42 protein-coding genes and 1 pseudogene are annotated in these 44,554 nt (G+C 66.7%); 25 read left to right on the top strand and 18 right to left on the bottom strand.

The features are described 5' to 3' along the window. Both NA4_RS20455 and NA4_RS20450 read right to left on the bottom strand, forming a co-directional pair. A partial coding sequence (locus NA4_RS20455) for a DUF397 domain-containing protein (RefSeq protein ID WP_157129169.1) occupies positions 1-113 on the bottom strand: 113 nt, incomplete at its 3' end. Next, on the bottom strand, positions 110-958 hold the full coding sequence (locus NA4_RS20450) for a helix-turn-helix domain-containing protein (protein WP_067472115.1): 849 nt from the start codon (positions 956-958) through the stop codon (positions 110-112). The genes NA4_RS20455 and NA4_RS20450, both read right to left, overlap by 4 nt. A 418-nt stretch (positions 959-1,376) precedes the next feature. Here NA4_RS20450 and NA4_RS20445 point away from each other — a divergent pair, with 418 nt between their 5' ends. The 3 genes from NA4_RS20445 (at position 1,377) to NA4_RS20435 (ending at position 3,099) form a co-directional block, all read left to right on the top strand. After that, complete coding sequence (locus NA4_RS20445) at positions 1,377-1,772, top strand: hypothetical protein (RefSeq protein WP_174552972.1); 396 nt, start codon at positions 1,377-1,379, stop codon at positions 1,770-1,772. A 236-nt stretch (positions 1,773-2,008) separates the two neighbouring features. Further along, entirely contained in the window at positions 2,009-2,437 is a 429-nt protein-coding gene (locus NA4_RS20440) for a DUF4254 domain-containing protein (protein WP_245671505.1), read from the top strand. Positions 2,438-2,877: 440 nt separating this feature from the next. After that, positions 2,878-3,099, top strand: a complete 222-nt coding sequence (locus NA4_RS20435) for a hypothetical protein (protein ID WP_157129168.1) — start codon at positions 2,878-2,880, stop codon at positions 3,097-3,099. A 306-nt stretch (positions 3,100-3,405) separates the two neighbouring features. Here the strand turns inward: NA4_RS20435 and NA4_RS20430 are convergent, their stop codons facing one another. Then, positions 3,406-4,869 carry a flavin-containing monooxygenase gene (locus tag NA4_RS20430; RefSeq protein WP_067472104.1) on the bottom strand — a complete coding sequence of 488 codons (1,464 nt, stop codon included), beginning with the start codon at positions 4,867-4,869 and terminating at the stop codon, positions 3,406-3,408. A gap of 821 nt (positions 4,870-5,690) precedes the next feature. Between NA4_RS20430 and NA4_RS20425 the strand changes: the two genes are divergently transcribed. After that, a complete protein-coding gene (locus NA4_RS20425; protein WP_157129167.1) occupies positions 5,691-6,263 on the top strand; it encodes a hypothetical protein in 573 nt (190 codons plus the stop codon). Here NA4_RS20425 and NA4_RS20420 read toward each other — a convergent pair. From NA4_RS20420 to NA4_RS20405, 4 genes are all read right to left on the bottom strand, one after another. Further along, positions 6,260-7,444: a DUF6545 domain-containing protein gene (locus NA4_RS20420; RefSeq protein WP_067472098.1), complete on the bottom strand. Its 1,185-nt coding sequence runs from the start codon at positions 7,442-7,444 to the stop codon at positions 6,260-6,262. The genes NA4_RS20425 and NA4_RS20420 overlap by 4 nt on opposite strands. Then, complete coding sequence (locus NA4_RS40540; RefSeq protein ID WP_157129166.1) at positions 7,444-7,932, bottom strand: hypothetical protein; 489 nt, start codon at positions 7,930-7,932, stop codon at positions 7,444-7,446. Before NA4_RS40540 ends, NA4_RS20420 begins: the two co-directional genes overlap by 1 nt. Positions 7,933-8,032: 100 nt before the next feature. Then, positions 8,033-8,812: an SDR family NAD(P)-dependent oxidoreductase gene (locus NA4_RS20410; RefSeq protein WP_067472092.1), complete on the bottom strand. Its 780-nt coding sequence runs from the start codon at positions 8,810-8,812 to the stop codon at positions 8,033-8,035. Between the two features lie 489 nt (positions 8,813-9,301). After that, complete coding sequence (locus NA4_RS20405; RefSeq protein ID WP_084497277.1) at positions 9,302-9,799, bottom strand: peroxynitrite isomerase; 498 nt, start codon at positions 9,797-9,799, stop codon at positions 9,302-9,304. A 116-nt stretch (positions 9,800-9,915) separates the two neighbouring features. Here NA4_RS20405 and NA4_RS20400 point away from each other — a divergent pair, with 116 nt between their 5' ends. Further along, the gene (locus tag NA4_RS20400; protein WP_373862810.1) at positions 9,916-11,271 is read left to right on the top strand and encodes a TIGR03118 family protein; all 1,356 of its coding nucleotides are present in this window, start codon (positions 9,916-9,918) and stop codon (positions 11,269-11,271) included. 247 nt (positions 11,272-11,518) lie between these two features. On the opposite strand, the pseudogene NA4_RS20395 reads toward NA4_RS20400, so the two are convergent. Next, positions 11,519-12,403: pseudogene (locus NA4_RS20395) on the bottom strand (class I SAM-dependent methyltransferase); the annotation flags it as partial. A 151-nt stretch (positions 12,404-12,554) separates the two neighbouring features. Here NA4_RS20395 and NA4_RS20390 point away from each other — a divergent pair. Beyond that, on the top strand, positions 12,555-14,342 hold the full coding sequence (locus NA4_RS20390) for a sigma-54-dependent Fis family transcriptional regulator (RefSeq protein WP_373862809.1): 1,788 nt from the start codon (positions 12,555-12,557) through the stop codon (positions 14,340-14,342). Between the two features lie 35 nt (positions 14,343-14,377). On the opposite strand, the gene NA4_RS20385 is transcribed toward NA4_RS20390, so the two are convergent. Both NA4_RS20385 and NA4_RS20380 read right to left on the bottom strand, forming a co-directional pair. Next, a complete protein-coding gene (locus NA4_RS20385) occupies positions 14,378-14,896 on the bottom strand; it encodes a hypothetical protein (RefSeq protein ID WP_067472086.1) in 519 nt (172 codons plus the stop codon). After that, positions 14,893-15,984, bottom strand: coding sequence for a DNA polymerase III subunit beta family protein (locus NA4_RS20380; protein WP_157129165.1), 1,092 nt, complete (start codon positions 15,982-15,984; stop codon positions 14,893-14,895). The genes NA4_RS20385 and NA4_RS20380 overlap by 4 nt, the downstream gene beginning before the upstream one ends. Before the next feature lie 653 nt (positions 15,985-16,637). On the opposite strand from NA4_RS20380, the gene NA4_RS20375 reads away from it, so the two are divergent. Next, a complete protein-coding gene (locus NA4_RS20375) occupies positions 16,638-17,270 on the top strand; it encodes an IPT/TIG domain-containing protein (protein ID WP_084497275.1) in 633 nt (210 codons plus the stop codon). Positions 17,271-17,489: 219 nt separating this feature from the next. On the opposite strand, the gene NA4_RS20370 is transcribed toward NA4_RS20375, so the two are convergent. Next, positions 17,490-17,840, bottom strand: a complete 351-nt coding sequence (locus tag NA4_RS20370; protein WP_067472077.1) for a winged helix-turn-helix transcriptional regulator — start codon at positions 17,838-17,840, stop codon at positions 17,490-17,492. A 73-nt stretch (positions 17,841-17,913) separates the two neighbouring features. On the opposite strand from NA4_RS20370, the gene NA4_RS20365 reads away from it, so the two are divergent. Next, complete coding sequence (locus tag NA4_RS20365) at positions 17,914-18,672, top strand: SDR family oxidoreductase (RefSeq protein ID WP_373862808.1); 759 nt, start codon at positions 17,914-17,916, stop codon at positions 18,670-18,672. Between the two features lie 302 nt (positions 18,673-18,974). Further along, entirely contained in the window at positions 18,975-20,120 is a 1,146-nt protein-coding gene (locus NA4_RS20360; protein WP_067472073.1) for a C40 family peptidase, read from the top strand. A gap of 44 nt (positions 20,121-20,164) precedes the next feature. Here NA4_RS20360 and NA4_RS43300 read toward each other — a convergent pair whose 3' ends face one another. After that, positions 20,165-20,296, bottom strand: coding sequence for a hypothetical protein (locus tag NA4_RS43300; protein WP_281180044.1), 132 nt, complete (start codon positions 20,294-20,296; stop codon positions 20,165-20,167). Positions 20,297-20,473: 177 nt separating this feature from the next. On the opposite strand from NA4_RS43300, the gene NA4_RS20355 reads away from it, so the two are divergent. Then, positions 20,474-21,241, top strand: a complete 768-nt coding sequence (locus NA4_RS20355; protein WP_169811075.1) for a phosphotransferase — start codon at positions 20,474-20,476, stop codon at positions 21,239-21,241. A gap of 261 nt (positions 21,242-21,502) precedes the next feature. Then, positions 21,503-21,955 (top strand): DUF4254 domain-containing protein, encoded by a 453-nt coding sequence (locus NA4_RS20350; protein ID WP_067472137.1) that lies wholly within the window; start codon positions 21,503-21,505, stop codon positions 21,953-21,955. Here the strand turns inward: NA4_RS20350 and NA4_RS20345 are convergent, their stop codons facing one another. From NA4_RS20345 to NA4_RS20335, 3 genes are all read right to left on the bottom strand, one after another. Beyond that, positions 21,956-22,453: a hypothetical protein gene (locus tag NA4_RS20345; protein WP_067472070.1), complete on the bottom strand. Its 498-nt coding sequence runs from the start codon at positions 22,451-22,453 to the stop codon at positions 21,956-21,958. 92 nt (positions 22,454-22,545) lie between these two features. Next, positions 22,546-23,934, bottom strand: a complete 1,389-nt coding sequence (locus NA4_RS20340; protein ID WP_067472067.1) for an APC family permease — start codon at positions 23,932-23,934, stop codon at positions 22,546-22,548. A gap of 105 nt (positions 23,935-24,039) precedes the next feature. Then, positions 24,040-24,900 carry a helix-turn-helix domain-containing protein gene (locus NA4_RS20335; protein ID WP_067472134.1) on the bottom strand — a complete coding sequence of 287 codons (861 nt, stop codon included), beginning with the start codon at positions 24,898-24,900 and terminating at the stop codon, positions 24,040-24,042. Positions 24,901-25,393: 493 nt separating this feature from the next. Here NA4_RS20335 and NA4_RS20330 point away from each other — a divergent pair, with 493 nt between their 5' ends. The 3 genes from NA4_RS20330 (at position 25,394) to NA4_RS20320 (ending at position 28,713) form a co-directional block, all read left to right on the top strand. Continuing rightward, the gene (locus NA4_RS20330) at positions 25,394-26,068 is read left to right on the top strand and encodes a PAS and ANTAR domain-containing protein (protein ID WP_067472131.1); all 675 of its coding nucleotides are present in this window, start codon (positions 25,394-25,396) and stop codon (positions 26,066-26,068) included. A 93-nt stretch (positions 26,069-26,161) separates the two neighbouring features. Continuing rightward, positions 26,162-27,292, top strand: coding sequence for a terpene synthase family protein (locus tag NA4_RS20325; protein ID WP_245671504.1), 1,131 nt, complete (start codon positions 26,162-26,164; stop codon positions 27,290-27,292). Positions 27,293-27,411: 119 nt separating this feature from the next. Next, entirely contained in the window at positions 27,412-28,713 is a 1,302-nt protein-coding gene (locus NA4_RS20320) for a GGDEF domain-containing protein (protein WP_067472065.1), read from the top strand. Between the two features lie 34 nt (positions 28,714-28,747). On the opposite strand, the gene NA4_RS20315 is transcribed toward NA4_RS20320, so the two are convergent. After that, the gene (locus NA4_RS20315) at positions 28,748-32,176 is read right to left on the bottom strand and encodes a serine/threonine-protein kinase (protein ID WP_067472062.1); all 3,429 of its coding nucleotides are present in this window, start codon (positions 32,174-32,176) and stop codon (positions 28,748-28,750) included. A gap of 135 nt (positions 32,177-32,311) precedes the next feature. Between NA4_RS20315 and NA4_RS20310 the strand changes: the two genes are divergently transcribed. The 3 genes from NA4_RS20310 (at position 32,312) to NA4_RS20300 (ending at position 34,354) form a co-directional block, all read left to right on the top strand. Then, positions 32,312-33,127, top strand: coding sequence for an amidohydrolase family protein (locus NA4_RS20310; protein ID WP_067472059.1), 816 nt, complete (start codon positions 32,312-32,314; stop codon positions 33,125-33,127). 166 nt (positions 33,128-33,293) lie between these two features. Continuing rightward, the gene (locus NA4_RS20305; RefSeq protein ID WP_067472056.1) at positions 33,294-33,674 is read left to right on the top strand and encodes a DUF1304 domain-containing protein; all 381 of its coding nucleotides are present in this window, start codon (positions 33,294-33,296) and stop codon (positions 33,672-33,674) included. Positions 33,675-33,994: 320 nt separating this feature from the next. Beyond that, the gene (locus tag NA4_RS20300) at positions 33,995-34,354 is read left to right on the top strand and encodes a DUF4254 domain-containing protein (protein WP_067472124.1); all 360 of its coding nucleotides are present in this window, start codon (positions 33,995-33,997) and stop codon (positions 34,352-34,354) included. Positions 34,355-34,456: 102 nt separating this feature from the next. Here NA4_RS20300 and NA4_RS20295 read toward each other — a convergent pair whose 3' ends face one another. Further along, positions 34,457-35,479: an LLM class flavin-dependent oxidoreductase gene (locus NA4_RS20295; RefSeq protein WP_067472053.1), complete on the bottom strand. Its 1,023-nt coding sequence runs from the start codon at positions 35,477-35,479 to the stop codon at positions 34,457-34,459. A 118-nt stretch (positions 35,480-35,597) separates the two neighbouring features. On the opposite strand from NA4_RS20295, the gene map reads away from it, so the two are divergent. The 5 genes from map (at position 35,598) to NA4_RS20270 (ending at position 39,494) form a co-directional block, all read left to right on the top strand. Then, positions 35,598-36,461, top strand: coding sequence for a type I methionyl aminopeptidase (gene map / locus NA4_RS20290; protein ID WP_067472050.1), 864 nt, complete (start codon positions 35,598-35,600; stop codon positions 36,459-36,461). Positions 36,462-36,567: 106 nt separating this feature from the next. Continuing rightward, positions 36,568-38,106 carry a cobyric acid synthase gene (locus tag NA4_RS20285; RefSeq protein WP_067472121.1) on the top strand — a complete coding sequence of 513 codons (1,539 nt, stop codon included), beginning with the start codon at positions 36,568-36,570 and terminating at the stop codon, positions 38,104-38,106. Between the two features lie 93 nt (positions 38,107-38,199). Further along, positions 38,200-38,484 carry an AbrB/MazE/SpoVT family DNA-binding domain-containing protein gene (locus tag NA4_RS20280; protein ID WP_228837287.1) on the top strand — a complete coding sequence of 95 codons (285 nt, stop codon included), beginning with the start codon at positions 38,200-38,202 and terminating at the stop codon, positions 38,482-38,484. Continuing rightward, positions 38,484-38,876: a type II toxin-antitoxin system VapC family toxin gene (locus NA4_RS20275; protein ID WP_067472047.1), complete on the top strand. Its 393-nt coding sequence runs from the start codon at positions 38,484-38,486 to the stop codon at positions 38,874-38,876. The genes NA4_RS20280 and NA4_RS20275 overlap by 1 nt, the downstream gene beginning before the upstream one ends. Positions 38,877-38,930: 54 nt before the next feature. Further along, a complete protein-coding gene (locus NA4_RS20270) occupies positions 38,931-39,494 on the top strand; it encodes a hypothetical protein (RefSeq protein ID WP_067472043.1) in 564 nt (187 codons plus the stop codon). Here NA4_RS20270 and NA4_RS20265 read toward each other — a convergent pair. Next, the gene (locus NA4_RS20265; protein WP_067472040.1) at positions 39,474-40,544 is read right to left on the bottom strand and encodes an alpha/beta hydrolase; all 1,071 of its coding nucleotides are present in this window, start codon (positions 40,542-40,544) and stop codon (positions 39,474-39,476) included. The genes NA4_RS20270 and NA4_RS20265 overlap by 21 nt on opposite strands. Before the next feature lie 285 nt (positions 40,545-40,829). Here NA4_RS20265 and mqo point away from each other — a divergent pair, with 285 nt between their 5' ends. The 3 genes from mqo to NA4_RS20250 form a co-directional block, all read left to right on the top strand. After that, positions 40,830-42,359, top strand: coding sequence for a malate dehydrogenase (quinone) (gene mqo, locus NA4_RS20260; protein ID WP_067472036.1), 1,530 nt, complete (start codon positions 40,830-40,832; stop codon positions 42,357-42,359). A gap of 19 nt (positions 42,360-42,378) precedes the next feature. After that, positions 42,379-42,828, top strand: a complete 450-nt coding sequence (locus tag NA4_RS20255; protein WP_067472032.1) for a GNAT family N-acetyltransferase — start codon at positions 42,379-42,381, stop codon at positions 42,826-42,828. Positions 42,829-43,228: 400 nt separating this feature from the next. Next, on the top strand, positions 43,229-44,554 hold a 1,326-nt coding region (locus tag NA4_RS20250; protein ID WP_157129170.1), incomplete at its 3' end, for a magnesium chelatase ATPase subunit I.

The raw sequence follows: 44,554 nt of genomic DNA, 5'->3' as shown, positions 1-44,554 counted from the left end.
GAGTCGCGCACACCCACGAAGCCGCTGCCAAGGAGTGCGACCTCGACGCATTCCTTGTCCGAGCTGCTGTAGCTGCTCTTGAACCACGAGGCAGCGGATAGATCGACGTTCACTCGGCGTACTCCTTTGCGATCTTGCGGAGGAGGGATCGGCTGTGCGCCTCATCAAGTGCCGATCGTTGGATGTCGGCCCACGCCTGTCGATATCCCCTTACCTCTTCGGGCTTCTCAAGATACAGGTCGCCGGTGAAGCCCTGCATGTAGATGATCGGCGGCTCGGTGAGATGTACTGTCCGGTGCTTGGGAAACTCGAGCATCACGAACGGGCCGACACGCAGGCCCGGGTATGCCTCCGACTTGAGCGGAACCACCAACACCGAAATGTTCGGGTGTTCGCTGACTCTGGCCAGGTGCTCGACCTGATCACCCATGACCGATTGGCCACCGATCGGTCTACGCAAAGCAGACTCATCAATGATCGCGTTGAGATTCAGCGGGTCGGAGTCGCTGTCCAAGCGTGCCTTTCGCCGGGTGAACACCTCGATGCGTCGCTCGACCTCTGGCCCGGGCATCATGGGGTAGTCGACCCATATCAGCGCCCGCCGGTATTCGTTGGTTTGCAGTAGTCCGGGCAGAAGGGTCGTTTGGTAGGAGAAGACACGGCGGGCAGCTGCCTCCAGTCCCACATAGTGGCTGAACCCCTTTGGGATGGCGTCGTCGTAGTGGTACCACCACTCCGTGTGCTCGGTCTCCTCGGTCAGGTCGAGCAGGATAGCGGTCTGTTCGTCGGATGCCCCGTACAGCCTGCACAGTCGCTCGATGAACAACGGATGCAGCCGGACTTGTTGTCCGGTCTCCATCCGCCACAGGGTTTGTTTGCTCACGCCGAGCACTTCTCGGGCGTACTCCGCGCTGACGCCCGAGTTGACGCGCAGCGTACGCAGCTGTCGGCCGAGCATGCGGCGGGGAGGCTGGAACCTGCTGGAGTCACGACGAATTCCTTTCGATAGCCAAACTAGTGGTCAGGTTGCTAACTGGAACCTTTTGGCGGGGGTCCTTGGAACCTGGGCGGTTTCCGCCCGATTCCACAACTGATTACGTTCCCGCCCAGCAATATCCGGTGCTCTACTGAACGAGCCCGGCACGAATCGAAGAAGTGCTGAAACCTTAACCGCGACAACGGTTCCAGGTCCAGCGATCGGGCATTTGTTCTCATCGGACTATATGAATCGAGGCTGGCGTATGAACCATGCGGCATACGCGGATACACCCGCGTCCCGCTGCGCCTTTTACCGCCGCACTTGCGGGCTCCCGGCCGGGATACATCCGGAGATCGGGCGGATCGTCGTGAAAGCGGGTGTGGTCGGAGGAATCACGATGCCCGACCGGTTGGGGCAGTGGGTGCGAGACGACATGCTTTTCCATGGCCATCCGCTGGGTCCGGTGGTCGCGCATATCCGTTCGCGCCGCTGGACTTTTCTGTGCCGACCGGATCTTCCCGACGACACCCGACTGTTCGCGGCCCTATTCCGGCTCGACGTCTCGGTCGTGCCATTCGGCAGCGAAATAGCGCTGCCGTCTCCCGCCGAGGCGAATGGTGGATTTCGCCACTGGGTGGTGGCGCCCCGCGATACCTTCCGCCCGTCCGGCGCGGTGATCGTGGATTGCGTGCTGGCCTGCGCGGGCCGGAGCGCCGTCGACGAGCGTCAGCGAGTGATCCGAGAACACCGAGCGCCATCGGCGGAGCCGGGTCCAGGGGAGGCGCGGTCGTGAGGATGCGTCATCGGGTGAACCGAGACCACGGTGCGCGGTCGCGCACGGCGAAGTCGAGCTCCGGGGAGGCGCGGTCGTGAGGATGCGTCATCGAGTGAACCGAGACCACGGTGCGCGGTCCTGTACGGCGAAGTCGAGCTCCGGGGAGGCGCGGTCGTGCGCAAGCGTCGGCGCGTGAACGGTGGGCACGGTACGGAGTCATGCCCAGCGGAGACCGGTCCCTGCGAGGCGCGGCCGTGAGCGATGCCCTGCCGACGAGAAGTCAACTGCTTCGAGCTTGCCGGGAGGGCGAGCCGCCACCGGATCATCCGGTGCTGCTACACGCCCGCGCGCTTGCCGACCTGCACGTTCGCCGCCTCGGCGCGGACCATCCAGCCGTGTGCGATATCGATGAGTGCCGTGCCCGGCTGGTCCGGGACATCGATCGCTGGGCCGAGCTGCGCTTGCCGTCCGCCCGCGGCGGAGCCTACCTCCACACCGAGTCGCTGGGCTCGGTGATCGACCGCCTCGCCCACCTCAGCACCACCGCATATGCGGCCTTGGCCGCCGACGCGGAATGGGACCTGTGGTTCGCCTGGGAGCGGCTGGCCGAACTGGCCATCGCTTATGAGGACCTGGCCATTGAACTGACCGCCGGACGTCGCCGCTTGCCGAACGCGTTCTAGTTCGCCAGGCGTGGATTCGATTGTGCAGGTCACGGTGGGCGATGCCCGGAACTATCGGTAATTGATTCGACAATGTCGAACAGCTCGGTGATCTTCGCCACATCGATAATCAGCGTGTGACCTGCATCATAAGAATCCCCTCGATCGTCGGATGGTAACGACGGGAGTGACCGTCCCAAGGGACTTCGGCATTGTCGAACTCGCCCGATGTTCGCCTCGGTAGTTCGTCCGTAACGTCCCGGTACATCACCGTCGCAACCTGGCGCGGTGGCCCGTACAAGTCCTCGACCCGGCACCGTCGGCAATCCGGACGAAACCGAAGGGGTGAGAGTGATCCAGCCGCTACCCGTGACGCGCCTCGTCGGACGCTGCTCACCTTGCTCGCGGTCGAACTCGTGCCGCGCGAGCCGTTGGTTCGGTTCGGCAGCAAGGGGGCGACCATGACCACTGGCACTTCGCCGAGGCCGCAGGAAGCGGACGTTCACCTGTCGGTCTTCTTGCACGGGCTGCGAATGGACTTCCGGGCATGCATGACCGCCGCGAGCGTGTTCGTCCAGGAGTGGCGAGAAAGGCACTGGCATGACCCGGTCCACGTCTCGACCGACGATGCCGACCGGTATCCGAGGCTGCCGTGTGAACGCCTGTACCTGGAGTCTCGGTGAAATGTTCCGGCGCTGACAGTCGTCGTCCAGCTCGTGTCCTGGCCGGTTGCGGTGCGGACGATCGGTGTTTCCCATGTGCAGGAACTGCTGGACATCGTCGCCCGTACCGAATTCCCTGCCGAACATGTCACCACCGTGCTCGCCGACGGGGATGATGCCCCGACGCCTAATGGGGCCACACCACCGAACTCGTCCTGCACCGGCGTCCGCTGGCAGCCAGGCCAGGACAGCAGAACGAGGACAGGTCACCGGCGGTCTGGATCGGTAAAGCGCGGCCGGAGCCCTGATACTCGATCGCCGAGGCGATTACGGTGCTCGGCCTCTGCCTGTGCGCCGACGGCGTTCCTCGGCGAGGCCGGAGTATCGGGCCGGGAGCAGCGGGGTCAGATACTCGGTCATGAGATTGCGCGTGCGTCGTACGCGCAAGCCCATGTCGGCAACGAGCTCATCGATGTGGTGCGCGAGGAAGGGGCCGAGCAGGTATCCCTGCGGCATCGCGGGCAGGGCGTCGGACAACCAGCTTTCGACACGGAGAACCTCGGCCCGCATCTCGTCGACGGCCGGAAGCGCGAGTTCGCCGCGGAAGCTCTGGGACAGCCAGTGGGCGGAAACTTCGGACGTGAGCGGGCAGGCGGGTGACGACGCGTAGCCGACGAATCCGAGTCGATGCTCGATCGGTGGGAGGATGCGACGGTAGAGCTGGAAGTGGCCGTCGCGCAGAGCGGATGCCTGCAATTCGGGGGCCAAGAAGGGAAGGGGTTGCCGCCAGCCGGTCGCGAAGATAACCACATCGGCGTCGATCCGTTCGCCGCCGGCCAACAGCAGTGCGTTGCCTTCCGGGAAGGCGGCAATGGTGTCACGTCGCATGAGTACACGGCCGGTGCGGGCCATCTGGTAGAACTCGGGCGCGACGCCGACGTACTCGATTCCCGCGGGCAAGGGTTTGTCGGGCACCATCGCCGCTGGCATCCTCATGTGCAGGCGAATCAGTCTCGACATCACTCGCCAGACCAGTCGCGTCAACGTCTTGCCTGGGCCGTGCAGGAACTGCTCGGTTCGGTTGAGACGGTGGTAGCGAAACAGCGCCTCGTTCACCCGGGTGGTCAGCAAGCGATCGGACGGGATCCGACCGAGCAGGTAGCGCGGAATCATCCAGTGGGGCTTACGGAAAACGAGCGTGCAGGTGCTCGCGTGCGACGCAGCCCAAGCCGCCAGGTCCAGCGCCGACTTCCCCGCGCCTACCACAACCACCCGCTGTCCTTCGAACAGCGCTGGATCGGTTGCCCGGCTCGAGTGAAGCAGCCTGCCGGCGAACCCGCGCATGCCCTCGATCTCCGGCACGTGCGGCTCGGAGAAGACACCGGCACACACGACCACGAAGTCGAAAAGCCACGTGGTGGTTTCGCTTCCGTTGCGGACTTCGACCTGGAATACCTGCCCCTGCCGGGACAATCCGACAACCTCGGCCGACAGTCTGAGGTGGGATGCCAGGCGGAAGCGATGGACGTAGGAGTTCAGATATTCACGTACCTGCGCAGCGGTCGGGAACATGTCCGCCGAAGTGCTGTAGGGGTGATCGGAGAAGGCGTATGTGTCGCGGGAATTGTTGGTGCGCAGGCCAGGGTACGTGCGTGATTCGATCCAAACACCACCAATCGCGGCTTCCTTTTCGAATACGACGACGTCGAATTCGTCGTCTCGCAAGACTTTTGCCGTCACCAGGCCGGACACGCCCGCACCGATCACGGCTACGCGTGCTGCGACGGTCACCTCAATCGCCGATCAACTCGGATACGCTGCGGCGCAGCACTTTGCGTACATATGACTTCATGAACACCCCTATTCCACGGTGACTACGCCCAAGGCGCTGCATGCCTCCAACATAAGTCGCCTCCAAGACCGGAGAGCATCGTGCGTGCGCTCTGAACAGTACCGAGTTCAGCGACGGTTCTTGCGGCGGAAGCAGAGTTGGTTCAGTTCGGTCTCGATCGCCCGGGCGGCGTGATGACATCCGGTAGCATGAAGCGAAGCGATCCGGGAGACCACGGCATCGAGCCCATAGGCGGCGACGACATCGAGGAGAGTGATCCGGTGGTCGGTCCCGCTCCGCATATTTGCTGGATTGAGTGTTTCGGATGGTACTTCCGGGCGATGCGCCGATCTCTCCCCTCCATACATTTCAGATCGGTGCACCGCCCGGAAGTACTGTTCCGCACATAAGAATTCTCATCGACAACTCCTGAGTACCGCCCCTGCCGAACGGTCGCTCGCCGAATACCGGCTGTGTCGGCTGCGCCTCGGCGGCGACAGCGAGGCGTCTCGTTCGCACCCGGGTCGGCCATCGTGTCCCGCAACCTGCTGGCTCCGTTGGTAGTCGCATCTCGTTCGCCCGAATCCGTCCTGCCGGTGGCCTACTCGTCGACGACAGCAGTCCCCTCGACACCGGTACGTGGTCGCGCCCATTTCGCGACGGGAGGCGACCTGTATTCATGCCCTGAATCTAGGGTGCATGGAAGCGCATGTCAACGCATCGGTGTGCATCCATGTGCATGATGCCCTTGCCTGCCCGCCGAGGCGTTACGATGCAAGCCATGGATGGGCGGTTCAGTCCGGAGCGTACCGATGGTTTCGGCGGGTCAGAGTCGGCTGGGCAACGGTTCGGGCGGTTGATGAAGGCATTCCGTCAGAGGAACCTCCCCGACGAGTTGATAACGCACCAGCGTATCCATGATCTCGGAGGTCCGACGCGGAATGTCCAGTCCCGCATCGAGGCCGGGCAGGTTCATTCGATCAGCGCCACCACCGAGTCGAAGTACAACCGGGCGCTCGTGGCTTTGGGATTGCCGCCGGACAGCGCATCCACAGCCCTGTATCACGGCAGCAACCTCGAACCGATCCCCGACGATGAACCGAAATCGGCCGTACCGGACGAGGTCGAAAGCGGTGTCAGGGCTTTGAAAAGACTCAACCGTGAGCACAAATCTGTAGCAGATCTCGTCACCGAGCTCGACCGGCTCGGCATCGAGTTGAAGCTGGCCCGCAGCCACGCAGACGGTTACCAACTGACATTTGCCAAATCGGCGATCGATCAACTGCTCCAGGCGTTGCAGAATGTGACTGAGGCTGCACGCAACTCCGATCAGGACGATGCGCCGCCGCGCTAAAGGACGTCGCGAGATGCTGCCCGAAAGGCGAATTCAGCTTCTTGCAGAAGCGATTTCGCGGGGTTCCACCACCGCAGCAAGGTATCCTGGTCGGGTACATCGGCCGCTTGCGCGGACGGCTTACCGGCCGATTCGCCCTTGCGGCTGTCGGCAAGCCGCTGAGCCGCCACTACCAGCTCGGTGACGAGCCGCGCGTGCTCCTGATCGTCCTCGGTGATGGTGCTTTCGATCAGTTCGTCGATGACAGCAGGCAGCGGCCGCGCGTACCTGGCGACGATCTCGGCAGCGTCACGTATCTCGATATGCAGACGTTCCACACGTTCCGCCGGGGTAGCACCCCACCGGTCACCCCAGCGCAGCGAAAACACGACCTCCGGTACGGCCGCGGTCAAGTCGCGCCACAGCGGATACAGCTGGGTCAACTGCCTCAGCCGCGCCGCCGCGCGCGCGCAGGATGGCACAACCACCAAGGTCAGAACTGCCGCGAACAGCAACTGCGGCTCACCTGAGGCGAGCCCGTCGGAGGTGAAGTCGTACATGTGGCGGGTGAAGTCGGTGCCGAGTCCCAGAGCACCGAGCGCCGCGAAGAGTACCAGCGAGCTCACCGGGACCACGCTGAGTACAGCGACAACGACGAGTATGCGGACGATGTTCGCTTCCCGAGGTGACGTCGCACGCAGTCGCAGCACGGGCAGGTTTCGGAGCATGTAGCCGGATACGAATACCGCTGGTGTCGAAAGCAGTCCGAGGTAGATTCCGTACCGTAAGCCCCCGTATTCCGCGATCGAAACGCCCTGTGCTCGTGCCGGACTGCTCAGCAATATGAGCGCCACACCGAGGCTTGCCGCCCCTCCGATCGCAATTCGGAATCGGGTCTTGTATCGGACCGGCCCGTACTCGCGCAGCAGCCACAGTCCCAGCCCCCACGTCCAGGTCAACACAGTCGTCCAGTGCCACACGTCGAACAGGGTCGGCAGTCCACCGGGTACGAACCCGGCGACCTGGCGTGCGACGGCCGGTTCACGCAGAAGGACCCCGAATGCGGTGATCCCGGCGATTACGTTGATCAGGTGGTCGGCCTCGGAAGCACGACGAACCAACGCAATCCGGGCAATGGCGAAACTGACGATGAATACCGTCGCCACGACGGTGACAGGGGTCGGCAACGTTTGCGGCCACATCAGAACACTTTCAGAAATCTGTCCCGGCGCGGACCACCCGCGCGGACCCGGGTCCTGATCATCGTCGCGAAAAGCTCGGCCTCGTACTCTTCCGGGCGGTCGTAGCTGGATGCTCCACGGAAGGCGCGGACCGTTGCCACGTCGTGGTCCAGCTCGACCCCGGGCAGCAGCGTCGCCAGCTCATCCGCCGGAGAATCCTGACCATGATCGAGCAGCATGTGGCCGAGTTCATGGAAGATGTCGTGCGGGTCCGACGATTTACGCAGAAAGAAGACGTCATAACCACTGCATGCGAGCCACATTCCGCATAACCCCACCGGCGACGCCGACGGCAGCGGCAGACGCACGATGCGTCTGCCCCGCAGGCGTTCGACCGAAGCGAAAAGCTCCTCCGCTGTCCAGTCTTCAGGCAAAGCTTCGTCGAGGTGATCGACAAGAGCTAGCAATCGGGCGCGCGTAGAACGCTTGCGCCACCAGCGTTTTCGCATGCCACCTCCTCGCATTCTCGCTCCAACGGAGACGAGAGTTCATGGGGCGGTGAGTCAATCATCATTGCCGTGTGCGAAAGGAACTCTGTGTCTGCACTCATCATGTTTCTGTTCGGTCGAGCCTGACTCCGAGCATGCGCTGAACGCGGGAATTCAGCATCGGCGCAACGCCTCCGAGGACTACGCCGAATCGAATCTCGAACGGCGCGACCACGATTTCGCCGATGTCATTCTCGATTGCGCGGATCACCGCATCGGCGACCTGCTTCGGAGACGAGGTGCGGAATCCCGGAGGTAGACGCACACCACTGTCGGCGAACATCCCGGCTTCGCGTACGAATCCGGGCTCGACCAACGACACGCCGACCCCACTGCCGCGGAAGTCCTCACGCATGCCGAGGGCGAACCCACGGAGGCCGAACTTCGTCGCGTTGTAGACCGCCGTGTCGCCGGATGCGGCACGACCACCGATGGACCCGATGAAAACGATGTGGCCTTCCCCCTTGGCTCGCATCGATCCAGCCACTTCCCGAGCCATCACGATCGGTGCACGCAGGTTCACCGCGATCGCGTCGTCCAGATCGGGGACACTGAAACCTAGCACAGGCCCGCCCGCCGGTAGACCAGCTCCGGCAACGAACACGTCGATCTGGTCGACCGCCTCCAACAGCTTCGTCACATCGTCGGCGGAACTGAGATCGGAGGCGATAGCTCGGGCCCCCAGCTCAGACGCCAAACGATCCAGCACGTCGAAGCGACGACCCGTCAGAATGAGCTCAGCCCCGCACGCTTTCAGTGATCTAGCGATCACATGGCCGAGGCCGCCCGTGGCACCGGTCAAAAGGACCTTTGCTCCCGACAACCGCGATTTCCGGCTCATGCAGCCATCCCCTCGAAGCTCAACCGGACGAAACCGACGTCACGCGCGCGTACAGCGGCATTCCGCAGACCACCCGATCGCCGCAGACGCGATCGCGATCCACTGCCCGACAGGCTAACGCAGATCTTTGGCGGGCGCGACGAACTCGATCGGTCGATGCCTCGACAACGAAAGTGACGGGCGCACTTCCAATTGCGGCACTTGCATGGCCGATCCAGTCACGATTGAATCGAGCGGTAAACCTTGACGATCTCGGCCGCAGCCGCACGGACTTGTAGGCGATGCTCGTGGAGAGCACGACCCGTTCCCGTTTCGACGTGCTGTGGGTGCACCCCGCTCCGGCAGCGGGCGCGCATGGCGGGACATGTCCGGCAATGCGGTGCTCTCGCCTGGCAGCGTCGCGTCTGAGGCCGCGCACCAGGCGCTGCCTCGGCGGTCGCCTGGCTGCACGCTCGACGGCACCGATCCCCGGCGCGCCGGGGATCGCGTTCAGTCGCGGCGCAAAGTGGCGGCGAGGTGATGCTGCAACGGCTCGCCGACCGCGGCCATGCGCAGGGTGTAGTCGATGGTGTCGCCGGACAGGTGGATGGAGCGGCCGAGGGCGGTGACGAGTTTCGCGGTGCTGCTGCGGCCGAGGCTGGTGGAGTCCAGTTCCAGGCGCAGGGTGCCGTCTTCGACGGTGAGCGAGCCCTCGCAGATTTCGGTGATCCCGGTGGGATGGGCGAGGATCAATTCGACGCGGTCGGGACGCGGGCAACGCAGATAGCCGGTTTCGGCGTGCAGCGGCCTGCCGTCGTCGCTGGCGCGGGTCTTCTGCTGGTAGGTGAGGAAGGGGCGGCCGAGGTGGCCGAACCGGATCTCCTCTACGTAGCCGAAGGGCTGGATGGTCGGGTATTCACCCTGGCCGTTGCCGCGCCAAGTGCCGAGCAGTGGAGCGAGCGGGGCGATATCAGGATGCGGAGCGATGGGGGGCTGGGGTTCGACCACGGCGAACAGACTAGACCCGCACTCCGGGCGCTGCTCGTATACTCCCCGAATTCGCCACGCTAAGGTTAGGGTCACCTAACGCCAGGTGGCGTGTTGCCGGAAAGGAAACAGGAAAGTTGAACGGACGTTGGAATGAGTCGTGGCGCGGTGGTGCGTCCCGGTCGCGGGGCAGAAGCGGTCTGCTGCGCGCATCGGCGCTGAGCGCCGCGCTGCTCGTCGCGGCCGCCTGCTCGGACTCGAAGTCCGATGAGGTGCCCGCCCTCGACGGCAACAAGTACGTCCAGACCAATCTGGCCGCCAACGACGCGGAGTACAAGGCGCAGTTCACCTTCCCCGACCTGGTGAACGCCTGGGGGCTCGCCGACCGGCCCAAGGGCGCGGGCGGGCACTTCTGGGTCGGCGCGGGCGGCAAGTCGTTCCAGTTCGTCGGTGACGTCACCAAGTCGTCGGACGACAAGGTGCAGAAGCTCTTCCAAGACGGGCTGAAGATCGTCACCATTCCCGGCGCCGACGCCGACACCTCGGACAACAGCGTGGGCAAGACCACCGGCGTGGTGTTCAACCCGGCGCCGATCACCTCGGATCTGTTCGTCGTGCACGACCAGCCGGTCGAGGCCGAAGGCGGCCCGCTGAACGGTTCGGCGCGGTTCATCTTCGCCACCGACTCCGGCAAGATCTCGGCGTGGACCGAGCAGGGCTTCGAGGGCCGCATCGTGCGCCACGACGGCCCGGCCAACCTGGTCTTCGACGGCCAGCCGCAGGGCATGCAGTTCTTCGGGATCGCGCTGACGCCATCGGGGGACAAGCTGCTCGCCGCCGATTTCGGCACCGACCCGCAGGTCCGGACGTTCGACCAGAACTGGCAGCTGATCCCGACCACCGGCTTCGCCAACCCGTTCGCCACCGGCGAGGCGATCGACCCGGCCGCGCCGGAGAAGGGCAAGAAGGCCAAGCCGGGCGATCCCGCGCCGTTCAACGTCGCGACCGTCGGCAACCGCGTGTTCGTCGCCTACGCCACCACCAAGCCGGACGAAGCGGAGGCGAGCAAATTCGACGCGGGCGAAGAGGATTCGCTCGACGCCGACCAGGAGAAGGAAGCGGGCGGCAAACCCGACAAGGGCAAGCTCGCCGAGTTCGACGCCGACGGCAAGCTGGTGCGCATCATCGACGACGGCAACCGCCTGAACGCGCCGTGGGCGGTGACCGTCGCGCCGGAGGGCTTCGGCCCACTCAGCGGCAAGCTGCTGGTCGGCAACTTCGGTGGCGCCGGACACGTGCTCGCCTACGACGACGCCACCGGCAAGTTCGCCGATTACCTGCGCGACGCCGACGGCAAGCCGGTGGCGATCGAAGGTCTGTGGGCGCTGATGTTCGGCAACGGTGAGAGCCTCGGCGACGCCGACTCGCTGTACTTCACAGCGGGACCCGACGACGAGAAGGACGGCCTGTTCGGCAAGCTCCGCTTGAAGTAGACCCATCTCGTAGCGGCCCGCGTTATCCGGCGCGGGCCGCTGCTGCGTTACCGGCCCGGTCAGGGCCGGCTCCCTAGTCCGGTGCCCCGCTCACGGATGGCCGACCGCTCTCCCGCACTGTCCCGGGCCGCGAACAGCTCGATCGCGATGACGCAGCAGCGGCGACGTCGCCTGGCCGGCCCGGCTGGCGCCGACCCGAAACTCCGCGGGCATGGTCACCGCAGCCGGGTTGGTGCAATGCGCCGGGCTTGGTGCAGGTGAACTGCGCGACGTCGATATAGCCGCGGTGGAAGTAGTCCGCCGACCCGGTCAGATACCTGACGTAAGCGTTGTAGGTGTCTCGCCCGGCGAGCTCGATCGCCCGGTCGCGGTGCTCGAGGAGAGCGGAGGCCCAGTGCTCCAGTGTGGTGGCGTAGTGCGGCCCGAGCTTCTGGATGCCGGTGACGGTGAACCCGGCGTCCTGCGCGTACTCGGTAATTCCTTTCGGAATGTGACCGGTCGGTGCAGTGAGCTGGCCACCGGTGAAGATGGTCCCACTCAGGAACCGCAGGAACGCGAAATCAGACCTTGTGAGGTGCGTCCCTTGTGCACGCAAGTGATCGCGGTCATAGCCGACGACGGTCTGCAACAGCAGCACCCCATCGGCAGGCATGAGCCGGTACGCGAAATCGAAGAATGCGCCATATCGGTCCCGGCTCATGTGCTCCAGCGCGCCGATGCACACGATCCGGTCCACTCGGCGGTCGAATTCCTCCCAGCCTTGCCGCCGCACCCCACCGTAGGGGCGGCCTCGGACCAGCCGGTCGACGAGCAGATCCCGCACATGCCGGTACTGGTTACGGCTGGAAGTCAGCCCGATCGCATTCACTCCGTAGGTGTCCATGGCGCGAACCATGGTCGAACCCCAGCCGCAACCGACATCCAACAAGGTCATCCCGGGCCGCAGATCGCACTTGGCCAAGGCGAGGTCGATCTTCGCCGACTGGGCTTGCTCCAGGGTGTCGTCCGGGTGGGTCCAGAACGCGCAACTGTAGGTGAGGGTGGGGCCGAGAAACAGCCTGAAGAATTCATCCGGCAGCTCGGCGCGGGACCGGACCTGTGCGAAGGTCGGCTCCGAGGACAGGCCGGTGATCTTCCGGGTGGCCTTGCTGAGGATCTGATGGGTCACACGTCTTCCTCCTGGTTTGCTGGGCGAGGCACACTTCCTGTGTTTATGACACAGCGGAAGCGATAAGCTGAGCGTGTCAATCTGAGACACGCCATTCACCAAGACGGCCGCCGCCATGGGCAGTGACAAGCGCCGAGGTCACGAGGAGATGCCGGTCCCTCGTGCCGGCACTCCTGTGAGCCTGGAGAAGGCACGCGAACAATTTCTCACCGCGGGTTCGCTCGATGTCCCGCGGGTACGGGACACCGTGCTCGACTCGTGGCACCGCTCGCGCGCCCTGCGGATCCACCCCGACCGCGTGGAGCTGTCCTATCTGCGGGATCCGAACCTCGACTCGCCGCTGGTGAACGCCGCGGCACCGGTGCTGCGGCGGCTCGCGAGCGACCTGGCCGACCATTCGGTCAGTGTCATCCTGACCTCGTCGGACGGGCTCTTGCTCGAGCGCTACGCCGACGATGCCTCGATCATGCGCACGCTCGACGGTGTGCAACTCGCTCCCGGCTACAGCTATGCCGAGGACTTCGTCGGAACCAACGGAATCGGCACCACGCTGGAGACGGCCACCCCCACATTCATTCGCGGCGGTGAGCACTATCTCGGCACCCTCGGCCGGCTCGCTTGTGCAGGCTCGCCCATTCGCCACCCGATGACAGGCTCGATGCTCGGCGTCATCGATCTCACCTGTTGGGCCAGCAGGTCCGATCCGCTGCTGCTTGCCCTCGCCAACAGCGCGAGCAGCCAGATCCAGGACCGGCTCCGTACGCTGGCGAGCGAAGCCGAGGGTGCGCTGCTCGAGACGTATCGGCGTCAATGCCGCCGGTACCCGCTCGGCGTGCTCGCGATCGGTCGCGACGTGGTGCTGATGAACCAGTACCTGCGCCGAGGACTCGACCCGCACGACCAAGTGGCGTTGCTGCAACATGCGGCCGACCTGGGCCGCCCCGGGGCGGTCGACACCCTCCTGGCCCCGCTACCGAGCGGTCGGCTCGCACGAGTGACAGCAGTCGAACGTATGTCGATCCGTGGCGGCAGCCTCAACATGGTCCTGCACGTCCAGTTCGCCACCGATCGGGCCGTGCAACACCCGATCGCCCACGGTGCGCCCGCATTGCCCGGTGTCGCCGGTAGGAGCAGCTCATGGCGGCACAGCTGCCAGCAGGTCGAGCGCTGCTGCCGGGATCGCGAATGGGTGCTGATCGATGGCGAAAAGGGTTCCGGCCGAACAAAACTCGCGAGATCTGTGGTCGCGTACGTCAGCCCGGGCGCAATGGCAAGGGTGCTGCGGATGGCCGACTTCGCCGACGCCGACGGCTTGCTGGCCGCGCTGAGAGTCGAAACCAGCGACAGCGATTTCAACGTGGTGATCACCGATGTGGACCGCCTGCCGAAGGAGGCGATCAGGCCTCTCGCGAACATTCTCCAGGCCTGTGCCGGTCGTGGCTGGATCGCGGCGACAACGCATTCCGCCACGTCCACCGGCGCGCTGCTGCCGCTGTTCACCCACACCGTCGGCGTGCCCGCACTCCGGCACCGCATCGAGGACCTCGAGGACCTGGTCCCCTTCCTGCTGCGCGAGCTGACCAAGGGCTCCGACGTCCGGCTCGCCCCGGACGCGATGCGCCAGCTGCGCAAACTATCGTGGGCGGGCAATATCGCCGAACTGCGGAGTGTTCTGGCTGAAACCGTTTCCCGGCAACGATCCGGTCTGATCCACGTCGACAACCTGCCGCCGCAATGCCGGTCCGTGACCCGGCGTCGCCTGAGCCGGATCGAGGCGCTGGAACGCGACGCGATCGTGCGCAGCCTGGCGGAGAACGGCGGCAATAAGGCCGAAGCCGCAGCGGCGCTGGGGATGTCGCGGGCCACCATCTACCGCCGGATCAAGGACTTCGGCATCTCGTAGTCGAACCGACTTTCTCGATTGCTGAAACACGCCGGTCACTGTCCTACACCTGATCCCGCCCGGCCCCCGGTCGGTGCTGATGCCCGGCGTTCTGTGCGCCGCTCGCGGATAGCCGCCTCGACGTCCGCTACCGCCATGCGAATGAGGGTGCCGTAGCCGTCGTCGCCGAGGGTGTGCAGACGGGAGCGGGCGGCGTCGATCTCGCGTTGCGCGGCCGCGAACGAGCCGAGCCTTCGGTAGTTGTCGGCGAGGTTGAGATGCAATGACGGGTAGAACGCCACCACCCGCAGCGATGCGTCATAGCTCTTGGCGCGATCGTTCGTGAGGCTGTCCGCGGCGTCCAGCGCGCGGACGTCCCAGGTGAGCGCCTCGGCGGCATCGTCGTACAGGTCGGCCAGATAGTGGGCGAGGGTGCAACGATGCAGCGGATCGCCCTGCGGCCCGAGCGAGGACCAGAGGGCGAGCAGAGCCTCGCGCGCGTCATCCGGACGGCCGTCGTGGCCGAGTGCGACCGCGTGGGTGATCACGGCCATGGTCTGGTCTGGGGTGGTCATCGTTCTCCTACGGGGGTGGCGGGGCGCAGCCCCGCGTGGTCCCGGTTGTCGGCGGATCGGGTGGGCATTGCCAGCGTCGTGAGGTCGCCGTCGGTGGCGGATCGCAGGACCACCGGCTGATCGGTACTGGTGATGTCGACCATCAGGTCAGGGCCGAGTGCGGTGTGCACGGCGGGCAGCAGGGTCGCGGGGTCGAACGACAGGGTGATATCCGACCCCGTGACGGTGGCGGCAAGACGGTGCGCCGCGTCGCCGGCCGATACCTGGACGCCGGTTGAGTCGATTACGAATCGCACTGTGGTAGTGGCCGTTTCGAGCAGGGAACGCAGGGCGTCGCGGGCGGTGATCACCCTGGTGCCTGCCGGTCCGAGGGCGGCCAGCACGGCGCGGTGATCCGGGAAGGGCTCATCGATGACGGCGGACCGATGCTCGGTGCCGTCCCCCGCCAGGACCAAGCCGTCTTCGATCGGCGTGGCAACGACCTCGTCCACGGTGCGCAACCAAGCGGTGATCGAGCCGAGCCCGTCCGGGGCGAGTACTCGGGACCAGTAGCCGCCGTGCCGCCTGCCGGCCACCACAGTGCACGTGGACAGCCGGTAGCGATCGGTTGCCGTGAGAGTCAGCGCGTTTCCGCTCGCCTCCAGCAGAACGCCTGCCAGTACCGGGATCTCGCGGGTGCGTGCCGCGGCGGCGCGAACCCGCTCGAGAGCCTGGGCCAGGACCGCCGCGGAGACCGCCACGTGCGGCCCGAGTGACCGCTTGACCATCGCGGTGACGCGGGCGGCCTCGCTCGCCCGCCGCGCGAGCTCGTCCACATGACGGTCGAGCAGGTCCCGTGCCCGCCCGGCGTCGCAGGAGAGGATCTCCGCGATCGTCTCGAGCGGCAGATCGATCGCGCGCAGTTGCCGGATGAGCGTCGCCGGGCCGCGCTGCTCCTCGGTGTAGTAGCGGTATCCGGTGAGCGGGTCGACCCGTGCCGGGACCAGCAGCCCGCAGTCGTCATAGAACCGCAGCGCACTCGCCGTGAGCCCGCTTGCCCGTGCCAGCACGCCGATCGTGATCATCCCTGCCGATTCCGAACTTGTCACCCGGCCATCATGGAGTCTCAACCAGCTCGAAGGTCAAACGCGGGCTTGGATGCAGGACATCGCGCCGAATACCCGCGGCAGTCAATTCGTACGATCTGTCAGGGTTCTTCGCGATCAGCTCCGCGGACTACAGGTGTTGCGGTCGCACCGAGAGCATGCTCGCGGTTGCTCCGAAGTTGTCGGGCCGTGGAATTCCCGGCCCGACTGGCATGCCACAAGCACCTGCCTCGTGAGTGTGCAACGAGGGGAAGCTGTCCCGACACTGCGCCCCGAGCGGCCCTCGGAGTAGCGGCAACCAGACTGACAGGTCAGCTTGTGCCCGTAGCAGATCGGTGCCATCGGCTTCGCCGCGCTGGGTGCTGCTCCACTGCAGGCACAGCCGCACCCACACTACGCTCGTGATATTCCGATACCTGCCGTAATGATCAAGTCCTGCACAGGTATCCACGCCGACGCCGCAATGTTCGGTCATGAGTGGGACGTCGGCACCGTGACGATGCCGGCGACGGCGGTCCGGTGCCTCGGGCGAAAACGGACAAAATCGGATCTGGCGATCCATTGCCAAAGTGTCGCTGGTGAGAGTTACTGGATGGAGCGAGGTCGACACCGCTGTAGGAGAACCCTTTCCATTCATCAGCATTGGAGTGAGACCCATGCCTACTATCACTTCGCTTTCACCGACTTTCGGGCCCACCACGGGCGGGAACTCTGTGATCATCACCGGTTCCGGATTCGCTAATGTTGGTCCGCTGGAGGTGAAGTTCGGTGCGAACGCCACCACTTTCACCATCAATTCCGATACCCAGATCACGGCCATTGCGCCCGCTGGGACGGGCACGGTGAGCGTCACCGTGCGAGCGCTGCTGGGCGGCATAAGCAACCCGGCGTCCTACACCTATGGCGGCCCAGGTCTTGTCTTCGTCACCGATTCCACCACCGGTTTCGTGTATTCGGTACCGGCAGGCGGCGGCACCCCGACCAACCTCAACCCAGGAGCGCCCCTGACCAGTCCTTCGGGTCTCGCCATCTCCGGTAGCACCCTCTTCATCGCCGACTTCGGTGGCAGCGCGGTGTTTACGCTGCCGACAACCGGCGGCACGCCAACCCTTCTGGTGGGCGGACTGTCGGGCCCTGCTGATGTCGCTGTCCTCGGCAGCACGCTGTACATCACCGAATCGACAGCGGTCCCGTCGAGGGTGGTGTCGGTGCCGGTAACCGGTGGTGTCCCCACGCCTGTCGACACGCCGCCGGGCAGCTTCACGTTCGTATTCGGTATCACGGCCTGAGCTCAGGAGGCTGCTGAACAGTTCGCGCGTTGTCCCCGGTCGGCCTGTGGTCGACCGGGGACAATCGTGTGATGCGGGTGCGATGAACTCGTCGGCGATCCGTTGGACGGTATTGCGGCATCTGCCGGATCGGTCGTGTTCCAATCTCCGGGCCGGACAACATGTTGCGGCGGCCGGAGCCTCGCACAGTTCCGGAATCGTGGGTGGGCTGCGCATTGTTCAGTCAGCCTGTGGGTCGGTCGCGGTCACGCGCCAGCGGCGGGACCAGTCCCAGATCGGGCGCAGTGCCGCGCCGAGTTCGACGCCGGCGGTGGTCAATTCGTACGACTTGTCGGGGTTCTTCGCGATCAGGCCCGCGGATTGCAGGTGTTGCAGTCGCACCGAGAGCATGCTCGACGAGCAGTTGCCCATGCGGCGGCGCAATTCGAGGAAGCCGAGGCGGTCGGGTTCCAGCTCCCACAGGATGCGCAGCATCCAGCGTTGGCCGAGAAGGTCCATCGTGGCCAGCAGCGGCGCGTTCGCCGGGTCGTCCCGGCCGCGCGGTGGCTTCGGTTCGTTTGCGCTTCTCATTTAGAACCAGCATAGTGATTCTGAATTAGAAGCGGGGCTGGAGTGGCCCGGTACGACGACCGAAAGGATGACGGTGGACGACACGACCGGACGGCGAATCGTTCTGATCACGGGCGCGTCCCGGGGTATCGGCGCGGCGACCGCACGGGTGCTCGCCGCGCGAGGCGACCACGTGGTCATCAACTACCGGGAGAAGGCCAAGCGGGCCGAGCGTCTGGCCGACTCGATCCGGCAGGCGGGCGGCAGTGCGTCGACGGCGGGCGCCGACATCGCGGACCCGGATTCCGCCCACGCGCTGATCGCCGGAATCGCCGAGCAGTTCGGTCGCCTGGACGTGCTGGTACTCAACGCCTCCGGCGGTCTCGAGTTGCACGCCGGGCCCGGGTACGCGATGGCGCTCAACCGCGACGCACAGGAACAGCTCGTGCGACTTGCCCTGCCGCACATGCCATCCGGTTCCCGGATCGTCTTCGTGACCAGCCATCAGGCGCACTTCTACGGGCGCAAGCCGGTTCCCGCCGACTACGAGCCCATCGCCGCGAGCAAACGCGCAGGCGAGGACGCCCTGCGCGCCATCATCCCCGAACTCACCGACCGCGGCGTCACCTTGCACGTCGTCTCCGGCGACATGATCGACGGCACGATCATCGTTCAACTTCTGGAACGCCGGAACCCAGACGCCGTCAACGCCCGCCGAGACCAGGGCACCTTGCCCACCGTCACGGAGTTCGCCACCGCGGTCGCCCTGGCCACCACCAGCCCGGCCGATCCGGGACACACCACCTACATCGGCGGCCAGGACTACCTCGACGAGCGAGAACCCACCTCCTGAGCGGCTCGGCAGGCTGCCTCGATCCATCTGCCGCCGTCGGGGCCTGCGTATTTCCCCTCATGCCATGTGGCGCTGTGCTACGCGAACCACCGATCAGGACCTGCCATGGTGGCGCGGCGGTGTGCCGCTCGAACGGCGGGCCGAGCGCCGTGAGTTACTAATGCTGGGAATATTCGATACTCAGTGGTGCATAGAGGGTATGCCGCCACGGCGTCCGGCGGTCATGGGCTAGTGAGGTTGCGGATGCTGTTTGTCGGCGAGCGGAGACCGGCTGTGTGGGCCGCACCGGGTGGAGCGCGTGCATGACCACAACCTTCCAAGACATAGAAATCAATCTCGACCCTCCCGCCTACGCCAGTGCCGGTCTCGCAGCGGTCGTCGAGGCGGCGGAAGAATATATGCAGCGCTCGATCGTGCTGTTCGCGTCCGGTTGGAACGGCGGACAACAGGACATGATCGCTTGGCTGGCGGACAACGATCTGCTCAGCGAGGAAGGGCGTGAGCTCACCAAGGACGGTGCTCAGAAGCTCGACGCGAAATCGTCGGCGATGACCGGTAACTACGACGACAAGCGCGGCTTGTTCCTGGACAAGGCAACGCAACTGCGATCGCAGAACAACGGTGTCAAGGCAAGCGCCATCGCGAGTTTCGACACGTCGAACAAGGCGTTCCAGGACGTGTTGGGGATAGTAGACGGGCTGAAAGCCGAGCTGGGTGGGCAGCATCAGCTGACCCAGTCGCCCGATGGCAGCTGGCACCTGGCCGCCGCCGAGGAAGTCCGGTTGCTGCGCCTGATTCTGGAGGCCGTGGACCGTGTGCACGACAGGATCGAGGATGCGGACAGCGGCATGCAGAGGGACGCCGAGAGTATCTACCAAATGATGCCGGACCTCCCCCGCAACCCCTACGGCAGCGCGCCGGATGCCGGGAACCTGGCTCCGTGGGCGCCGACCGCGAGCAGCGCCAGCTGGGCCCCCGGTAGCGGAAACAGGGACGATATCGTCGCGAAGGCGCAAGAGCAGCTGAAGCTCGGTGTTTCCGAAAGCGGCGGCAACAATGTCCCGATGTTCCGCGGCCCGGACGGCAAACTCTACAAGGCCCCCTACAACATCAACGACGCATGGTGCGCGGCCTTCTCCACCTGGGTGTGGGACCAGGCCGGTTACAACGTCGACTGGACCAACCAGAACTACGTGCCCGCCATCTGGAACGACGCCAAGCACATGGGGTTGGCGGCGAATATAGCGAATGCCCAGAAAGGTGACATGATCATCTTCGACTGGGAGGGCGATGGAACCCCGGACCATGTGGGAATCGTGGAATCCGTCGACCCCAGAACCGGCCGGATCAACACCATCGAAGGCAATTCCGGTGATGCTTTGCGGAACCAGAGTTATGCCATGAACGCAGGATCGCTCGTCGGCGTCGTCAAGCCGCCACAGTCCTAGCCGGGAAACATCGCTGTATGCTCGGACTCCGCCAGCGCCGATCGTCAGGCTATCGCCATCATGAGCCCGATCTCGCGCGACTCCCGGCCGATCAGCTCGCGTAAGCGTTCGTAGTCCGGGCAGACCAAGGGGTGCATCGTAATTCGATGGTGCTCAGGGGCCCGACCTTCGACCATGGTCTGATGGTGGATTACCAGGGCACCGCGTGCCGGACCCGGTGGGCGGAGCTGCCGGGCGCTGTGCATGCGGGAATAGACCGACTGGTGGGGGACGCAGTGAGTGCGGCAGTGGATCAGCGCGGCGGATTCAGTCATGGTGTGGCGGCGCGAGTAAGGACGGTAGGTGGTGCCGCCATGTTCGTCAAAGCGATCGAGGCGCAGGACGCGCTCGCGCCGGTGTACCGGGCGGAGGCCAGTGTCGCCGGGCGGCTGCCCGTGACCGCGCCCGCGCCGCGGTGCCGGTTCGCAGAGGAGATCGAGGGCTGGTTCGTCGCGGGGTTCGACGATGTGGCGGGAGCGTTTCCGCGGCTGGACGAGCCAGAAGAGTTGCGGGACACCCTCGATCTGGTGGCGCGGTTGGCCACGGAGTTGACGCCGAGTCCGTTGCCGGATGTGCCGACCATGGCCGAGGTCTATGGGCCGGCGCTGGTCGGCTGGCGGGAGTTCGCGGCGGACGGGCCGCCACCGGACCTGGATAGCTGGTCCGTCCGCCACCTGACGGCGCTGGCCGAGCTGGAAGCGACGTGGTTGGTGTACGCGGCGGGAGATACATTGCTGCACACCGATCTTCGCCCGGACAACCTGCTGCGGCGGGCGGACGGGGTGGTGCTGGCGGTCGACTGGGCGTGGGCCTGCCGGGGCGCTGCCTGGATCGACCTCGTCGCGCTGGCGCCGTCGATCGCGGCTGCCGGTGTGGACCCGGACCCGATTCTCGCTACCCATCCGGTGATGTGCGACGTCGATCCCGCGGCGGTCGACGCCTTCGTCTGCGCGCTCGCCGGTTACTGGGCGGCCGCCTGCCGTAGGCCGGGGCCGCCGCGTTCGCCGCGCCTGCGCGCCCATCAAGCGGCATATGCCCGACTCGCCGGAGATTGGCTGGCGTGTCGACTCGGCGGCGAGTAGTCGCCGGAAAACCGGACCTGTCTTTGAAAAAAGCGAGGTCACTGGATGTTTGCCACGGCTTGTAGCAGGCGCTAGGGCGCCGGGAATCCGGTCGATGGGCGTGTCGTGTGAGCGGAACCGCGTGAAATGGGCGCGGAGCACGCCGGTCTCGGTCACGCTGGGCACATGTGGATGTTCGGGCAGTGCCGGAACACCGGCGCGACAAGGCATCGAGGACGCGATCGCACCGCGTCAGCCCTGGTCGGAATGGGGGTGCTGAGGATGAATCAGACGTCCGAAGATCGGGCGATTCCCGGAAAAGAACTGCTGCTGGCGGCTTTTCGCGGCCTGCCACACATAGACCACCCGATGCTGGAGGCGGCCGGTGAATTGGCTCAGCTGCACCAGACTCGCGAGCGCACTCCGCACAGCCGGTGCGACAAACTCGACCGGCGACGGGCGCAATTGGTGCGCGGGATCGACCGCTGGGTCACCTTGGCGGCGCCGATCCCGCGTCCCGCCGCGCCCGAACACACCGAGACCGTGGGCAGAATGGTGGACCGGCTGGCCATGCTCGCCGCGCAGGCGTTCGTAGCCCTCGCTCACGCGCCCGACGCCGTCTTCTACGATGCCTGGGTCCGGATCGACGAATTGGCCGACGGCTACCAGGATCTCATCGACGACCTGCGCACCGGTGCCAGGCGACTACCCGAGGCGCACTACGACAGCTGGTAGCTACTTCCCCCGGCCGAACAGCCGGAACGACCGAGAGCGCCGTTGCGGCAAAGTCGAGTAGACCATGGTCATGTCGGCGAACACTTCCGCTTCCCGCTCCCGGTCGGCGCCGAATTCGGCACGGCCGAGCACATGTTCGATGGAGTGCGGCGAGATCGAGGGCAGGATGACGGCCAGCGTGCGCGGCAACGGATCGCCACGCTCGGCGTCCTTGTGATGCCCCAGCAGCATGTGACCGATTTCGTGCAGGATGATGTGATCGGCGTTGCGGCCGGTCGCCGCGGCGTCGTACACGATGATGTCGTCGTGCTTGCGTGCCACCCATAGACCGCCGCCGCCGCAGCCCGTTTCGGCCAGCATCGCTTTCGGGACGGGGTGCAGGCTGATCGAGCGGCCGCGGTGCGCGGCCACCGCGGCCAGATAGACGGTCAGGTTCCACGGACTGGGGAGCGGCACGCTTCGGGTCGCATCACCCAAGCGCGCTTCCATGCTGGTCATCGGCGCCAACCTTACCTACATCGCGGCCACTCGTCATCCGCGGAACCGGACATACCGGCGGTAGGTAATGCGCTGCGGGAGCCCGCGATTGGTCACTCCGCGGGCGGCTCGGTGGCCAGGGGTTGCGCCCGCATGGCACGGATGGCCAGGTAGTTCAGGCCCCACAGCGCGACGCCGATGGCCAGCAGCACGCCGGCGATGGCGTACTGCGCCGGATTGCGGTCGGTGAACGGTGTGACGAGGAAGCCGCAGCTCAGCGCGCCAAGGATCGGCAGTGGCGTCGGCGTGTGGAAGTGCTTGTGTGCCACTTTGTCTCGCCGCAGGACCAGCACGGCGATGTTAACCACGGTAAACACCGCCAGCAGCAGCAAGGCCGTCGTGCCACCGAGTTCGGGCACCTCGCCGACGAACAGGATGAGGCCGAGCGCGAGCAGCGTGGTGAAGATGATCGCGTTGTAGGGGGTTCGGCGCCGCTCGCCGACGTGGCCGAACGGTCGCGGCAGCACATTCTGCCTGGCCATGCCGTAGATCAGGCGGCTGGCCATCAGCATGTTGATCAGCGCCGAATTCGCCACCGCGAACATGGTGATGTAAGCGAAGATGTGCGTCGGGAAGGCAGGAGCGCCGACCTCGACCACCTTCAGCAGCGGCGTATCGCCCTGGCCGAGCTCGCCGGCGGGGACGAGCGCGATCGCGCTGATGGACACCAGCACGTAGATGAGCCCCGTGATCAACAGTCCGGCGAGCAGAACCTTCGGGAAGATCCGGCTCGGTTCCTTGCACTCCTCGGCCATGTTCACCGAGTCCTCGAACCCGACCATGGCGAAGAACGCGAGCGTGGTGGCCACGATGACGCCGCCGACCGCGGTGCGCTCACCGGTGTCGAATTCCACGATGCGGGAGAAATCGCCGTCGCCGAAGCCCAGCGCCCAGAGGCCGATCGCGATGACGATCAGCAGTCCGGTCAGCTCCACGCAGGTGAGCAGCACGTTGAGCTTTACGCCCTCGCTCACCCCGCGCAGGTTGACCGCCGCAACCACCGTCATGAACACCAGCGCGATCGCCGTCACGGCGATGCCGTTGCCGATATCCAGGTCGAAGGCTTCGGCGAAGTTGGCCGCGAAGGCTCGCGAGGCGGTGGATGCGGAGGTGATTCCGGAGCTCATCACCGCGAAGGCGACCATGAACGTGAGGAAGTGGATGCCGAACGCCTTGTGCGTGTACAGCGCGGCGCCCGCGGCATGCGGGTACTTGGTGACCAGTTCCAGGTAGCTGAAGCCGGTGATGAGCGCGACCAGGAACGCGACCAGGAACGGCACCCACACGGCGCCGCCGACTTCGTTGGCCACCTTGCCGGTGAGCGCGTAGATGCCGGTGCCCAGAATGTCACCGACGACGAACAGCAGCAGCAACCCCGGCCCCATCACCCGTTTCAGTTCGGGCTCGGAGTGGGCTGGTGGATTCACGGTGACGTCGGACATGCGTCCTCCCCTCGGCAGTAAGGCCGAGAGTACCCACTCCGTGCGGAAATAGTCGTGAGCCGGGCCGATTACCTGGGACGAATTACGGCGGTGCGGCCGGGTCCCTCAGTCCATCCGGCGGGCGGCTTCCACGATCATGGTCGCGGAGTCGCGCGGGCTCAACGCCATGGCGCGCAGCTGGTCGAAGATGACGCCGAAGCGCCGGATCTCGTTGTGGCCCTCGATGAGCTCGTCACCCGCGATGCCCTCGACATAGACCAATTCGGGGTCGGCGGGATCGGGGAAATCCAGCAGCGTGAACGGGCCGGCCATGCCCGGATGCGCGCCCGCGTCGAACGGCAGGATCTGCAGGATCACGTTCTTTCGCTTGGTCTCCTGCAGCAGCCGCTCGAGCTGGCCGCGCATCACCGAGGGGCCGCCGACCGTGCGCCGGATCGCGGCCTCGTCCATCACCACCCAGAGCTCGAGCGGCTCCTCTTTGGCGAGGTTGGCGGCCCGATCCATCCTGGCCTTCGCCCTGCTCTCCATCACCGACGCCTCCAGCTTCGGCATCGAGGTGTCGATCACCGCCGTCGCGTACTCGTAGGTCTGCAAAAGCCCTGGGATGATGGAGGTTTGGTAGTGGCGGGCGGACAGCGCCTCGGACTCGAAGTTGATGTAGGCGGCGTACACCTCCGACACGCTGCCCTCGTAGGCGCGCGACATCCCGGGTTTCAACGCGTCCGATAGTAGTTCCAGGGCGTCTTCGCGCTGATCGTCGCCGATCTTGTAGAGGTCGAGCATCGCCATGAGGGTGCGGCGCTGTGGGCGGGCCTGCGCGGTCTCGATCCGGTACAGCGTGGTGACGTTGATCCCGGTCTTCGCGCTGACCTCCTCCTTGCTGAGCTGTGCGTTCTCGCGCATCTCGTGCAGCATTGCCGCCAGACGACGCAACCGGACGGTCAGTACGGTGCGCTTGCCTGCCATCAGAACAACCCTTTCGGTCTTGCGCACTTGCTGGAACGCGTTACGGCGTTCTCCCGTGAATTCGGCCTTCACGCAGCGGATCTGCGACGAAAGCGGGGCACAGCAACAGAGACTACCTCCAGTGATCCGCATTATGGTCAGTGTTTTCCTGGACGCGGACGATTGCGGGGAAGCCAGGGGCCAAACCAGGCCCGAGGGTAGGCCGCACCGCGGTACCGATACTCGTGGGATGATCGGCGCCATTCTTCCCACCAAGGGGAATGTCGCCGACTGGCGGCGCCCGGGCGCCCGGCGGGCCGCAGTATCGGATGCTGCGCCACCGGTCCGTTGCGAGCTAGTTGCCAACGGGGTGCGCGCTGCGCCGAATCCCCTCTTTTTCTCGGAAATAGTCCCACACTCAAGGGATGCGAAAAGTTTGCTACAGTTCGATTTCGGATTGCGTTCCGCGCTGATTCGAGGGTGGGACGGTTGGATAATGACCCGCGTGACGAGGATGGATGACCTCGCGCTGACAAGCGCCTCCGCGGTCGAGAGTGTCGTCGCGGGCACGCCGCAGAGCGTGGGTAGCTTCCGTTTCTGGTTCGCGGATCAGCGATGGGAATGGTCGGATGCAGTCGCGGCTCTCTATGGCTACGCCGCCGGAAGTGCGCAACCCAGCACCGAGCTGCTGTTGGCGCACAAGCACCCCGACGACCGCGCGCTGGTCGCCCGGTCCATCGACGTCGCCATGCGTACCGGGGAGCCGTTGTGCGGCCGCCACCGCGTCATCGATACCTCCGGGCGGATCCATCACGTGCTCGTCGTCGCCGACCGCATGCTCGACGAGCGGGGCCTGGTGGCCGGCACGAGCGGCTATTTCATCGACGTGTCCGGCACTCTCGAGGAGCACCGGCAGGAAGTCCTCGACGACACCCTGCCCGAGCTGGTCGAATCACGTGCGGTGATCGAACAGGCCAAAGGGGTGCTCATGGTGGTCTACGGCATCAACGCCGAACAGGCGTTCCGGGTCCTGCAGTGGCGTTCTCAGGAGACCAACGTCAAACTGCGCACGCTGGCGCAGCGGCTGGTCACCGAGATTCCCGCCATGGGTGGCGGTCCGGCCTCGCAACGAGCCCGCTTCGATCATCTGCTGCTGACCATGCACGGCGACGTCATGGCGACGGAGTGAGAGCCTCGCTCGACTTTGGTCATTCGACCAGTCCCACTGGTGATAAGCCGAGAGAATCTTAGGCGAAGTAACCAGGTGTGGGACGGAGTCGTTGTGGTCAGTGAGTACACATCGGCGCTCGAGCGGGACATCGTGAACATGCGCGGGCAGCACGAGGAGTTGCTGCGGACCGGTCGGCAGTGGTCGTTGCGCGCGATGTTCAGCACGCCCGACTGGGACATAGCCGACTACTGCCGCGACTTCCGGCCGAACCGGTTCGGGGCGCAGGCCTGTGCGGAGGTCGAACGATTCTGCCGCGCTCATGAGATCTGGCTCGAGCCGGGCGGCGAGCACTACAACAGCATGACGCCCTATCTGCACCCCGGCGCCATCAGCGCCGAGCGCATGACGGTCATCGGCCTGTACAACGCAATCTTGTTCTGGCTCAACGATACTGTGGGCCGGGAGAAGTTCGGGCACCTGGACCACGACGAGCAGCGACGAGCGCGCGTCGCGGTCGACCGGTTGTGCTCGCTATTGCGCACCCGCGCGGCGCCGGACGATCCGACCCCGCTGGAGGCCGCGACGTCGGTCTTCCTTGCCATGCTGTCCGCCCTCGCGGATCCGGCCTGGCTCGATCGGTTCATCGAGGCCACCATCGATCACCTGCGGCCGGCGATCCAGGACCAGAATGCCCGCACACGCGGTGGATTGCTCAGCGTCGCGGAGTACATCGACCTGCGCGCCCGGGTGTCGGGCATGTATCCGGCCATCGCGCTGTGCGAGTTCGGTCGCGACGACTATCTGCCCTGGGACCGGATCCGGCGCGCGGGACTGGCCAGGGACCTGTGCCGGTTGCGGGTGCTGACCGTCGAGATCGGGGCGTTGATGAACGACGTGTTCTCTTTCGAAAAGGAGTGCATCGTCGATCTCGCGGACTTCAACCTGATTCCGGCGGTGCTGCTGAACCAGCGCGGATCGTCTTCCGGGGACGGATTGTCTTTGCCGGATGCCGTGCACTCCGCCGCCGAGATCGTTCGGGCTCGGCTCGCGGAATTCCGGCAGGTCGGCGCGGTCACCGCCGAACGATGCGATCTCCTGGGAGCGGATGATGCCGCGCTGGCGGCAACCGTCTCGACCCATATCGCCGATCTGATCGCCTGTGTCCAGGCGACCTGGGCCTGGCAGATCACGACGTTGCGGTATAAAGGCGCCTCGATATTCACCGAGAACGGCGTGGGTTAGGACCGCGCATCCTCTCCAGCAGTGGGAATAGTCCCGCGCGAGAGTACTCGACGGTATCGAACAAATGTGGATACGATGCGTCGGGGGCTATCTCCGGCCTGAATGGTGAGGGGGTTGCGGTGGAGCAGATCGAATTCGCCAGGCTGGCGAACTCGTGGTGGCGGGCATTGCGGGCCGTCACCGGTGAGTCCGTGTCCGTGCCAGCTCCCGAGGTCCTCCTGCACGGCCTGGTCGAGGAGCTGGTTTCCGGGCTCGAAGCCGAACCGTTCGACCCCGGTGCCGGTGCCCGCGTCGGCGCCGCACTGGCCGCCGCCGGGGTGATCGCCCCGGCTGTACCCAGCGTGTCCGCCGAGGTGCTGTTCGAATTGGCCGACCGCGCCGCGCACCCGAGCGGCGGCCGACGGCTCGCGGCGCTGCTCGCCGCGGTCGGGCAAGGGTACGAAGCGCACCTGCGCCCGCAGGAGCAGGGGCACCCGGATCCGCTGGGTGAGGCGACTCGAGCGGCCGACGAGCGGTTCCGCGTCGTCTTCGACAACGCCGCCATCGCCATCGCCATCGGCGACACCGACGGGACGCTGCTGGACGCCAACCGCGGCTTGGCCGACATGATCGGAGTCCCGGTCGAGGCCCTGCGCGGGGTGTCGGTCTACGACTTCGCGCACCCCAACGACCGTGACGGCATCCGCACGATGGTCTATGAGCAGCTGGTCCCGGCCGGGCACGGCACCGTGAAACTGGAGCAGCGGGTTCGTCGCGCGGACGACAGCTACGGGTGGGCGGCGTTCGCCATCACCTTCGTCAAGGGCGTGGATGGGCAGAGCGACTATCTGCTCGCGGTCGGCGAAGACGTGACCGAGCAGCACCGGATGCGCGAAGAGCTGCACCGGCAGGCCCGCCACGACCCGCTGACCGGCTTGCCCAACCGGCGGCACCTCATCGAACGGATCGACGAGATGATCGCGGGCGCAGGCAATGGCGACCGCGCGGGGTTGTGTTTCGTCGACATCGATCGCTTCAAACACGTCAACGACCGCTACGGCCACGGAACGGGCGATCAGATCCTCACCGCGGTCGCCGCGCGTTTGCAGGACAGCGTGCGCGGCTCCGGGTGCCTGATCGCCCGCATCGGCGGTGACGAGTTCGTCGCACTGATCCCGCCGCCCGCCAGCGACCACCGGGTGGCCGCCGTGGCGAACAGCCTGCTGGAGGCGTTGGTCGATCCGATCGTCGCGGGCGACCGGCGACTACGCATGTCCATCAGCATCGGCGCGGTCGTCACCGCGGTCGCGGGCGCGGACGCCGAATCGCTGCTCGATGCCGCCGACACCGGCCTCTACCGCGCCAAAGCCGACGGCAAGGGCCGGTGGGTGCTGCACATCCTCGACACGGATTCTTCTCGGGGACCGCAGCCTGTGCGGTGAGCCCGGCTGGAAAGTCAGCCTGCGGCAAAGTCTTTCAGCGTTCCAGCAACCTGTGCAGGAAAGCGGGAGGGACGATCGGCCATTCGTCTTTCCAGAGTCCTTCGCGCAGGTCGTAATTCAGGGTGTGCAGCAGTGACGTGATCCACGTCCCCTCGTCGAGCAGCGGCCGGATGAGGCCCACGTCGGCGTGTTTGGCCACCACCGGGACCAAGGCGTCCTTCGCCGCGTCGGTCCTCCCGGCCGCCGCGAGGCAGGAGGCGAGCAGCAGCTGTGCCTGCGCCGCGGCCCGTGGGCGGCGCGCGGTGTCGATCCCGTCGCGTAACTGCTGGGCGCGGGCGACCGCGGCGGCCGCCCGTTTCGCGGCTCCTGAGCGCAACAGCATCCGGATCGCCGAATCCTCGCGCATTTCCGCGGCCATCGCCGCGATGCCGTCTTCCCCAGCAGGCGGTTCGGTGGCGTAAGTCGCGGTGAGTCCGAGCCGGACCTGCTCGTTGGTTATCCGGGTGGCCAGGCGCGGCAGCTTCAGCGCACGCGCGGCCTCGGCGCCTTCGGCCAGGCGCCGCGCGGCGGCCGCGTGGTCGCCTCGCAGGGCCTTGATCCGCGCCCCCGTGGCGTAGGCGGCCATCATGAATTCGACCGGCCCGCCCTCGGTGCCCAGCCGCCCCGCCTCGTCCAGCAGCCGTTCCGCGGCGGCGAGCTGGTCGCGTTCGTAGAGCAATTCGCCGAGCAGAGCGCCGGCCAACCGGGCGGCGTAGGACTGCGGGCCAGCGGAGGTGCTGGCGATGTGCAGGGCGGTGCGGAAGCTGCGTTCCGCCGCGGCGATATCGAGCTGCTCCCGCGCCGCGATGCCGACCAGGCTGTTGCTGTACATCAAGCTGAACGTGTTGCGGGTCTCCCGGTAGTACGGGGCCGCCCAGTCGTGCCATTCGCGGGCTCGGTCGTAGTCGAATTGGCAGCTGGCGGAGAACGCGGCGAGGTTCGCGGCCGCGCTGAGCGCCCACGGCCCCAGCGTGTCGGCTCGGTTGAGGCACGCGGCGACCACGGCGTCCACGCCTTCCGGGCGATCGGCGAACACGTGCTCCACACACTCGATGAGGTCGGCCTCCACCGCGATGTCGGGGTCGGGCTCCGCGGATTTCTCCAGTGACGCCCGGATCAGTCGCAACGCGGCGTGCATGTCGGTGGTGCGACGCAGCAGGGCATTCGTCCACGCGACACCGATCTGCAGTTGCGGGCGCGCACAGGCTTCGGCCGTTGGCAGTTTGGCGACCAAGCCCAGGAACGTCGCGAGCTGGCCGCCTTGCACCATGGCGCGGGCCTTCGCCTCGACGACGTCGACGGCCTTCTTCTCGTCGCCGCAGGCGAGCGCGTGATCGATGGCTTCGCTGAGCATTTCGTGCTCGGCGAACCAGGCCGCCGCCGCACGGTGCAGTTCGGGCACTCGCTCGGGATGGTCGCGTTCGAGTCGCTGCCGGAGGAACTCCACGAACAGATGGTGGTAGCGGAACCATTCACCGCCTTCGTCGATCCGGCGCAGGAACAGATTGCGCCGTTCGAGGTTCTCCAGTACTGCCTGACCGTGCGGCCGGCCGGTCAGCGCGGTCGCCAGGCTGCCGCAGATCCGTTCGGGTAGCGAGGTTTTGAGCAGAACATCGAGCAGATCCGGCTCGACGGTGTCGAGCACGTTCTCGGCCAGGTATTCGCCGATGGTGTGATGACGCCCGGACAGGTGAGAGATCAGCGTCGCGGGGTCGGGGTGCTCACGCAGCGACAGCGAAGCCAGCTGCAATCCGGCCGCCCAGCCTTCGGTGCAGTCGCGCAGCTCGGCGCTCTCCTTGTCGGCCAGCGCGACACCGCTCTGCTCGGCGAAGAACGCGCGCGCTTCATCGGCGTCGAAACGCAATGCCGCAGCATCGATTTCGACTATCTCATGGCGAACGCGCATGGTGCCAAGCGGCAGACTCTCCACCGATCGGCTGGTCAGAATGATCTGCAGGTGCTGCGAGCCCTGCTCGACGAGGTAATGCAAGGCGTCGACGGCGGCCGGGTCGGTGACTCGATCCCAGTCGTCGATGACGAGCGCGAAACGATCGCCGCGTTTGTGGATGGTGCTGACCAACGTGGTGAGCACATAGCGAGCGGCGCTGTCGTCACCCTCTTCGAGTACCCGCGCCAACTGCGGCGCCAACTCCGGGACCACCCGGTTGAACGCCTCGATCAGGTGGGTGAGGAACCACACGACGTTGTTGTCGTCCCGGTCGGCGTTCAACCACGCCACCTTGACGCCATCGGTTTCGGCCAGACGCTTCGCCCACTGGGCCGCCAGTGTGCTCTTGCCGAATCCGGCGGGGGCATGGATGACGGCAAGCCGCGGTCGCGGCTCGGTTTGCAACGCGTCCATCAGCCGGTCGCGGCGGACCAGCGGCCGGGAGGACATCGCCGGGCGGAACTTCGTCTCTGGGGTGGGCGGCGTCTTGGGGTGGGCCGAGGGGTGTCGTGCCGTGGCCGTCATGGGCCGGGTACTGAGGTCTTCCTTGATCGAGATCGCCTGGTCCACGGTAGGCAGCGTCATGCTCTGGATCGGCAGGCCGTTGGCGCGCTGGATATCGCGCAGCGATTCGCCGAACGCGGCGGCGGAGCGCGGACGGTTCGCCGGATCGTGCGACATGCTGGACTCGATGGCGGCGCACACGTCGTCGGGGATGCCGTCGGGGCGCAGATCCGGGAGCGGATCGGAGGCGATCCGCAGGAACTGAGTGACGATCTGCTCGCCGGAGCGACGTTCGTACGCCGCGTGACCGGTGATCATGGCGAACAGCGTCGCGCCGAGTCCATAGACGTCGGAGGCCACCGACGGAACACCCGAGCGCAGGACCTCGGGCGCGGTGAACGCCGGGGAACCGGTTACCACTCCGGCCGCGGTCTCGAAACCCCCTTCGACACGGGCGATCCCGAAGTCGGTGAGCTGCGGCTCGCCGTAGTCGGTGAGCAGGACGTTGTCCGGTTTGATGTCGCGATGCAGGATCCCCGCGCGATGCGCGGTCTCCAGTGCCCCGGCCAGCTTGATGATGATCCCGATGGACTCCTGCCACGGCAGGAAATTCTCCCGGCGGATGCGGTTGGCCAAGGAACCCTGCGAGTGATACGGCATCACCAGATAGGGGCGTCCGCTGTCGGTCGTCCCCACATGCAGGATGGGCACGATGTTGGGGTGCCCCGACAGCGCGCCCATTGCCTGCTGCTCGCGCAGGAACCGCTCGACATTCTCCGGCTCCAGATCCGGCCGCCCGGTGAGGACCTTGACCGCGACGCTGCGATTCAGCGCGCGCTGCCGGCAGCGGTAGACCACGCCGAACCCGCCCTTGCCGACCACCTGGGGGTCGTCGAGACCTGCGCCCTCCAGTTCCTGCTCTATACCTGAAGGCCGATCGCGTTGTGTGGCGAACGGGTCCGAACCAGCCATTGCCCTGCTCTGCCTCGGGTGTCTACGGTCCTGCGATAGATACCCAGTTTATGCCTGGCGAACCTTCCGGTTCGGTTATTGCGACCGGTACGGCTGGGAGGCGATCCATCCGATGCGACGAACAGGATCACGCACATGACCATCGACGTCTGGGCGCAACACCCCACCCAGAGGTTCCTCGCCCACGACATGTTCGCCTCGCTCCGGCGCTGGACCGGCGACACGATCCCGACCGGTGAGATCCCGCTGGCGGTCACCTTGGCCGCGATGGACGCCGCAGGCGTCGACCAGGCGCTGATATCGGCCTGGCACGCGCCGGACGGTGTTCTCATCTCCAACGACGAGGTCGCGGCATGGGCCGCCGAGGTGCCGGAGCGCCTGTTTGCGCTCGCCTCGGTGGATCTGCGCAGGCCGATGGATGCGGTCCGGGAACTGCGCCGCCGCGCCGGACAAGGATTCAGGGGCCTGCGGGTGCTGCCGTGGTTGTGGGAGCTTCCGCCGACCGACCGGCGCTTCTACCCGCTGTTCGCGGCCTGTGTCGACCTGGGGCTCCCGTTCTGTACGCAGGTGGGGCACACCGGTCCGCTGCGGCCGTCGGAGACCGGCCGTCCCATCCCGTACATCGATCAGGTCGCGCTCGACTTCCCTGAACTGACGATCGTGTGCGGACATGTCGGCTATCCGTGGACGGAGGAAATGATCGCCGTCGCGCGCAAACACGAGAACGTCGTCATCGACACGTCGGCGTATACGACGAAACGTCTTCCGGCGGAGCTGGTCTCGTACCTGAAGTCCGGCAGCGGCCGTCGCAAGGTGTTGTTCGGTACGAACTACCCGATGATCTTCCCGCAGCACGCGCTCGACGGCATCGACGCTCTCGGCCTCGACGAAGAAACACGCGAGCTGTACCTCGACGGCAACGCGCGTCGCGTGTTCGGGCTGCCGGGGTGACCTGAGCCACGGCGTGTCGAGGCGTGCGTTGCGGTGGGCGACGCGGGCCGGGCCATAGGATGCGCGTCGGCATACCGGAGTCGCCCAGGCCGTCCGCGTCGGCTCGCCGCATGATCCGCGATCGCCGCCGACGTCCTCCGGCCGGTTCACTGCGTGAGGAGGTCACATGCTGTGGGTTGTCCAGGCACTGGCGGTCGCGGCCGCCTTGCTACACGTCGGCATCTTCGTCCTGGAGTCCGTGCGGTTCACCGATCCCAAGGTGTACAAGGGGATCTTTCAGGTGTCCGAAGGCGAGCTGCCCGCAGCGCGGCCGTGGGCCTTCAATCAAGGCTTCTACAACCTGTTCCTCGCGGTGACGACGCTGGTGGGCGTGGCGCTGCTGCGGCCGGTCCCGGAGGCGGGCTGGGCGCTGGTGTCGACGGGGTGCGGCTCGATGCTGGCCGCCGCGGTCGTCCTGGTGGCCCACGACCGCCGGTTCGCCAGGGGCGCCGTAATACAGGGCACGCTGCCCGTGCTGACGTTGCTGGCCGCGCTGACCCAGCTCTGAGCATCGCCGCCCATCGGGGCGCCGAAATCGATTGCGCTCGATGGGCTCTGGGCATCCCGTGCGGTCAGGAGCCTTGACTGCAGAAGGGCGGACGCAATCTTGCGTTCTTGCACCTGTGCGTGCATGATCCAGCTAACCTAGTTGTGATAACCGATCCGATGACCGGGATAACCGAATCGAGAGCCAATCATGTTGGTACAAAGAGCGTTGGTGTCGGGTGAACTCGGAGTAGGGCGGTGAGCGCGCCGACGGTTGGCGCATTGCCGACCGCGCCGCAATTATTGTGTGCTTTCCAAGGACGCCGTTTCCAAGATCGGGAACTGCTACGGTCCGCACACGCGCTCGCCGAGCTACATCAGCGTCGCGCCCAGCTGAAGGACATCGCCCTGATCGCCGAAATAGACTGTCGTCGTAGCGAACTCGTCGACGACATCAATGACTGGGTGGCGCAGGAGATGCCGCAGCACCGCAACGGGGCCTCACTGCACACCGAAAGCCTCGGCGCGGTGGTGGACCGGATGGCGCGTAGCTGGGTGGACGCGAATCAGGTCATCGACAGCGAAGGCGCGCGCAGCGACAACACCCATAAGCATTGGTACCAGCTGGCCGAACTCGTCGACGGATACACTGATCTGGTAACCGACGTTGCCGGTGGCCGCCGACGCCTGCCCGAGCAGTGATCAGCTCACCGGCACGGTGACGGCGGGCGCAACGGGGCGCCGTGCCCGGCGTGCCGCGTGGTCGACTGGCGCGGCACGCCCGCCACTCCCGTTGCGCGGCAATCACTCCGCTATGGCAGCGAGACGCGGGGCGACCTTCGCGCCGAGCAGTTCGATGGTGTGCAAGACCTTCTCGTGTGGCAGTGTGCCCACGCTGGTGTGCAGCATGAAGCGGTCCAGCCCGAGCGTTTCGCCGACCGCGGCGACCTTGTCGGCGACGTAGTCGGGCGTACCGACGAACAGCGAACCTCCTGGTGCGCGCAATGCGTCGAACTGGGCGCGGGTCATCGGACCCCATCCCCGCTCGCGTCCGATGGTGCTCATCGCCAGCGCGTACGGCTCGTAGAAGTCGGCAACGGCCTGTGCGTCGGTATCCGCGACATAGCCGTGCGCGTGCACCGCGACCGCCTGTCTCGGGTGGCCGCCCTGTTCCAGTGCGCGGTGGTAGAGCTCGACCAGCGGCTTGAACCGAGTGGGTTGTCCGCCGATGATCGCGATGGCCAGCGGAAGACCGAGTAGTCCGGCACGGATCACCGACTCCGGGCTGCCGCCCACCGCGATCCAGACCGGCAGCGGCCGATGGTCGGTGCGCGGGTAGACGACGGTGTCGCGCAGCGGCGGACGGAACTTGCCGCTCCAGGTGACCGGCTCGTCCTGGCGAATGCGCAGCAGCAGCGCCAGCTTCTCGTCGAACAGTTCGTCGTAGTCGGCCAGGTCGTAGCCGAACAGCGGGAACGATTCGGTGAACGAGCCGCGTCCGGCCATCAGCTCCGCGCGGCCCGCGGACAGGCCGTCCAGCGTGGCGAAGTCCTGGTACACCCGGACCGGATCGTCCGAGCTCAACACGCTGACCGCGCTGGTGAGCCGGATCCGCTCGGTGCGGGCCGCGATCGCCGCGAGCACGACCGCGGGGGAGGAGGCGGCGAAGTCCTTGCGGTGGTGCTCGCCGACGCCGTACACGTCGAGTCCGGCGCGCTCGGTGGCGAAGGCCTCCTCGACCACCTCGCGCAGCCGCTGGGCCGCCGTCGGTGCGGGCCGGTCGCCGACCGGGTAGAGCTCGGCGAACGTCGTGAGTCCCAGTTCCACGGTTCGAGCCTCTTTCCGAGTTGTTTCGATGTCAACCAATACAGTAAACGGACCGTGGTCCGAAACTATTCCGGCTGGCCTTCGGCGTCGGCCCGACCGGCCGATTACGCTGTTCGCTATGTCTGTCCGCACCCGCAAGCCGCTCGTTCCCGGCACGCTGTCGCCCACCCGTGAAGTCCCGCGCGCGATCGAGCGCCCGGAGTACGCGTGGAAGAAGACCGCCAACGAGGGGCGCGAGCCCTGGGTGCAGACGGCGGAGACGATCGAGAAGATGCGGATCGCGGGCAAGATCGCCGCACAGGCCCTGGCGGAGGCGGGCAAGGCGGTCGCGCCGGGCGTCACCACCGACGAACTGGACCGCATCGCGCACGAGTACCTGTGCGACCACGGCGCGTATCCGTCGACCCTGGGCTACAAGGGATTTCCGAAGTCCTGCTGCACCTCGCTGAACGAGGTGATCTGCCACGGCATCCCGGACTCCACCGTGATCGAGGACGGCGACATCGTCAATATCGATGTCACGGCCTATATCGACGGCGTGCACGGCGACACCAACAAGACCTTCCTGGCCGGTGACGTCGACGAGGAGGTGCGCTTGCTCGTCGAGCGGACCGAAGAGGCCACCATGCGGGCCATCAAGGCGGTCCGGCCGGGCCGCGCACTGAATGTGATCGGGCGGGTCATCGAGTCCTACGCCAACCGTTTCGGCTACGGCGTGGTGCGCGACTTCACCGGCCACGGCGTCGGACCCACATTCCACAGCGGCTTGGTCGTGCTGCACTACGACCAGCCCGCGGTGGAGACCGTCATCGAACCGGGCATGACGTTCACCATCGAGCCGATGATCAACCTCGGCGGCATCGATTACGAGATCTGGGACGACGGCTGGACCGTCGTCACCAAGGACCGCAAATGGACCGCACAGTTCGAACACACCCTGGTCGTGACCGAGTCGGGGGCCGAGATCCTGACCCTGCCGTGATGCACGGCCTTGCCGGATTCCGCGTCGGGCCGTTGCCGGTGAGTGCCCTTGCCCCGCTACCGTATTCGGCGGATTGTGCGACTCCGTCGGCGATCGGGCCCGTGCGATGAAGGGCGCGCTGCTGGTCGCAGGTACGACATCGGACGCGGGTAAGAGCGTCGTGGTGGCCGGGATCTGCCGGATGCTGGCCCGGCGCGGTGTGCGTGTCGCGCCGTTCAAGGCGCAGAACATGTCCAACAACTCCGTGGTCACGCTCGACGGCGGGGAGATCGGCCGGGCGCAGGCGTTGCAGGCGCAGGCATGCGGGCTCGAACCGAGCGTCCGCTTCAACCCGGTCCTGCTCAAGCCCGGCAGCGACCGCCGTTCGCAACTCGTGGTGCGGGGGACGGCTGTCGGCACGGTCGGCGCCGAGGACTACTTCCGGCACCGCAGGGAACTGCGCGCCGTCGTGGCCGCCGAACTCGCTGCGCTGCGCGCCGAATTCGATGTGGTGATCTGCGAGGGCGCCGGATCGCCCGCCGAAATCAACCTGCGTGCAACGGATCTGGCGAACATGGGCCTCGCGCGGGCCGCACGGTTGCCGGTGCTGCTCGTCGGCGACATCGACCGCGGCGGCGTGCTGGCCCACCTGTTCGGCACTTTGGCGATCCTGGAGCCCGAGGACCAGCAGTTGATCTCGGGCTTCATCGTGAACAAGTTCCGCGGTGCCCAGGAGCTGCTGCGGCCGGGTTTGGACCGGCTCACCGAGCTCACCGGTCGCCCCACCCTCGGGGTGCTCCCGTACGCCGAGGACCTGTGGATCGATGCCGAGGACTCGCTCGGCACTCTCGCCGATGCGCCGGTGGGCCGCCCGCGCCCGCCGATCGGCACCGAATGGCTGACCGCCGCCGCGATCCGGCTGCCGCGCATCTCCAACTCCACCGACATCGAGGCGCTTGCCTGCGAACCGGGCATCGCGGTGCGCTGGGTGAGCGAGCCTTCCCGGCTCGCGGGTGCGGATCTGGTGATCGTGCCGGGCAGCAAGGCGACGGTGTCGGACCTGGGGTGGTTGCGGCGCACCGGTATTGCCGATGCGCTGCGCGCACGCGCCGCCGCGGGTGGTCCGATCCTGGGGATCTGCGGCGGGTACCAGATGCTCGGTACCCGGATCCTGGACCGGGTGGAGTCCGGCGAGGGCGAGGTGGACGGACTCGGGCTGCTCGACCTCACCATCGAATTCGCCGAGCCGAAGGTCTTGCGCCGCAGCGAAGGACATGCCGCGGGAATTCCCGTGCGTGGCTACGAGATCCACCACGGCCGCGTGACGCACCGGGGCGACTCGCCGTGGCTCACGGTCGGCGGCGAGCCGGAGGGCAGCGTGCGCGGGGCGGTGTGGGGCACCCATCTGCACGGGCTGCTGGAATCGGACGAATTGCGGCGCGGCTGGCTGCGCACGGTCGCCGCGGCCGCTGGGCGAACGGGTTTCCTTGTGGCCGAGGATGTTTCGGTCGCCGCCGTGCGGGCCGCGCAGCTCGATCTCGTGGCCGGGTTGGTCGAAGACCATCTCGACGTCGCGGCGATCGAGCGACTCCTCACCGAGGGTGCGACCGCCGATCTGCCGGTCTTGTCCACCGGCGCTGTTCTCGCTGGTGACCGTATCGGTTGACGCCGCGCACCCCGCGCCTTACCTTGCCGTAAGGAATCCGGCCCCAGGTAAGGCGGGCCGATCGCAGCGAACGATGACGGTCGGGTGAGGAATATGGCGACGGACAAGAAGCCCAACAGCCGAGGGGGAAGCATCGTGTCGGCGACCGTGACCAGCAAAGGGCAGATCACCATCCCGATCGACGTGCGTGTCGCGATGGGGCTGCGCGCCGGTGTGCGGGTCGCCTTCGTGCCCACGCCGACCGGCACCTACGAGCTGGTGCCGGAGACGCGCACGATCAAGTCGCTGAAGGGCATCGTCGGCTGGTCCGGCTCGCCGATCGGCCTCGCCGAGATGAACGAGGCGATCGCGGGCAACGTGGTGGAGGGCAAGCGGTGATGATCGGTCTGGACGCGAACGTGCTCATCCGCTACCTCACCCAGGACGACCCGGAACAGTCCGCGCGGGCCAACCAGGTGATCGACGGGCTCAGTGAGAGCAGGCCCGGCTACGTCACGATGATCGTGCTCGCCGAGATCCACTGGGTGCTGCGCCGCGGCTACAAACAGGACCCCGAAGCCGTCACCGACGTGCTGCTCGGCCTGCTCGACTCCAGCGAGATCGTGGTCGAGCGCGCCGACACCGTGCGCCAGGCGCTGCGCCGGGCCGCCGACGGCGCGGACTTCGCCGACGCGCTGATCCAGCAGCTCGGTCAGGAAGCGGGTTGTGAGCTGACCGTCACCTTCGATCACAACGCAGGTGAGCGGGCCGGAATGCGGCTGCTCGCCTGAGTGCGGCCCCCAACGCGCGCCCGCGGCCCGATCATCCGTGTAGCGTGATTCGGCATGGAATCTCGGCGGATCACGGTAGATGACCGGGCGTGGACCGTGCGGATCGACGGGCCGCAGTCCCGGCACAGCGTGCTGCTGCTGCCCGACGCGGGTGATCCGGCGGACGTCTACGACCAGGTCTGCGCCCGCCTGCACACCTCGGACCTGCACACCTTCGCGGTGGAGTCGATCGACGGCCTGAACGCGGCCGGTGTGACCGCGATCCTGGACCAGCTCGGGCTGCCGTGGGTGAACGTCGCCGGACGCGGTGCGGGCGCCGTGCTGGCCTGGCAGGCGTGCGCACGCGGCTTCGGCCGGTTCCAGAGCCTCGTGGTCGCCGACCGCGGCCATCCGGCCGCTGCCGGCGCCGACGGCGCGGTGCTGGACGCGACCACGGGTCCGGTGGAGGTGCCGACGACGCTGCTGGTCACCAAGAGCCTGCCGCGCTCGGTGGCCGACGCATCCGGGCGGTTTGTCTACGGCGAGTTCCGGGTGATCGAGATCGACGTCACCAACGTCGCGACCGAAGCCGACCACGAGCTGGCCACCGAGATCGTGCTACGCACCAGCCTCTGGTGACTGCTGCCGGATGGCGGCCTGGTAGCCGGCCAGCCAGTCCAGCCAGCTGTCCATCTCGGCGAACGCCTGAGTCAGTGCCGTGGGGCCGGACAGGAACACGTCGTGCTTGGCGCCGTCGATCGGCACCATGTTGGTGCGGTCGCCCAGGCAGCCCGACCAGCGCTGGATCTGCTTGACGTCGAGCACCGCGTCGGCCACGTCCACCGCGGGACCGTACCGCCGGGCGAACTTGGTCATCCGGGAGCGCAGGATCAGCGACGGCACGCCGATGTCGAGGCCCGCGTGCAGCCGTGCGTGGCCGTTGCGGATCGCGCGCAGCCATCCGAGCCGGACCGGGAAGCCCTCCAATGGCTTCCAGTCCAGGTTGTAATCCCACTCGCCGGACGCCGACCGGTGCAGGCTGTCGCCGTAAGTGCTGATCTTGCCCCCGGGTAACTGGACCATCCTCCGGAACCGCCCCACGGTTTTGATGACCCGCGTTCCGATGGTCCGGTAATACGCCGGCCCTTGCAGGTCGAACCACGGGCTGTTGAGCACCACTCCGGTGATCCCCGCGGCGGCCGTACCCCGGCTGCGGTTGAGCCGGTCCAGCCACAGCGACGCGACCAAGCCCCCGGTGGAATGCGCATTGATGACCACCGGCGCACCGGTCTCGGCACGCACGATCCGCAGCGACTCGTCCAGTTCCCGGTCGTAGAAAGCGAGATCGGTCACATAGTGCGGCGTGTGCCCGTCGCGCAGCGAGCGGCCGCACTTGCGCAGATCGAGCGCGTAGAACTGGAACCCGCGCTCGGCGAAGTGCTCGGCGAGGTGCTCCTGGAAGAAGTAATCGGTGAATCCGTGGACGTAGAGCACCGCGCCCGCGGTCTGCTCGACGGCACCGGAAGGCACGTAGCGCACCAGCGTGGCGACCACGTCGGCTTCGCCGTCGGGATCGGGGCCCAGCGGGAGCGTGCGCTGCTGGTAGTGCTGGCCTAGGACGTCGGGGCGCCAGCCCCCGCCATCCGGAGAGGTGCTGACCGGCTCGGCAAGCGACTGTTCGTTCGTCACGCGACCAATGTATCGGCCGGTGCCGCGCGCCGACAGACCGTTGCGGTCTCCCCGCCGCGGAAGTGACGACGATCTCTGTCGCATTCCGCACATTCGGCAGGCTGGTCGCGTGTCGCGAGGGTGGTGAGGTGCACAATTGGGCCTAGGTGAACGGCGGGTAACCTGACTCCCGCCATGCAGTTCGGGAACGGCGGAGCCGGACCCGAGTGACAACCACACACCGTGCCCAGGCAGGTCCACCCACCCGGTGGGCCCGCGCAGAAGGACAAGGAAGTCGATCTACCCGTGCCGAACGCTGCCCTCACTGAAAAGACCGATGTAGTACTCATCGGTGCCGGCATCATGAGCGCCACCCTCGGCGCGCTGCTGCGGCAGCTGCAGCCGGACTGGTCGATCTCCCTGTTCGAGCGGCTCGACGCCGCCGCGGCGGAGAGTAGCGACCCATGGAACAACGCGGGCACCGGACATTCCGCTCTGTGTGAGCTGAACTACAGTCCGCAGAACCCCGACGGTTCGGTGGACATCACCAAGGCCGTCGACATCAACGAGCGCTTCCAGGTCTCGCGCCAGTTCTGGTCCTACGGCGTGGAGAACGGCATCCTCGGCGATCCGTCCGCCTTCATCAACCCGATTCCGCACGTCAGCTTCGTGCACGGCGCCGACAACGTGGAGTACCTGCGCAAGCGGTACGAGGCGCTGGCGCCGCACCCGCTGTTCGAGGGCATGGAGTACATCGACAGCCCCGACGAGTTCGCCCGGCGCCTGCCGCTGATGACGCGCGGCCGGGACTTCTCCGATCCGGTGGCGCTGAACTGGACCGACGGCGGCACGGACATCGACTTCGGCGCGCTCACCAAGGATTTGCTCGCCTACCTCGGCGCCACCGGCGCCGACCTGGCCTTCGGCCACGAGGTCCGCGACCTGTCCAAATTGCGCGACGGATCCTGGCTGGTCACCGTCCGCAACGTCCGCACCCGGGAAACCCGCACGCTGATCAGCAAATTCGTGTTCGTCGGCGCGGGCGGCGGCGCGCTGCCCCTGCTGCAGAAGGCCGATATCAGGGAAGCCAAGGGATTCGGCGGATTCCCGGTCAGTGGCCAGTTCTTCCGCTGCGTCAACCCGGCGCTGATCCGGCAGCACGAGGCCAAGGTATACGGCAAGGCCGCGGTCGGCGCGCCGCCGATGTCGGTGCCGCACTTGGACACTCGCGTGATCAAGGGCAGGCCGGGCCTGCTGTTCGGGCCCTACGCGGGCTGGACGCCGAAATTCCTCAAGGACGGCAAGAACACCGACTTGTTCAAGTCGGTGCGGCCGAACAACATCTTCTCCCTGCTCGGTGTCGGCGTCACCGAGCTGGGTCTGACCAAGTACCTGGTCAGCGAGCTGCTGAAGTCCGAGGCGGGCAAGGTGATCACGCTGTCGGAGTTCATCCCGCGCGCCGAGGCCAGGGACTGGGAGCTGATCACCGCCGGCCAGCGCGTGCAGGTGATCCGGCGCAAGGGCGTCGGCGGCGTGCTCGAGTTCGGCACCGCCGTGATCGCCGCGAAGGACGGCTCCATCGCCGGTCTGCTCGGCGCATCGCCGGGCGCCTCGACCTGCGTCACCGCCATGCTCGACGTCTTGGAGCGCTGCTTCCCGCGGGAGTACGCCGAGTGGACGCCGAAGCTGAAGGAAATGGTGCCCTCCCTGGGCGTGAAGCTCTCGGACAACCCGGCGCTGTTCCACGAAGTGTGGGATTGGACCTCCAAGACGCTGAACCTCGTCGGCGGTGGCGAGAACACGCCGAGGCACGCGGGGGTCGCGGCGAACGCCTAGGTTGTGATAGCAACGGGCGATGATGTCAACGGTTGCTCTCAAACGGTCATGGGCGCAGGATCTCGACACCGCGACGCTCTACCAGCTGTTGAAACTTCGCGTCGAAGTCTTCGTCGTCGAACAGAAATGCGCCTACCCGGAATTGGACGGGCAGGACCTGCTGCCCGAGACCAGGCACTTCTGGCTCGATGACGAGGGCGAGGTGATCGCGACGCTGCGCCTGTGCGAGGAGCACCAGGACGGGGTGAAGAGCTTCCGCATCGGCAGGCTCTGTACCGCGGCGCCCGCGCGGGGGCACGGCTACACCACGCGACTGCTGCAGGCGGCGCTGGCCGAGGTCGGTTCGGCGACGGTGCGGTTGTTCGCGCAGAGCTACCTGATCGACCTGTACACCAAGCACGGCTTCAAGGTCGACGGCGAGGAATTCGACGAGGACGGCATCGCGCACGTGCCGATGCGCAGGGGATAAGAAGCGCCTCGTACCGCCATTCGCACCCGCTCCGGTTTTCCGGGGCGGGTGCGGGCGTTCACGGCCCGTTGGGTGCGGTAGCGGTGGGCCTTGGGCGCGGTCCGCGCCGCGGACGCTGCTCATAGGGCTCGCTCTGTGTTCGCGGGACGCGGGAGCGATCGCGGCGATGCGGTGGCTGCGGGTGTTGACGGCCCCGTTGGGTGCGGTAGCGGAGGGCCTTAGGCGCGAACCAGGCCGCAAATGTTGCTCGTAAGGCTCGCTCCACGGTGTTCGAGCGACGGGTGCGGGTGTGGCCGCAAGACACGCGGTGGGTTCGGTGGGGATGGAGGGCGGCGATCGGCAACTGACGCGTCGTGCCTAGAGTTGGAGCATGCCCGTGTCCCACGCCGAAACCGCGCATATGTCCGAACAGCACGCCCGAACGCGTCCGGGTTCGGACGGTGAGGCCGGGTTTCCCTTCTCGGCCGTCGTCGGACAGGAGCGGCTGCAACTGGCGCTGATCCTGTGCGCGGTGCATCCCGGCATCGGCGGCGTGCTGGTTCGCGGCGAGAAGGGCACCGCCAAGTCGACCGTGGTGCGCGCGCTGGCCCAGTTGCTGCCGCCGGTGGTGGACGAGACCGGGGCACGGCCTGCCCGGCTGGTGGAGCTGCCGGTGGGCGCGACCGAGGACCGCGTGGTCGGTTCCCTCGACCTGGAGCGGGTTCTCCGCGACGGGGAGCAGGCGTTCCGTCCCGGCCTGCTGGCCGCCGCGCACCATGGTGTGCTCTACGTGGACGAGGTCAACCTGCTGCACGACCATCTGGTGGACGTGCTGCTCGACGCGGCGGCGATGGGCCGGGTGCACATCGAACGCGACGGCATCTCGCACTCGCATCCGGCGCGTTTCGTGCTGGTCGGGACGATGAACCCGGAAGAAGGCGAGCTGCGCCCACAGCTGCTTGACCGGTTCGGGCTGACCGTGGACGTGGCCGCATCCCGGGATGTGGACGTGCGGATGGCGGTGGTGCGCCGCAGGCTGGACTACGAGGCCGATCCGGCCGGGTTCGTGGCGCGGTACGCCGAGGCAGATCGCGCGGTGGCCGAGCGGATCCTCGCCGCTCGGGAACGGGTCGGCCTGGTGGAACTCGACGACGTGGAGTTGCGCCGGATCGCCGCGCTGTGCGCCGCGTTCGACGTCGACGGGATGCGCGCCGACCTGGTCGTCGCGCGGGCCGCGACCGCGCATGCCGCTTGGCGCGGGGGCGACGCGGTGACCGAGGACGACGTGCGCATCGCCGCGGAACTGGCGCTACCGCACCGACGCAGGCGTGATCCGTTCGACGAGCCCGGTATCAGCGAACAGCAGCTCGACGACGCCATGCGCGACGCGGCGGCGCAGGCGCGGCGCGAGGAGCAATCGCGTACGCAGACGCAGGAATTAGGACCGCCCGACGCGGAACCGGACGGCGTTTCCGGCGAGAACACCGACGGGGGACCCGAGGACCGTTCGTCACCGGACGGGCCGGGCGGCAAAACGGGCGAGGACCCCGATCGCGGACCTGAGGACCTTTCGCCGCCGGACGGGCCAGGCGGCGGATCGGGTGAGGACCCCGATGGCGGACCTGAGGACCCTTCGCCTCCGGACGGGCCGGGCGGCGGATCGGGCGAAGGACGCAGTGGCGCACCGGTTTCCGCGGCGGCACGACCGCCGCGCTGGGAGGTGCCGGGCGTCGGCGAGGGCGCGCCG

The sequence above is a fragment of the Nocardia amamiensis NBRC 102102 genome (genome assembly GCF_001612745.1).
Classification (GTDB): domain Bacteria; phylum Actinomycetota; class Actinomycetes; order Mycobacteriales; family Mycobacteriaceae; genus Nocardia; species Nocardia amamiensis.
Note: the sequence above shows the minus strand (reverse complement) of the source record. Positions and strands in the feature narration are given on the sequence as shown.

Excerpts from the sequence above, each read along its gene's own strand:
- NA4_RS20450 (WP_067472115.1), bottom strand. The coding sequence starts at position 958 with ATGCTCGGCCGACAGCTGCGTACGCTGCGCGTCAACTCGGGCGTCAGC.
- NA4_RS20445 (WP_174552972.1), top strand. The coding sequence starts at position 1,377 with ATGCCCGACCGGTTGGGGCAGTGGGTGCGAGACGACATGCTTTTCCAT.
- NA4_RS20435 (WP_157129168.1), top strand. The coding sequence starts at position 2,878 with ATGACCACTGGCACTTCGCCGAGGCCGCAGGAAGCGGACGTTCACCTG.
- NA4_RS20425 (WP_157129167.1), top strand. The coding sequence starts at position 5,691 with ATGGATGGGCGGTTCAGTCCGGAGCGTACCGATGGTTTCGGCGGGTCA.
- NA4_RS20420 (WP_067472098.1), bottom strand. The coding sequence starts at position 7,444 with ATGTGGCCGCAAACGTTGCCGACCCCTGTCACCGTCGTGGCGACGGTA.
- NA4_RS40540 (WP_157129166.1), bottom strand. The coding sequence starts at position 7,932 with ATGCGAAAACGCTGGTGGCGCAAGCGTTCTACGCGCGCCCGATTGCTA.
- NA4_RS20410 (WP_067472092.1), bottom strand. The coding sequence starts at position 8,812 with ATGAGCCGGAAATCGCGGTTGTCGGGAGCAAAGGTCCTTTTGACCGGT.
- NA4_RS20390 (WP_373862809.1), top strand. The coding sequence starts at position 12,555 with ATGGGCAGTGACAAGCGCCGAGGTCACGAGGAGATGCCGGTCCCTCGT.
- NA4_RS20385 (WP_067472086.1), bottom strand. The coding sequence starts at position 14,896 with ATGACCACCCCAGACCAGACCATGGCCGTGATCACCCACGCGGTCGCA.
- NA4_RS20375 (WP_084497275.1), top strand. The coding sequence starts at position 16,638 with ATGCCTACTATCACTTCGCTTTCACCGACTTTCGGGCCCACCACGGGC.
- NA4_RS20370 (WP_067472077.1), bottom strand. The coding sequence starts at position 17,840 with ATGAGAAGCGCAAACGAACCGAAGCCACCGCGCGGCCGGGACGACCCG.
- NA4_RS20360 (WP_067472073.1), top strand. The coding sequence starts at position 18,975 with ATGACCACAACCTTCCAAGACATAGAAATCAATCTCGACCCTCCCGCC.
- NA4_RS43300 (WP_281180044.1), bottom strand. The coding sequence starts at position 20,296 with ATGGTCGAAGGTCGGGCCCCTGAGCACCATCGAATTACGATGCACCCC.
- NA4_RS20355 (WP_169811075.1), top strand. The coding sequence starts at position 20,474 with ATGTTCGTCAAAGCGATCGAGGCGCAGGACGCGCTCGCGCCGGTGTAC.
- NA4_RS20350 (WP_067472137.1), top strand. The coding sequence starts at position 21,503 with ATGAATCAGACGTCCGAAGATCGGGCGATTCCCGGAAAAGAACTGCTG.
- NA4_RS20345 (WP_067472070.1), bottom strand. The coding sequence starts at position 22,453 with ATGACCAGCATGGAAGCGCGCTTGGGTGATGCGACCCGAAGCGTGCCG.
- NA4_RS20340 (WP_067472067.1), bottom strand. The coding sequence starts at position 23,934 with ATGTCCGACGTCACCGTGAATCCACCAGCCCACTCCGAGCCCGAACTG.
- NA4_RS20335 (WP_067472134.1), bottom strand. The coding sequence starts at position 24,900 with ATGGCAGGCAAGCGCACCGTACTGACCGTCCGGTTGCGTCGTCTGGCG.
- NA4_RS20330 (WP_067472131.1), top strand. The coding sequence starts at position 25,394 with ATGGATGACCTCGCGCTGACAAGCGCCTCCGCGGTCGAGAGTGTCGTC.
- NA4_RS20315 (WP_067472062.1), bottom strand. The coding sequence starts at position 32,176 with ATGGCTGGTTCGGACCCGTTCGCCACACAACGCGATCGGCCTTCAGGT.
- NA4_RS20310 (WP_067472059.1), top strand. The coding sequence starts at position 32,312 with ATGACCATCGACGTCTGGGCGCAACACCCCACCCAGAGGTTCCTCGCC.
- NA4_RS20305 (WP_067472056.1), top strand. The coding sequence starts at position 33,294 with ATGCTGTGGGTTGTCCAGGCACTGGCGGTCGCGGCCGCCTTGCTACAC.
- map (WP_067472050.1), top strand. The coding sequence starts at position 35,598 with ATGTCTGTCCGCACCCGCAAGCCGCTCGTTCCCGGCACGCTGTCGCCC.
- NA4_RS20285 (WP_067472121.1), top strand. The coding sequence starts at position 36,568 with ATGAAGGGCGCGCTGCTGGTCGCAGGTACGACATCGGACGCGGGTAAG.
- NA4_RS20280 (WP_228837287.1), top strand. The coding sequence starts at position 38,200 with ATGGCGACGGACAAGAAGCCCAACAGCCGAGGGGGAAGCATCGTGTCG.
- NA4_RS20275 (WP_067472047.1), top strand. The coding sequence starts at position 38,484 with ATGATCGGTCTGGACGCGAACGTGCTCATCCGCTACCTCACCCAGGAC.
- NA4_RS20270 (WP_067472043.1), top strand. The coding sequence starts at position 38,931 with ATGGAATCTCGGCGGATCACGGTAGATGACCGGGCGTGGACCGTGCGG.
- NA4_RS20255 (WP_067472032.1), top strand. The coding sequence starts at position 42,379 with ATGATGTCAACGGTTGCTCTCAAACGGTCATGGGCGCAGGATCTCGAC.